The organism is Pseudomonas sichuanensis, assembly GCF_003231305.1.
Lineage (GTDB): Bacteria > Pseudomonadota > Gammaproteobacteria > Pseudomonadales > Pseudomonadaceae > Aquipseudomonas > Aquipseudomonas sichuanensis.
Map to the genome: position 1 here is coordinate 112075 of NZ_QKVM01000005.1, position 43765 is coordinate 155839.

37 protein-coding genes (1 of these 37 cut by a window edge) are annotated in these 43765 nt (G+C 64.6%); 15 read left to right on the forward strand and 22 right to left on the reverse strand.

From position 1 onward, the window contains the following. The 11 genes from lpxD to rpsB all read right to left on the reverse strand — a co-directional run. Positions 1 to 733: the 5' portion of a UDP-3-O-(3-hydroxymyristoyl)glucosamine N-acyltransferase gene (lpxD, locus tag DM373_RS04450; RefSeq protein ID WP_110992414.1), read on the reverse strand. It extends 323 nt beyond the left edge of the window; the window shows 733 of its 1056 coding nt (coding positions 1-733); its start codon is at positions 731 to 733; its stop codon lies beyond the left edge, outside the window. 1 nt (position 734) lies between these two features. Beyond that, on the reverse strand, positions 735 to 1238 hold the full coding sequence (locus DM373_RS04455; protein WP_110992415.1) for an OmpH/Skp family outer membrane protein: 504 nt from the start codon (positions 1236 to 1238) through the stop codon (positions 735 to 737). Between the two features lie 44 nt (positions 1239 to 1282). Beyond that, positions 1283 to 3643, reverse strand: a complete 2361-nt coding sequence (gene bamA, locus DM373_RS04460) for an outer membrane protein assembly factor BamA (protein ID WP_110992416.1) — start codon at positions 3641 to 3643, stop codon at positions 1283 to 1285. A 75-nt stretch (positions 3644 to 3718) separates the two neighbouring features. Beyond that, positions 3719 to 5071, reverse strand: a complete 1353-nt coding sequence (rseP, locus tag DM373_RS04465; RefSeq protein ID WP_110992417.1) for a sigma E protease regulator RseP — start codon at positions 5069 to 5071, stop codon at positions 3719 to 3721. Between the two features lie 33 nt (positions 5072 to 5104). Next, entirely contained in the window at positions 5105 to 6295 is a 1191-nt protein-coding gene (gene ispC / locus DM373_RS04470; protein ID WP_110992418.1) for a 1-deoxy-D-xylulose-5-phosphate reductoisomerase, read from the reverse strand. After that, entirely contained in the window at positions 6292 to 7107 is an 816-nt protein-coding gene (locus DM373_RS04475) for a phosphatidate cytidylyltransferase (RefSeq protein WP_110992419.1), read from the reverse strand. The genes ispC and DM373_RS04475 overlap by 4 nt, the downstream gene beginning before the upstream one ends. After that, positions 7107 to 7862 (reverse strand): polyprenyl diphosphate synthase, encoded by a 756-nt coding sequence (uppS, locus tag DM373_RS04480; RefSeq protein WP_110992420.1) that lies wholly within the window; start codon positions 7860 to 7862, stop codon positions 7107 to 7109. The genes DM373_RS04475 and uppS overlap by 1 nt, the downstream gene beginning before the upstream one ends. A 15-nt stretch (positions 7863 to 7877) precedes the next feature. After that, positions 7878 to 8435 (reverse strand): ribosome recycling factor, encoded by a 558-nt coding sequence (gene frr / locus DM373_RS04485; RefSeq protein WP_110992421.1) that lies wholly within the window; start codon positions 8433 to 8435, stop codon positions 7878 to 7880. After that, a complete protein-coding gene (gene pyrH / locus DM373_RS04490; RefSeq protein WP_016392310.1) occupies positions 8432 to 9175 on the reverse strand; it encodes a UMP kinase in 744 nt (247 codons plus the stop codon). Before pyrH ends, frr begins: the two co-directional genes overlap by 4 nt. A 177-nt stretch (positions 9176 to 9352) precedes the next feature. Then, entirely contained in the window at positions 9353 to 10216 is an 864-nt protein-coding gene (gene tsf / locus DM373_RS04495) for a translation elongation factor Ts (protein WP_110992422.1), read from the reverse strand. Positions 10217 to 10404: 188 nt separating this feature from the next. Then, on the reverse strand, positions 10405 to 11142 hold the full coding sequence (gene rpsB / locus DM373_RS04500; protein WP_110992423.1) for a 30S ribosomal protein S2: 738 nt from the start codon (positions 11140 to 11142) through the stop codon (positions 10405 to 10407). Between the two features lie 348 nt (positions 11143 to 11490). Here rpsB and map point away from each other — a divergent pair, with 348 nt between their 5' ends. From map to dapC, 3 genes are read left to right on the forward strand one after another with little or no spacing between them, the layout of a single operon-like run. Beyond that, entirely contained in the window at positions 11491 to 12273 is a 783-nt protein-coding gene (map, locus tag DM373_RS04505; protein ID WP_110992424.1) for a type I methionyl aminopeptidase, read from the forward strand. Between the two features lie 25 nt (positions 12274 to 12298). Beyond that, positions 12299 to 15001 (forward strand): [protein-PII] uridylyltransferase, encoded by a 2703-nt coding sequence (locus DM373_RS04510; protein WP_110992425.1) that lies wholly within the window; start codon positions 12299 to 12301, stop codon positions 14999 to 15001. A gap of 21 nt (positions 15002 to 15022) precedes the next feature. Beyond that, positions 15023 to 16222 carry a succinyldiaminopimelate transaminase gene (gene dapC / locus DM373_RS04515; RefSeq protein WP_110992426.1) on the forward strand — a complete coding sequence of 400 codons (1200 nt, stop codon included), beginning with the start codon at positions 15023 to 15025 and terminating at the stop codon, positions 16220 to 16222. Positions 16223 to 16364: 142 nt separating this feature from the next. Here the strand turns inward: dapC and DM373_RS04520 are convergent, their stop codons facing one another. Next, positions 16365 to 18011 (reverse strand): Na+/H+ antiporter, encoded by a 1647-nt coding sequence (locus tag DM373_RS04520; RefSeq protein ID WP_110992427.1) that lies wholly within the window; start codon positions 18009 to 18011, stop codon positions 16365 to 16367. A gap of 284 nt (positions 18012 to 18295) precedes the next feature. On the opposite strand from DM373_RS04520, the gene DM373_RS04525 reads away from it, so the two are divergent. The 4 genes from DM373_RS04525 to DM373_RS04540 all read left to right on the forward strand — a co-directional run bounded on the left by DM373_RS04525 (position 18296) and on the right by DM373_RS04540 (position 21394). Beyond that, positions 18296 to 18643 carry an ArsC family reductase gene (locus tag DM373_RS04525; protein WP_110992428.1) on the forward strand — a complete coding sequence of 116 codons (348 nt, stop codon included), beginning with the start codon at positions 18296 to 18298 and terminating at the stop codon, positions 18641 to 18643. 31 nt (positions 18644 to 18674) lie between these two features. Continuing rightward, on the forward strand, positions 18675 to 19709 hold the full coding sequence (dapD, locus tag DM373_RS04530) for a 2,3,4,5-tetrahydropyridine-2,6-dicarboxylate N-succinyltransferase (RefSeq protein WP_110992429.1): 1035 nt from the start codon (positions 18675 to 18677) through the stop codon (positions 19707 to 19709). Between the two features lie 78 nt (positions 19710 to 19787). After that, positions 19788 to 20993 (forward strand): cysteine desulfurase, encoded by a 1206-nt coding sequence (locus DM373_RS04535; RefSeq protein ID WP_110992430.1) that lies wholly within the window; start codon positions 19788 to 19790, stop codon positions 20991 to 20993. Further along, positions 20990 to 21394 carry a SufE family protein gene (locus tag DM373_RS04540; RefSeq protein WP_110992431.1) on the forward strand — a complete coding sequence of 135 codons (405 nt, stop codon included), beginning with the start codon at positions 20990 to 20992 and terminating at the stop codon, positions 21392 to 21394. Before DM373_RS04535 ends, DM373_RS04540 begins: the two co-directional genes overlap by 4 nt. A gap of 73 nt (positions 21395 to 21467) precedes the next feature. Here DM373_RS04540 and tcdA read toward each other — a convergent pair whose 3' ends face one another. Next, positions 21468 to 22277: a tRNA cyclic N6-threonylcarbamoyladenosine(37) synthase TcdA gene (gene tcdA, locus DM373_RS04545; RefSeq protein WP_110992432.1), complete on the reverse strand. Its 810-nt coding sequence runs from the start codon at positions 22275 to 22277 to the stop codon at positions 21468 to 21470. 254 nt (positions 22278 to 22531) lie between these two features. Here tcdA and DM373_RS04550 point away from each other — a divergent pair, with 254 nt between their 5' ends. Next, entirely contained in the window at positions 22532 to 25129 is a 2598-nt protein-coding gene (locus DM373_RS04550; RefSeq protein ID WP_110992433.1) for a glycosyltransferase, read from the forward strand. A 42-nt stretch (positions 25130 to 25171) separates the two neighbouring features. Here DM373_RS04550 and DM373_RS04555 read toward each other — a convergent pair whose 3' ends face one another. The 6 genes from DM373_RS04555 to DM373_RS04580 all read right to left on the reverse strand — a co-directional run bounded on the left by DM373_RS04555 (position 25172) and on the right by DM373_RS04580 (position 31609). Beyond that, positions 25172 to 25816 (reverse strand): DUF1120 domain-containing protein, encoded by a 645-nt coding sequence (locus DM373_RS04555; RefSeq protein ID WP_110992434.1) that lies wholly within the window; start codon positions 25814 to 25816, stop codon positions 25172 to 25174. Positions 25817 to 25844: 28 nt separating this feature from the next. Further along, positions 25845 to 26975 (reverse strand): DUF1120 domain-containing protein, encoded by a 1131-nt coding sequence (locus DM373_RS04560; RefSeq protein ID WP_167409797.1) that lies wholly within the window; start codon positions 26973 to 26975, stop codon positions 25845 to 25847. An 11-nt stretch (positions 26976 to 26986) separates the two neighbouring features. Further along, positions 26987 to 29380 (reverse strand): fimbria/pilus outer membrane usher protein, encoded by a 2394-nt coding sequence (locus tag DM373_RS04565; protein ID WP_110992436.1) that lies wholly within the window; start codon positions 29378 to 29380, stop codon positions 26987 to 26989. A gap of 1 nt (position 29381) precedes the next feature. Then, positions 29382 to 30104 (reverse strand): fimbria/pilus chaperone family protein, encoded by a 723-nt coding sequence (locus tag DM373_RS04570; RefSeq protein WP_110992437.1) that lies wholly within the window; start codon positions 30102 to 30104, stop codon positions 29382 to 29384. A 130-nt stretch (positions 30105 to 30234) separates the two neighbouring features. After that, entirely contained in the window at positions 30235 to 30885 is a 651-nt protein-coding gene (locus tag DM373_RS04575) for a DUF1120 domain-containing protein (protein WP_157966807.1), read from the reverse strand. A 70-nt stretch (positions 30886 to 30955) separates the two neighbouring features. Then, on the reverse strand, positions 30956 to 31609 hold the full coding sequence (locus tag DM373_RS04580; RefSeq protein ID WP_110992439.1) for a DUF1120 domain-containing protein: 654 nt from the start codon (positions 31607 to 31609) through the stop codon (positions 30956 to 30958). 234 nt (positions 31610 to 31843) lie between these two features. On the opposite strand from DM373_RS04580, the gene dapE reads away from it, so the two are divergent. The 3 genes from dapE to DM373_RS04595 are packed head-to-tail and all read left to right on the forward strand — an operon-like array spanning position 31844 to position 34204. Then, entirely contained in the window at positions 31844 to 32995 is a 1152-nt protein-coding gene (gene dapE / locus DM373_RS04585) for a succinyl-diaminopimelate desuccinylase (protein ID WP_110992440.1), read from the forward strand. Then, positions 32995 to 33807: a putative RNA methyltransferase gene (locus DM373_RS04590; RefSeq protein WP_110992441.1), complete on the forward strand. Its 813-nt coding sequence runs from the start codon at positions 32995 to 32997 to the stop codon at positions 33805 to 33807. The genes dapE and DM373_RS04590 overlap by 1 nt, the downstream gene beginning before the upstream one ends. Positions 33808 to 33826: 19 nt before the next feature. Further along, complete coding sequence (locus tag DM373_RS04595; protein ID WP_110992442.1) at positions 33827 to 34204, forward strand: hypothetical protein; 378 nt, start codon at positions 33827 to 33829, stop codon at positions 34202 to 34204. 64 nt (positions 34205 to 34268) lie between these two features. Here DM373_RS04595 and DM373_RS04600 read toward each other — a convergent pair whose 3' ends face one another. After that, positions 34269 to 34478 carry a cold-shock protein gene (locus DM373_RS04600; RefSeq protein ID WP_110992443.1) on the reverse strand — a complete coding sequence of 70 codons (210 nt, stop codon included), beginning with the start codon at positions 34476 to 34478 and terminating at the stop codon, positions 34269 to 34271. Positions 34479 to 34707: 229 nt separating this feature from the next. Between DM373_RS04600 and plsB the strand changes: the two genes are divergently transcribed. The 3 genes from plsB (at position 34708) to DM373_RS04615 (ending at position 38518) form a co-directional block, all read left to right on the forward strand. Next, the gene (plsB, locus tag DM373_RS04605) at positions 34708 to 37197 is read left to right on the forward strand and encodes a glycerol-3-phosphate 1-O-acyltransferase PlsB (RefSeq protein WP_110992444.1); all 2490 of its coding nucleotides are present in this window, start codon (positions 34708 to 34710) and stop codon (positions 37195 to 37197) included. 201 nt (positions 37198 to 37398) lie between these two features. Further along, positions 37399 to 37797: a YbaY family lipoprotein gene (locus tag DM373_RS04610; protein ID WP_110992445.1), complete on the forward strand. Its 399-nt coding sequence runs from the start codon at positions 37399 to 37401 to the stop codon at positions 37795 to 37797. A 34-nt stretch (positions 37798 to 37831) separates the two neighbouring features. Further along, complete coding sequence (locus DM373_RS04615; protein WP_110992446.1) at positions 37832 to 38518, forward strand: DUF4197 domain-containing protein; 687 nt, start codon at positions 37832 to 37834, stop codon at positions 38516 to 38518. 174 nt (positions 38519 to 38692) lie between these two features. On the opposite strand, the gene DM373_RS04625 is transcribed toward DM373_RS04615, so the two are convergent. Both DM373_RS04625 and DM373_RS04630 read right to left on the reverse strand, forming a co-directional pair. Further along, the gene (locus DM373_RS04625) at positions 38693 to 41758 is read right to left on the reverse strand and encodes an efflux RND transporter permease subunit (RefSeq protein WP_110992447.1); all 3066 of its coding nucleotides are present in this window, start codon (positions 41756 to 41758) and stop codon (positions 38693 to 38695) included. A gap of 6 nt (positions 41759 to 41764) precedes the next feature. Continuing rightward, positions 41765 to 42862 carry an efflux RND transporter periplasmic adaptor subunit gene (locus tag DM373_RS04630; RefSeq protein WP_110992448.1) on the reverse strand — a complete coding sequence of 366 codons (1098 nt, stop codon included), beginning with the start codon at positions 42860 to 42862 and terminating at the stop codon, positions 41765 to 41767. Between the two features lie 185 nt (positions 42863 to 43047). Between DM373_RS04630 and DM373_RS04635 the strand changes: the two genes are divergently transcribed. Continuing rightward, entirely contained in the window at positions 43048 to 43677 is a 630-nt protein-coding gene (locus DM373_RS04635) for a TetR/AcrR family transcriptional regulator (RefSeq protein WP_110992449.1), read from the forward strand. The last annotated feature ends 88 nt before the right edge of the window (positions 43678 to 43765 follow it).

The following is a 43765-nucleotide window of genomic DNA, read 5'->3' on the forward strand; positions in this document are numbered from 1 at the left end:
CGACCTGCACGTTGTGGGCGATCTGGATCTGGTTGTCGAGCTTGACGCCATTGCCGATCAGGGTATCCGACAGCGCACCGCGGTCGACGGCGGTGTTCACGCCAATCTCCACGTCATCGCCCAGCGTCACGCCACCGATCTGGGCGATCTTCTGCCACACGCCCTTCTCGTTGGCGAAACCGAAGCCCTCGCCACCGATCACGGCGCCAGACTGGATGACCACGCGCTTGCCGATGGTCACGTCGTGATACAGCGTGACCCGCGGCGCAAGCCAGCCACCCTCACCGATGACGCAACGGGCGCCAATGAAACAGTGCGCGCCGACCGTGACGTTCGCGCCAATACGCGCACCGGCTTCGATCACCGCGAAGGGACCGATGCTGGCGCTGGCATCCACCTGTGCGTCCTCGGCTACCACGGCGCTGGGATGAATTCCCGCCACAGCCTTGGGCTTGGGGTCGAACAGGTGCGAAATACGCGCATAGGCAAGGTACGGGTCGGGCACGATCAGTGCGTTGCCGGCAAAGGCTGCGGCATCCTCGGCCTTGAGCAGCACCGCGCCGGCCTGGGCATTGTCCAGGTACTTGCGGTACTGCTTGTTGGCGAGGAAGCTCAACTGCCCGGGCCCGGCCTCCTGCAAGGTGGCCAGCCCACTGATCTGCAGCGCCTCGGGGCCCTTGAGCTCAGCCCCGAGGGCCTCGGCCAGCTGGCCGAGCGTCATGGTCACGGTCATATCAACGGGCTTGGTTCATGCGCTCGATGACCTGGCGGGTGATGTCGTACTGCGGTTTGACATCGATGACCGCGCCACGCTCGAGCACCAGATCAAAGCCCCCCTTCTTGATCACTTCTTCGACAGCGCCATCCAGCTTGGGCTTGAGCTGCTTGAGCATGTCGCGGTCGGCCACGGCCTTGGCTTCGTTCAGCTCCTTGGACTGGAACTGGAAGTCACGGGCCTTCTGCTTGAATTCGAGCTCCAGGCGTTCACGCTCAGGCTGGGCCATTTTATCGCCGCCCTTGATCAGGCGGTCCTGGATGCCCTTGGCGCTGCTTTCCAGGCCCTTGAGCTTGGTCAGTTGCGGGCCGAATTTTTTCTCGGCGTCAACGGCGTACTTCTTGGCCGCGTCGGACTCGAGCAGGGCCATCTGATAGTTCAGCACGGCAACCTTCATTTCGGCGAAAGCCGGGGTGGCGACCAGCGCCGCAGCCACGAGGGCCAGTTGGGTCAACTTACGCACGATGCACTCCTGGATAAACCGTTGTCGTTATGCAAGGGCCGACCTCAGAAGGTCTGGCCCAGAGAGAATTGGAACACCTGGGTGTCGGCGTCGTCCGGCTTCTTGATCGGCATCGCCAGGCTGAAGCTCAACGGGCCCAGCGCGGTGATCCAGGTCACACCCAGACCCACGGAGCTGGCCATGTCGGAGAAACCGACCTTGGCGCAATCCGGCTTGGAACCGCAATTGGTGTCGAACACGTTACCCACATCCCAGAATACCGAGGTACGCAGGGAACGCTGGTCCTTGACGAACGGCAGCGGGAACAGCAGTTCTACACCGCCCTGCACCAGCACGTTGCCACCGAACGGCAGCGGATCCTGGTCCGGGTCGGCGATGGTGCCCTGGTTACCCGTAACGGCTGCACCGCGGCTTGGCGTGCTGCGCGGCCCCAGGCTGCTGTCCTTGAAGCCACGTACCGAGTTGAAACCACCGGCGTAATAGTTCTCGTAGAACGGCAGGCCCGAAGTGCTACCGAAGCCATCACCATAGCCCAGCTCGGTGTGCAGGCGCAGGGTGTAGTCGTTGTTGATTGGCTTGAACAGCTGGCCGCGGTAGTCGAGCTTGTAGAACGACAGGTCGCTGCCCGGCACGGTGGTTTCCAGGGTCAGGCTTTGCGAGTGACCACGGGTTGCCAGCACGCCTTTGTTCAGGGTCGATTCGGACCAGCCGACCGAAGCCTTGAAGTTGAGGAAGCTGTCACCCTCGTCCTGAATGAACTTGAAGATCTCGTCGACGGTGTAACGGCCGGTCTTGAGCTTGTCCTGCTGCACGGTCAGGCCGTAGGTCAGGCGCGAAGTCTCGCTGATCGGGTAACCCAGGCTGACGCCGGCGCCGAGGCTGTCGACCGCATAGCTGGCCACGTCGACGTCGAGATCGTCGTAGTTGGTGCTGCGGTAGAAGGCGTTGTAGCCCAGGCTCACGCCGTCGGCAGTGAAGTAGGGGTCAACGAAGCCGAAGTTGTAGCGGGTCTGGTATTCCGAACGGGTCAGGCCGATGGACACCTTGTTACCGGTACCCAGGAAGTTGGTCTGGCTGATCGAGCCACCCAGGATCAAGCCGGCACTCTGGGCGAAACCGACGCTGGCGGTGATGGAGCCGGAGGCCTGCTCTTCGACGCTGTAGTTGACGTCGACCTGGTCGTCGGTGCCCGGCACTGCCGGAGTCTCGACGTTGACCTCCTTGAAGAAGCCCAGGCGCTCGAGGCGGGTCTTGGACTGGTCGATCAGGTAGGTCGAAGCCCAGCCACCTTCCATCTGGCGCATTTCACGGCGCAGCACTTCGTCTTCGGTCTTGGTGTTGCCGCGGTAGTTGATGCGGTTGACGTAGGCGCGCTTGCCCGGATCGACGACGAACATGATGTCGACGGTGTGATCCTGGTCGTTTGGCTGTGGCACGCCGTTGACGTTGGCGAAGGTATAGCCCTCGTTACCCAGGCGACGGGTAATGAGGTCGGAAGTGGTGGTCATCACCTTGCGCGAGAACACCTGGCCGGGCTGTACCAGCAGCAGCGACTTGACCTGGTCTTCCGGGACCTTGAGGTCGCCGGAGAGCTTCACGTCACGGACGGTGTACTTCTCGCCTTCGTTGATGTTGACGGTGATGTAGACGTGCTTCTTGTCCGGGGTGATGGACACCTGGGTGGACGCGATGTCCATGTTGATGTAGCCGCGGTCCAGGTAGTAGGAGCGCAGGCGCTCGAGGTCACCGGACAGTTTTTCACGGGCGTACTTGTCGTCGTTCTTGAAGAACGACAGCCAGTTGGTGGTTTTCAGCTCGAACAGCTGGCCCAGGGTTTCGTCGTCGAACACCGTGTTGCCGACCACGTTGATGTGCTGGATCGCAGCGACGGTGCCTTCGTTGATCTTGATCTTCAGGCCGACCCGGTTGCGCGGCTGCGGCACGACTTCGGCGTCGACTTCGGCCGAGTAGCGGCCCTGGGCCACATACTGGCGCTGCAGTTCGTTACGCACGCCCTCGAGGGTCGCGCGCTGGAAGATCTCGCCTTCGGCCAGGCCCGACTGCTTCAGGCCCTTCATCAGGTCTTCGGTGCTGATGGCCTTGTTGCCTTCGATCTCGATGCTGGCGACCGACGGGCGCTCGACCACGTTGATGATCAGGACATTGCCGTCGCGATTCAGCTGGATGTCCTGGAAGAAACCGGTCTTGAACAGCGAGCGGGTGGAGTCGACCAGACGGCGGTCATCGACCTGATCGCCGACGTTCAGCGGCAGGGCGCCGAACACGCTGCCGGCGGAAACCCGCTGCAGGCCGTTGACACGAATATCGGAGATGGTGAAGGACTCGGCGTGAACTTCAGCGATCATCAGTGCGGAGAGGACCGCAGTTAGCAGCAGACGTTTCATGAAGTCCTTTTATTCCAACTGGCAATAAACAACCCGCCGCAAAGAGGCAGCAGGTTTCGCGATTGAGCGAAGCTTTTATAGTCGACCCAGATCGTTGATCAGGGCGAGCAACATCACCCCTATGACCAAACTGATACCGATCTGGACCCCCCAACCCTGCACCCGATCCGAGAGCGGACGACCGCGCGCCCACTCGATCAGGTAGAACAGCAAATGCCCCCCATCCAGTACTGGAATAGGCAGCAAATTCAGAACCCCCAGGCTTATGCTCAGGTAGGCCAGGAAATTCAGGAAATCCCCAACGCCCGACTGGGCTGAAGCGCCCGCCACTTTAGCAATGGTTATCGGTCCGCTCAAGTTTTTTACCGAGAGCTCCCCGAACAGCATTTTCTTCAACGATTCAAGGGTCAGGACACTCATGCTCCAGGTCCGCGAAAGGCCCTCGCCCACGGCCTCGAGCGGGCCGTAGCTGACCTCGCGGAGCATTTCTGGCGGCCATTGCGCGCCTTTCACACCGGCACCCAGATAACCACCGGCTGCCTGGCCTTCGCCCTTGCGCGCCAGCGTTACCGGCAGCTCCAGCTGCGCGCCGTCACGTTCGATGCGCAGATTGACCTTTTGTTCAGGGCGGGCGCGAACGGCATCGACCACCTGCTGCCAGTCAGCCAACGCCACACCTTCGAGGGCCAACAACCTGTCGCCGGTCTTGAGCCCCGCCGCTGCCGCCGGCCCCTTGGGATCGATCTCGGCCAGCACCGGCGTCACTGCCGGGCGCCACGGGCGCAGGCCCAGCGACTGGATCGGGTCGGGCTCATCGACGCCCTTGAGCCAATGGCTCAGCTGGATATCGCGCTGCTGCGGGGCCGTTGCGCCCTCATCGAGCACCCCCACGCGCAGGGTGCCGCTCTCGCCGAGGCGACGCACCAGTTGCAGGTTGACCGCCGACCAGCCATTGGTCGGTTCACCGTCGACCGAGACAATTTCCTGACCCGCGCTCAAGCCGGCGACGGCCGCCAGGCTGCCCGACTCGACTGCACCGATGACCGGGCGCACCTGCTGGGTGCCGAGCATGGCGATGACCCAGAAGAACAGGATGGCGAGCAGGAAGTTGGCGATGGGGCCGGCGGCTACGATGGCGATGCGCTGGCGTACCGACTTGCGGTTGAATGACTGCTCGATCAGCGCCGGCGGAACCTCGCCCTCGCGCTCGTCGAGCATTTTGACGTAGCCACCCAGGGGGATGGCTGCCACCACGAACTCGGTGCCCTGCCGATCATGCCAGCGCAACAGCGGCGCACCGAAGCCGACCGAGAAGCGCAGAACCTTGACGCCACAGCGCCGCGCCACCCAGAAGTGACCGAACTCGTGAAAAGTGACCAGCACACCCAATGCCACCAGGGTGCCAACAATCATGTACAGCGCAGTCATGAGCTATCTCCGCAAGACGTTCGGTGCTGCCGCTCAGCGGCCGTGGCGTCTCAGCCACTCACGGGACAGCTCCCGCGCACGCTGGTCGGCGGCGAACACCGCATCGAGCGTGGCAACTGGCACCACAGGCTCCTGTTCGAGCACCTGCTCGATCATACCCGCGATCTCCGGGAAGCGGATACGCCGCGCCAGGAACGCGTCCACCGCCACTTCGTTGGCGGCGTTAAGCACCGCTGGCGCACTGTTGCCCGCCTCGGCAGCCTGACGCGCCAGGCGCAGGCAAGGGAAGCGCTGTTCGTCGGGGGCCTGGAAATCCAGACGGGCGATGGCGAACAGGTCCAGTGGCGCAACCCCTGAATCGATACGCTCCGGCCAGGCCAGGGCGTTGGCGATCGGGGTACGCATGTCCGGGTTGCCCAGTTGGGCGAGCACCGAGCCATCGACATAGTCGACCAGCGAGTGGATCACGCTTTGCGGATGCACCACTACTTCCACGGTCGCAGGTGCCGTATCGAACAGCCAGCAGGCCTCGATCAGCTCCAGCCCCTTGTTCATCATGCTGGCCGAGTCGACCGATATCTTGCGCCCCATGGACCAGTTGGGATGGGCACAGGCCTGCTCAGGCGTGACATCGACCAGCGCTGCCGCAGGCATTTCGCGGAACGGACCGCCCGAGGCGGTGAGCAGGATGCGCCGCACCCCCACCGCACTCAGGCCGCGGGCGTAGTCGCCAGGCATGCACTGGAAGATCGCATTGTGCTCGCTGTCGATCGGCAACAGCACGGCGCCACTGCGACGCACGGCGTCCATGAACAGCGCGCCGGACATCACCAGCGCTTCCTTGTTGGCCAGCAGCACCTTCTTGCCCGCCTCGACCGCCGCCAGGGTTGGACGCAAGCCTGCGGCGCCAACGATGGCCGCCATCACCGCATCCGCTTCCGGCGCGGCCGCGACCTGGCACAACCCTGCCTCACCCTCGAGCACCTCGGTGGCGCAGCCTGCAGCAGCCAGGCCCTCGCGCAGACGGGCGGCCGCCTCGGCGCTCGGCACCACGGCGAACGCCGGGCGATGGCGCTCGCACAGCGCCAGCAACTCGTCGACCCGGGAGTAGCCGGTCAGCGCGAATACCTGGTAGCGCTCGGGGTGCCGGGCGATCACATCCAGGGTACTCAGGCCGATGGAGCCGGTAGCGCCTAGTACCGTGATGCGCTGCACAGCACTCACAGCACACCCCACTCGGCGGCCCACAGCAGCACGGCGAACATCGGAATGGCCGCGGTCAGGCTGTCGATGCGGTCGAGCACGCCACCGTGGCCGGGCAGCAGGTTGCTGCTGTCCTTGATCCCCTCGCGACGCTTGAACATGCTCTCGGTCAGGTCACCGACCACCGAGGACATGACCACTACCACTGCGCCCAACAAGCCCAGCAGCAATTGACCAAGGCTCCAGTCGCGGTACAGGGCGACGCCCAGGCTGATCAGCAGGCTGACGGCCAGCCCTCCGTAGACACCTTCCCAGCTCTTGCCCGGGCTGACCTGCGGCGCCAGCTTGCGCTTGCCGAAGGCACGCCCCGAGAAGTAGGCGCCGATGTCGGCGGCCCAGACCAGCACCATGACCGCCAGGATCAGCCAGTTGCCCTGCGGCCAGTGCTTGAGCAGCACCAACCCTTGCCAGGCCGGCAACAGGATCAGCAGGCCGATCAGCAAACGGCAGGCGGCGCTGGTCCACAGCTCGTTGCTGCGTGGATAGGTCAGCACCAGCCAGGTGGCCAGCGCCCACCAGATCACCGAGGCGCCCAGCACCCAGGGCGCGAGGTCGGGCATCAGGTAGAGCAGCATCAGCGCGCCAGCGACCACCGCGGCATAGGCAATGCGCAGCGGCTGGGCTACCAGCCCGGCCAACCGCGCCCACTCCCAGGCACCCAGCGTGACCACGAAGCCGATGAACAAGGCGAAATCCCCACCGTTGAGCAGGAAGAAACCACCCAGCGCGACCGGCAACAGGATCAGCGCAGTAATGATGCGTTGTTTAAGCATTAAGCACGGGCTCCGGCTTCGACCTGCTCGCTGGTCTTACCGAAGCGGCGCTGGCGCGAAGCGAAATCGGCCAGCGCGTTGCGCATGGCCTCGTGTTTGAAGTCCGGCCAGAACAGGTCGGAGAAGTACAGCTCGGCATAGGCCAGCTGCCACAGCAGGAAATTGCTGATGCGCCGCTCGCCACCGGTGCGGATGCACAGGTCGGGCAGCGGCAGGTCGCCGGTGGCCAGGCACGTCTGCAACAGCTCGGGGGTGATGTCGTCCGGGCGCAGATGACCGGCCTGGACTTCCCGCGCCAGGCGTTGGGCCGCCTGGGCGATATCCCACTGACCACCGTAGTTGGCGGCGATCTGCAGGATGAACCGATTGCTGCCGGCAGTGGCTGCCTCGGCCTCGCGCATCGCTGCTTGCAGCTCAGGATGGAAGCGTGAACGGTCGCCAATGATGCGCAGGCTGATGTTGTTGTCATTCAACCGCCTGGCCTCGCGGCGCAGTGCAGAGAAGAACAACTCCATCAACGCCCCGACCTCGTCGGCCGGGCGCTGCCAGTTCTCGCTGGAGAAGGCGAACAGAGTCAGTACTTCAACCCCGGACTCGGCGCAGACTTCGATGACCGCACGCACGGCATCGACACCCGCCTTGTGCCCGGCAACGCCGGGCAGCAGGCGCTTCTTCGCCCAGCGATTGTTGCCATCCATGATGATCGCGACGTGACGCGGCACCGAGGACGGCGCCGCCAGCTTGGTCTTTTCCATTAAAAAACCTCGGCCTTAGACGGCCAACAGGTCCTTTTCCTTGGCTTTGTACGCGGCGTCGACTTCGGCGACGAACTTGTCGGTCAGCTTCTGGATTTCGTCAGCGGCGCGACGCTCTTCGTCTTCGCTGATTTCCTTGTCCTTGGTCAGCTTCTTCAAGTCGGCAAGGGCATCGCGACGCACGTTGCGCACGGCAACCTTGGCATCTTCGGCAACGCCGCTGGCCTGCTTGGTGTAACCCTTGCGGGTTTCCTCGGTCAGGGCCGGCATCGGTACACGGATGGTGGTACCGGCGCTGGACGGGTTCAGGCCCAGGTCGGAGGTCAGGATGGCCTTCTCGATGGCTGCGCTGAGGTTCTTGTCGTGCGCGACGATCTTCAGGGTGCGGGCATCTTCGACGGTGATCGCGGCCACCTGGTTCAGCGGCATGTCGCTACCCCAGGCCGGGACCTTGACGCTGTCCAGGATGCTTGGGTGGGCACGGCCGGTGCGGATGGCAGCCAGGTGGCGACCCAGCGCCTCGATGGACTTGCCCATGCGGTCCTGGGCGTCTTTCTTGATGTCGTTGATCATTTCTGAACTTCCTCGATCAGGGTTCCTTCAGCGCCGCCGTGCACGATGTTCAGCAGGGCGCCAGGCTTATTCATGTTGAAGACGCGCAGCGGCATCTTGTGGTCGCGGCACAGACAGATTGCCGTCAGGTCCATCACACCCAGCTTGCGATCCAGCACTTCATCGTAGGTCAGATGATCGAACTTCTCGGCATGCGGGTCTTTGAATGGATCTGCAGTGTATACACCATCGACCTTGGTTGCTTTCAATACTACGTCGGCATCGATTTCGATGGCGCGCAGGCAAGCGGCAGAGTCGGTGGTAAAGAACGGGTTGCCGGTGCCGGCGGCGAAGATCACGACTTCTTTCGCGTTCAGGTGGCGCATGGCTTTGCGGCGATCATAGTGATCGGTCACACCGACCATGGAGATTGCCGACATGACGATGGCGGTGATGTTCGCACGCTCCAGCGCGTCGCGCATGGCCAGGGCGTTCATCACGGTTGCCAGCATGCCCATGTGGTCGCCGGTGACACGGTCCATGCCGGCTGCACTGAGCGCCGCACCACGGAACAGGTTGCCGCCACCGATCACCAGACCGACCTGGACACCGATACCGACCAGCTGGCCAACTTCCAGCGCCATGCGATCCAGGACCTTGGGGTCGATCCCGAACTCTTCCGAGCCCATCAGGGCCTCGCCGCTCAGTTTGAGTAGAATGCGTTTATAGCGAGCCTGATAACCACTGCCCTGCTGAGCCATTGCGAATCTCTCCTGCGGCGTTTGTAAAATTCTGGCGGGCTGTTTCAGCCTGCGCGTAACTCTAGCGTGACGCAGCTTCTGCGTCAGCGAGCAGCGGTTGGGTAAACCGCTGCCGCTTTGACAAAGAGGCTGCGCGCGTGAGCGGGCAGCCTCTTTGGGGCGACAGACGAGTCTGTCTTACTGCTTGGCAGCAGCCAGCTGAGCAGCAACTTCTTCAGCGAAGTTGTCGACTGGCTTCTCGATGCCTTCGCCTACTTTGAAGTAGGTGAAGGAAACGATTTCAGCACCGGCTTTCTTGGCCAGCTCGCCAACTTTGACTTCCGGGTTCATGACGAAGGCCTGCTCTTTCAGCGAGGCTTCGGCCTTGAACTTGGAAATGCGGCCGTTGACCATGTTCTCAACGATATTTTCCGGCTTGCCGGCGATCTTGTCGGCGTTCAGCTGCAGGAAGACGTTCTTCTCGCGCTCGATGGCCTCGGCGGAGATTTCCGACGCATCCAGGAACTCTGGGTTCGAAGCTGCAACGTGCATGGCGATGTTCTTGGCCAGCTCGATGTCGCCGCCTTTCAGGACAACGACAGCACCGATCTTGTTGCCGTGCAGGTAGGCACCGACAACGTCACCCTCAACGCGCACCAGGCGACGGATGTTGACGTTCTCGCCGCACTTGGCAACCAGGGCTTCACGAGCGGCTTCGCGGGAAGCGATCAGCGGAGCGGCTTCGGTCAGCTTCTGAGCGAAGGCTTCTTCAACGCTTTCAGCGACGAAGTTCTTGAAGTCGTCTTGCAGGGCCAGGAAGTCGGTCTGCGAGTTCACTTCCAGCAGAACGGCGGCTTTACCGTCGGTCTTGACGGCGATAGCGCCTTCAGCGGCAACGTTGCCGGCTTTCTTGGCGGCCTTGATGGCGCCCGAAGCACGCATGTCGTCGATGGCTTTTTCGATGTCGCCGCCGGCCTTTTCCAGGGCCTTCTTGCAATCCATCATGCCTTCGCCGGTACGCTCGCGCAGTTCTTTGACCAGCGCTGCAGTAATTGCTGCCATTTCAAAATCCTCTTGGAAAGTTTTTCAACCATTCCACCCGCTCTTCACGGGCGTTAAATTCTGCAAATCCGCTGCTTTTATGCATCAGCGCGCCCATGATGCGGGGCCGTTGCTGACAGCAGGATTTCAAGGTGGCAAAAAGGGGGCCTAGCCCCCTTTTTGCGTGCCAAGTAGACGCTAAGCGTCAATTACTCAGCAGCAGGTGCAGCCGCTTCTTCAACGTAGACTTCGGTGCCGCCAGCAACGTTGTTGCGGCCGCGGATGACGGCGTCAGCCATCGAAGTCATGTACAGCTCGATGGCGCGGATGGCGTCGTCGTTACCTGGAATGACGTAGTCAACGCCTTCTGGGCTGCTGTTGGTATCGACAACGCCGATAACCGGGATGCCCAGCTTGTTGGCTTCGGTGATCGCGATGCGCTCGTGATCAACGTCGATAACGAACAGTGCGTCAGGCAGACCGCCCATGTCCTTGATACCACCCAGGCTGCGGTCCAGTTTTTCCAGATCGCGCGAACGCATCAGGGCTTCTTTCTTGGTCAGCTTGGCGAAGGTGCCATCTTCGGCCTGGACTTCCAGGTCGCGCAGACGCTTGATCGAAGCACGAATGGTCTTGTAGTTGGTCAGCATGCCGCCCAACCAGCGGTGGTCAACGTATGGCGAACCGCAACGAGCTGCTTGCTCGGCGACGATCTTGCCGGCGGAACGCTTGGTGCCGACGAACATGATCTTGTTCTTGCCCTGGGCCAGGCGCTCGACGAACGACAGAGCGTCGTTGAACATCGGCAGGGTTTTTTCCAGGTTGATGATGTGGATCTTGTTGCGCGCGCCGAAAATGTACTTGCCCATTTTCGGGTTCCAGTAACGGGTCTGGTGGCCGAAGTGCACACCGGCCTTCAGCATATCGCGCATGTTGACTTGGGACATGATAGTTCCTTGATAAGTCGGGTTGGGCCTCCACGCATCCCAATGACCAACCCGCGAATCCGTGGATTCGGAGCACCCAGGTCATCGTGTCGACACGTGTGTGGGTTTGAGCTTACGGAGGTCATCCCCCGAAAGCGGCGCATTTTATACCACAGAGTACGAACGAACGGAACCCGCATGATGCTTCGTCCGTCAGCGGCTTTTGCAGCGGCCCCGCTTTGGGGCCAGAATGCCTTCAATAGACCGCCGGAACTACCGGTTTATCCCGACAGATCGCCACCGCGCTCTGTTAGAATCCGGCCTTTCCCGTTTGTTTGCGCCGTACCCGGTGCCGTAGAGAGCCTGTTCATGACCGTTACCATCAAGACTGCAGAAGACATCGAAAAGATGCGCATTGCCGGCCGCCTGGCCGCCGAAGTGCTGGAAATGATCGAAGCGCACGTCAAGCCCGGTGTCACCACCGAAGAGCTCGACCGCCTGTGCCATGACTACATCGTCAACGTCCAGCAGGCGATCCCGGCGCCGCTCAACTACAAAGGCTTCCCCAAGTCGATCTGCACCTCGATCAACCACGTGGTGTGCCACGGCATCCCCAACGAGAAGCCGCTCAAGGACGGTGACACCATCAACATCGACGTCACCGTGATCAAGGACGGCTACCACGGCGACACCAGCCGCATGTTCCACGTCGGCACCGTCGCGCCGTGGGCCGAACGCCTGTCGCAGGTCACCCAGGAGTGCCTGTACAAGGCCATCGAGCTGGTCAAGCCGGGCTGCCGCCTGGGCGACATCGGCGAAGTGATCCAGAAACATGCCGAGAAGAACGGTTTCTCGGTGGTCCGCGAGTTCTGCGGCCACGGCATCGGCAAGGTGTTCCACGAAGAGCCGCAGATCCTGCACTACGGTCGCGCCGGCACCGGCATGGAGCTCAAGGAAGGCATGACCTTCACCATCGAGCCGATGATCAACCAGGGCAAGGCCGACACCAAGGTACTGGGCGACGGCTGGACCGCCATCACCAAGGACCGCAAGCTCTCCGCCCAGTGGGAACACACCCTGGTGGTGACCGCCACCGGCTACGAGGTGTTCACCCTGCGCAAGGACGACACCCTGCCGCGCACCTCGGCCTGATCTTCATACACAGGAACGCGACTCGATGCCCCAGGTGGATCCCGAGCTGTTCGACCGTGGCCAGTTCCAGGCGGAACTGGCCCTCAAGGCAAGCCCCATCGCCGCTTTCAAGAAAGCCATTCGCATGGCCGGCGAGGTGCTCGACAAGCGTTTCCGTGAAGGCCGCGAGATTCGCCGGCTGATCGAGGACCGCGCCTGGTTCGTCGACAACATCCTGCAGCAGGCCTGGCAGCAGTTCAGCTGGGGCCCGGTGGACGGCATCGCCCTGGTGGCGGTCGGCGGCTACGGGCGTGGCGAGCTGCACCCCTGGTCGGACATCGACCTGCTGATCCTGCTCGACGCCGCCGAGCACGAGCAGTACCGCGACGCCATCGAGCGCTTCCTCACCCTGCTGTGGGACATCGGCCTGGAAGTCGGCCAGAGCGTGCGCACCGTGGACGAGTGCGCCGAGCAGGCCCGGGCCGACCTCACGGTCATCACCAACCTGATGGAAAGCCGCACCATTGCCGGCCCCGAGCCGCTGCGCCAGCGCATGCTGGAAGTCACCAGCACCGCGCACATGTGGCCGAGCAAGGAGTTCTTCCTGGCCAAGCGCGCCGAACTCAAGGCGCGCCACCACAAGTACAACGACACCGAGTACAACCTCGAGCCCAATGTCAAAGGTGGGCCCGGCGGCCTGCGCGACATCCAGACCGTGCTATGGGTGGCTCGTCGCCAGTACGGCACCCTGAACCTGCACGCGCTGGCCGGCGAGGGCTTCCTGCTGGAGAGCGAGAACGAGTTGCTGGCCTCGTCGCAGGCCTTCCTCTGGCGCGTGCGCTACGCCCTGCACATGCTCGCCGGGCGCGCCGAAGATCGCCTGCTGTTCGACCACCAGCGCAGCATCGCCACGTTGCTGGGCTACAGCGACGAAAACCCCAAGCGCGCCATCGAGCAGTTCATGCAGCAGTACTACCGGGTGGTGATGAGCATCAGCCAGTTGTGCGACCTGATCATCCAGCACTTCGAGGAAGTGATCCTCGCCGATGACGACAGTGGCAGCACCACACCGCTCAATGCCCGCTTCCGCCTGCACGACGGCTATATAGAAGCCGTAAGCCCCAACGTGTTCCGCCGCACCCCGTTCGCCATGCTCGAGATCTTCGTGCTGATGGCCCAACACCCCGAAATCAAGGGGGTACGCGCCGACACCGTGCGCCTGCTGCGCGAACACCGCCACCTGATCGACGACAAGTTCCGCCACGACATTCGCAACACCAGCCTGTTCATCGAGTTGTTCAAGTGCGAGATCGGCATCCACCGCAACCTGCGACGGATGAACCGCTACGGCATTCTCGGCCGCTACCTGCCGGAATTCGGCCTGATCGTCGGGCAGATGCAGCACGACCTGTTCCACATTTATACGGTCGACGCGCACACCCTCAACCTGATCAAGCACCTGCGCAAACTGCAGTACACCCCGGTGTCGGAAAAATTCCCGCTGGCCAGCAAGCTCATGGGCCGCCTGCCCAAACCCGAGCTGATCTACCTGGCCGGGCTGTACCATGACATCGGCAAGGGCCGCCAGGGCGACCACTCCGAGCTGGGCGCCGTCGACGCGCAAGCGTTCTGCGAGCGCCACCAGCTACCCGCCTGGGACAGCCGCCTGATCGTCTGGCTGGTGCTGAACCACCTGGTGATGTCCACCACCGCCCAGCGCAAGGACCTCTCCGACCCACAGGTGATCAACGATTTCGCCCTGCATGTCGGCGACGAGACACGCCTGGACTACCTCTACGTGCTGACCGTGGCCGACATCAACGCCACCAACCCCAGCCTGTGGAACTCCTGGCGTGCCAGCCTGCTGCGCCAGCTCTACACCGAGACCAAGCGCGCGCTGCGCCGCGGCCTGGAAAACCCGCTGGACCGCGAAGAGCAGATTCGTCAGACGCAAACCGCTGCACTGGACATCCTGGTGCGCGAGGGCACCGATCCGGACGACGTGGAGCAGCTCTGGTCGCAGCTAGGCGATGACTATTTCCTCAAGCACAACGCCGCCGACGTGGCCTGGCACTCCGACGCGATCCTTCAGCAGCCGGCCGATGGCGGCCCGCTGGTGCTGATCAAGGAGACCACCCAGCGCGAGTTCGAGGGCGGCACGCAGATCTTCATCTACGCCCCCGACCAGCACGACTTCTTCGCCGTGACCGTCGCCGCGATGTCGCAGCTCAACCTGAACATCCATGACGCGCGCATCATCACTTCGAGCAGCCAGTTCACCCTCGACACCTACATCGTGCTCGACAACGACGGCGGCTCGATCGGCAACAACCCGCAGCGGGTCAAACAGATCCGCGACGGCCTGACCGAAGCCCTGCGCAACCCCGAGGACTACCCGACCATCATCCAGCGCCGGGTGCCGCGCCAGCTCAAGCATTTCGACTTTCCACCCCAGGTGACCATCCTCAACGACGCCCAGCGCCCGGTGACCATCCTCGAGATCACCGCCCCCGACCGCCCTGGCTTGCTGGCACGGATCGGGCGGATTTTCCTGGAGTTCGACCTGTCGCTGCAAAACGCCAAGATCGCCACCCTGGGCGAACGCGTGGAAGACGTGTTCTTCATCACCGATGCCGACAACCAGCCGCTGTCCGACCCGCAGCTGTGCAGCCGCCTGCAGGAAGCCATCGTCCAGCAGCTGCAGGCCGGCCAGGCCAGCGACGCCAGCCCTACCCGCATGACCTTTTGACGATTACGAGACCTTGCGCCGATGAACCATGCCTTGACCCAGCTTCAGCCCTACCCGTTCGAGAAACTGCGCGCCCTGCTGGGCACCGTACAACCGGCAGCGGACAAACGCGCCATCGCCCTGTCGATCGGTGAGCCGAAGCATGCATCGCCGGCATTCGTCGCCCAAGCCATGGCCGACAACCTCGACAAGCTGGCGGTGTACCCGAGCACGATCGGCCTGCCCGCCCTGCGCCAGGCCATCGGCCAGTGGTGTGAGCGGCGTTTCGGCGTGCCGGCCGGCTGGCTCGATGCCGACCGCCACATCCTGCCGGTCAACGGCACCCGCGAGGCGCTGTTCGCCTTCACCCAGGCCGTTGTCAACCGTGCCGATGACGGCCTGGTGGTCAGCCCCAACCCGTTCTACCAGATCTACGAAGGCGCGGCGCTGCTGGCCGGCGCCACCCCGCATTACCTGCCGTGCCTGGAAAGCAACGGCTTCAACCCCGACTTCGACGCCGTGCCGGCCGAAGTGTGGAAGCGCTGCCAGATCCTGTTCCTGTGCTCGCCGGGCAACCCCACCGGTGCGCTGGTGCCGATGGACACCCTGAAGAAGCTGATCGCCCTGGCCGACGAGCACGATTTCGTGATCGCCGCCGACGAGTGCTACAGCGAGCTGTACTTCGACGAAGACGCACCGCCACCGGGCCTGCTGAGCGCCTGCGCGGAGCTGGGCCGCAGTGACTTCAAGCGCTGCGTGGTGTTCCACAGCCTGTCCAAGCGCTCCAACCTGCCAGGCCTGCGCTCGGGCTTCGTCGCCGGCGATGCCAGCATCATCAAGCCGTTCTTGCTGTACCGCACCTACCACGGCTGCGCCATGCCCGTGCAGACCCAACTGGCCAGCGTCGCCGCCTGGCAGGACGAGGCCCATGTGCGCGAGAACCGCGACCAGTACCGCGCCAAGTACGATGCCGTGCTCGACATCCTGCAGCCGGTGATGGACGTTCAGCGCCCGGACGGCAGCTTCTACCTGTGGGCCAAGGTGCCGGGCAGCGACGATGCCGCCTTCACCCGCGACCTGTTCGAAGCCGAGCACGTGACCGTGGTGCCGGGCTCGTACCTGTCTCGCGAAGTGGATGGCGTCAACCCGGGTGCCGGGCGCGTGCGCATGGCGCTGGTCGCGCCGCTGGCTGAGTGCATCGAAGCGGCGGAGCGGATCCGCACCTTCCTGCAGCGCCGTTGATCGTACGGGGCCGCGATTCGTCACTGCGACAAGCCGGCTCCCGCCAGGCTCGCCCCTTCCAAAGGCCAGCGCTGTACCTGTGGGAGCGGGCTTGCCCGCGAACGCGGGTGCGGCCCGTGCCAGGCAGCTGCGCCCCGGCCGGCTAGCGAACCTGCCCCAGCTTCGCCTCGCTCAGGTCCAGTTCACCCAGCACCTGACGCACCACCTCATCCCCCACGCGATGCTGACGATGTAAGTTGTACAGCTCCAGCCGCTGGGCGCGCAGTGCCCGCACGCGCAGGCGACGCTCCAGCAGGTCCATCTGCTCGGCCAGGGCACGGGCCTCAGCGCTGTCGTTGTAACTGTCGAGCTCATCCCGGTACTCAGCCATCAACCGCGCCTTGAGCTCGACCGCCAAGGCGGCCTGGGCGGCGTCCTGCGGTGCATTGGTGTCGATCACTTCTTCGGCTTCCAGCGCATGGATCGCCGCCTCGACAGTGCGCCTCCAGGCTTCCTGCACCTCTTGATGCAGCCGCTCATCCGGGCTCTTGGTCACACCGCGCAGCAGGATGGGCAAGGCAATCACGGCACTGACCAGCGACAACAGAATCACCCCCGCGGCAATGAAGATCAGCAGGTCACGCTCAGGGAAGGCCTGCCCGGCCCCGATCAGCAACGGAATCGACATCACGCCGGCCAAGGTCACCGCCCCGCGTACCCCACCCAGGGTCAACAGCCAGCACGACCGCGCGGTCGGCATCAGCACCAGCGCCGGCTTGCCGCGCCAGCGCCGCACCACGCCAATGGCACGCCAGATGCTCTGCACCCAGACGAAGCGCAGCAACACAAGCGCGGCGAAAATCGCCAACACGTCCAGACAACGCCAGGCCAACGCCGGCCAGACGGTCGGCTCATGGCTGACCACCGCCTTGATGATGTCTGGCAATTGCAGGCCCAGCAGCAGGAAAATCAGGCCATTGAAGGCGAATTCGAGCAACGACCAGACACTGCGGTTGAGCAGGCGCGTGCTGGTCTGGCGTGGCAGCAGGTCGAGCCAGCTCTGCATCATGCCGGCGGCCACCGCCGAAAGAATGCCCGACACCCCAAGGCGCTCGGCCAGTACATAGGCGGCGAACGGCAACAGCAGCATGAACACCACGTGGGTGGCCGGGTCGTCCCAGCCGCGGGTGATCATCCACATGCGCAGGCGCCCCACCAGCCAGCTCAGCACCACCCCCACCGCCAGGCCGCCAAGGGCGACAAGGACGAAGGTGAGGCTGGCTTCGGTCAGCGAGAACACCCCGGTGATGGCCGCGACCAGGGCGAACTTGAAGGTCACCAGGCCCGAGGCGTCGTTCATCAGCGCCTCGCCCTGGAGCATGTGCATCAACGGCGTGGGCAAGCGATCCTGGGCGATGGCCGAGACCGCCACGGCATCGGTGGGCGACAACACCGCCGCCAGGGCGAAGGCGACAGCCAAGGGGATACTCGGCAGCAACCAGTGGATGAAGTAACCGGCGCCGACCACGGTGAACAGCACCAGCCCCACCGCCAGCGCCACCACCGGCCCGCGGATGCGCCACAGCTCGCGCTTGGGCATGCGCCAGCCATCGGCGAACAGTAGCGGCGGCAGGAACAGGAACAGGAACAGTTCCGGGTCCAGCGCCACGTGCAGGCCCAGGGTGGGCCAGGCCAGCAAGGCGCCTGCGCCGATCTGCACCAACGGCAACGGCAGCGGCACCACCCGCCCCACCAGTTTCGACAGGCTCACCAGCATCAGCAGGATTAGGACGGTATAGGCTGACTGCATCGGCAAAGCTTCCTGTGTAATCGAAACAACGACAGCGGGGGCGAAACATCGCCTTTGAAACAATATGTTAGCGGCGACCGGCTATGCTGGACCGCTCCACGATAGTCGCAGCCAGGCCAAGAATATGTAACACAATGCTACCCATACGCGAATGACACACCTCAAGCCGTGCCTTCTGGCCCGCAGCCGTGGCGCCAGCACCCTTGATATCGCATAATCGCCCCCACCCAGTTTTCAAGGAGCATCGGGGACGCCCGGCCAGGCCCGGCAGCCCCAGGCATTCAATGGCTTACACTCTCTACGGCATCAAAGCCTGCGACACCATGAAAAAGGCGCGTACCTGGCTCGAAGACAAGGCCATCGCCTACGAATTCCACGATTACAAAACCCAAGGCATCGACCGTGACAGCCTGAACCGCTGGTGCGACGAACACGGCTGGGAAATCATCCTCAACCGTGCCGGCACCACGTTCCGCAAGCTGGACGACGCCAGCAAGGCAGACCTCGACCAGGCCAAGGCCGTCGAGCTGATGCTGGCCCAGCCGTCGATGATCAAACGCCCGGTGCTGGACCTTGGCGCGCGTACCCTGGTCGGCTTCAAGCCCGACCTGTACGCCGCTGCCCTGGCCTGAGCCCCTACCCTATTTCGCACGAGGTAATCACATGTCCAATACCCTGTTCAGCCTGGCCTTCGGTGTCGGCACCCAGAACCGCCAGGGCGCCTGGCTGGAAGTCTTCTACGCGCAGCCTTTGCTCCACCCATCCTCCGAGCTGGTCGCCGCCATCGCGCCGATCCTTGGTTATGAAGGTGGCAACCAGGCCATCGCCTTCAGCAACGCCCAGGCCGCGCAGCTGGCCGAGGCCCTGAAAGGCGTCGATGCAGCCCAGGCCGCCCTGCTGACCCGCCTGGCCGAGAGCCACAAGCCACTGGTCGCCACCGTGCTGGCCGAAGACGGTGCCCTGGCGTCCACCCCAGAGGCGTACCTCAAGCTGCACCTGCTGTCGCACCGCCTGGTCAAGCCACACGGCGTCTCGCTGGCCGGCATCTTCCCGCTGCTGCCGAACGTGGCCTGGACCAACCAGGGCGCGGTCGACCTGGCCGAGCTGGCCGAACTGCAACTGGAAGCGCGCCTGAAGGGCGAGCTGCTGGAAGTGTTCTCGGTGGACAAGTTCCCGAAGATGACCGACTACGTCGTGCCAGCCGGCGTGCGCATCGCCGATGCGGCCCGTGTGCGTCTGGGCGCCTACATCGGCGAAGCCACTACCATCATGCACGAAGGCTTCGTCAACTTTAACGCCGGCACCGAAGGCCCGGGCATGATCGAAGGCCGCGTCTCCGCTGGCGTATTCGTCGGCAAGGGCTCGGACCTGGGCGGCGGCTGCTCGACCATGGGCACCCTGTCCGGTGGCGGCAACATCGTCATCAAGGTCGGTGAAGGCTGCCTGATCGGCGCCAACGCCGGTATCGGCATCCCGCTGGGTGATCGCAACACCGTGGAAGCCGGCCTGTACATCACCGCCGGTACCAAGGTGAACCTGCTGGACGAGAACAACCAGCTGGTCAAGGTGGTCAAGGCCCGTGACCTGGCCGGCCAGACCGACCTGCTGTTCCGCCGCAATTCGCTCAACGGCGCAGTGGAGTGCAAGACCCACAAGTCGGCCATCGAGCTGAACGAGGCGCTGCACGCCCACAACTGAGAACCTGCGGGTTCGAAGTGATAAGATCGGGGCTGGCCGCAAGGCCCGCCCCGATTTTTCATTCCAGGCCCCGCGAACATGTTCCAGCCCTCCCCCTGGCGTGCCGACTTCCCCGCCATCGCCGCCCTGCAACGCCAGCACCAGACCTACCTGGACAGCGCCGCGACCACCCAGAAGCCACAGGCCCTGATCGACGCCCTGAGCCATTACTACGGCCATGGCGCGGCCAATGTGCACCGTGCCCAGCACCTGCCCGGCGCCCTCGCCACCCAAGCCTTCGAAGGTACCCGCGACAAAGTTGCCGCTTGGCTCAACGCGGGCAGTTCCCAGCAGATCGTCTTCACCCACGGCGCCACCTCGGCACTCAACCTGCTGGCCTACGGCCTGGAACACCGCTTCGAAGCCGGCGACGAGATCGCCGTCAGCGCCCTGGAACACCACGCCAATCTGCTGCCGTGGCAGCAGCTGGCGCAGCGACGCCACCTGCGCCTGGTGGTGTTGCCGGTGAATGAACACGGCCATGTCGATCTGGACCAGGCCCTGCAGTTAATCGGCCCACGGACTCGCCTGCTCGCCATCAGCCAGCTGTCCAACGTGCTCGGCACCTGGCAACCCCTGGCCCCCCTGCTGGCGCACGCCCAGGCCCAAGGTGCGCTGACCGTGGTCGACGGCGCCCAGGGCGTGGTGCATGGCCGCCACGATGTGCAGCAGCTGGGCTGCGACTTCTACGTGTTCTCCAGCCACAAACTGTACGGCCCCGACGGTGTCGGCGTGCTGTATGGCCGGCACCAGGCCCTGGCGCTGCTGCGCCACTGGCAGTTCGGTGGCGAAATGGTGCAACTGGCTGAGTACCAGAGCGCCAGTTTCCGCCCCGCGCCGCTGGGCTTCGAGGCCGGTACACCGCCAATCGCCAGTGTGATCGCCCTGGGGGCGACCCTGGATTACCTGGCCAGCCTCGATGGCGAGGCCGTCACTCGCCATGAAGCCGGCCTGCACCAGCAACTGCTGCGAGGCCTGGGGGATCGCGAAGGTATTCGCGTGCTGGGTTCACCACAGGCAGCGCTGGCCAGCTTCATCATCGAAGGCGTGCACAACGCCGATATCGCCCACCTGCTGACCGAACAAGGCATCGCCGTGCGTGCCGGGCATCATTGCGCCATGCCGTTGCTCAAGGGCATGGGGCTGGAGGGTGCGATTCGCGTATCGCTGGGGCTGTACAACGACAGCGATGACCTGCAGCGCTTCTTCGACGCGCTCGACCAAGGCCTGGAGCTGCTGCGATGAGCCTGTCGGTCGAGGCCAGCCAGGCGCTGGAGAGCTTCGAGCAGGCCCGTGGCTGGGAGCAGCGGGCACGCCTGCTGATGCAGTGGGGGGATCGGCTGCAAGCGCTGGAGGACAGTGAGAAGACCGAGGCCAACCGGGTGCATGGGTGCGAGAGCCTGGTGTGGCTGGTGGCGGCGCAAGAAAACGGCCAGTGGCGGTTCAAGGCCAGCAGCGATGCGCGGCTGTTGCGCGGTTTGCTGGCGCTGTTGCTGGTCAGGGTCCAGGGGCTGGCCAGTGATGAATTGGCCAAGGTGGATCTGGGCGACTGGTTCAGCCAACTGGGGTTGGAGCGCCAGTTGTCGCCCTCGCGCAGCAATGGGCTGCATGCGGTGTTGCAGCGGATGGCTGAGCTCCAGCGCTAAAACCATCGCGGGGCAAGCCCGCTCCCACAAGCACCACCAAGGCAACGTGGGAGCGGGCTTGCCCCGCGATGGCCTATCCAGCCTTGACCCGCTCCGCTGGCCGCCGCGCGCCGGCAACGAGCTTCTCCACCGCCTTGCTCGCCGCCACCATGCCGAACGTCGCGGTCACCATCATCACCGCGCCAAAACCGCCCGAACAATCCAAGCGCACGCCTTCACCGACGAAGCTCTTCTGCAGGCACACGCTGCCATCGCCCTTGGGGTAGCGCAGCTGTTCGCTGGAGAACACGCAGGGCACCTGGTAGTTGCGGCTGGTGTTGCGCGAGAAGTTGTAATCCCGGCGCAGGGTCGAGCGCACCCGCGAGGCCAGCGGGTCGTTGAACGTCTTGTTCAGGTCGCCAATCTGGATGCGCGTCGGGTCGATCTGCCCACCCGCGCCACCCGTGGTGATGATGGCGATCTTGCGCCGCTTGCACCAGGCAATCAGTGCGGCCTTGGCCATCACGCTGTCGATGCAGTCGATCACGCAATCCATCTGCTCGGTGATGTACTCGGCCATGGTCTCGCGGGTGACGAAGTCGGCCACCGCGTGCACCGTGCAGGCCGGGTTGATCGCCCGCAGGCGTTCGGCCATCACTTCGACCTTGGGCCGCCCCACCTGGCCGTCCAGCGCATGGGCCTGGCGGTTGGTATTGCTGACGCAGACATCGTCGAGGTCGAACAGGCTGATCTCACCCACACCGCTGCGTGCCAGGGCCTCGGCCGCCCACGAGCCCACCCCGCCGATGCCGACGATGGCCACATGGGCCTGGCGCAGGCGTTGCAGCCCGTCATCGCCGTACAGCCGGGCGACGCCGGCAAAGCGTGGATCTTCTGTGCTCATGTTCGTACCCCAGGCCAATACCTCGAAAATCGGCGCGCAGTATAAGCCAAGCGCCTGGATTAAGGGCTGCCGTTGGCAAGTGTCCTACCAAGCCTGCTTTAATGTTCTATCAGACAAAAAGATCTGGACGACAATCAGGCGGCCACAGAACTTCATCCTCTGTCGAAAATCCAACGGATTGCCTTCTTCGGTAAGCGTAGGACCGACGCACCGGAGACACTGCCCCGCCCTCAGCTTCGGAACCTCGAACCCTTATGTCATCACGCAAATTCGGCCTCAACCTGGTGGTGGTCCTGGCCATCGCCGCGCTGTTCAGCGGGTTCTGGGCGCTCATCAACCGCCCGGTGTCCGCCCCTGCCTGGCCGGAGCAGATCTCCGGTTTTTCCTACTCGCCGTTCCGCCTCGGTGAAAGCCCGCAAAAGGGCCAGTACCCGACCGAGGACGAGATTCGCCAGGACCTGGAACAGCTGAACAAGCTGACCGACAACATCCGCATCTATACCGTCGAAGGCACCCAGGCCGAGGTGCCACGGCTGGCTGAGGAACTGGGCCTGCGGGTTACCCTGGGCATCTGGATCAGCAAGGACCTGGAGCGCAACGAGCGTGAGATCGAAAAAGCCATCGGCCTGGCCAACACCTCGCGCAGTGTGGTGCGGGTGGTGGTGGGCAACGAAGCGCTGTTCCGCGAAGAGGTCACCCCCGAGGAACTGATCGCCTACCTCGACCGGGTGCGCAAGGCCGTGAAAGTGCCGGTGACCACCAGCGAACAGTGGCACATCTGGAAGGAACACCCCGAACTTGCCAAGCATGTCGACCTGATCGCCGCGCACATCCTGCCGTACTGGGAGTTCGTGCCGATGAAGGACTCGGTGCAGTTCGTCCTCGACCGCGCCCGCGAGCTGCGCAAGCAGTTCCCGCGCAAGCCGCTGCTGCTCTCGGAGGTCGGCTGGCCGAGCAATGGCCGCATGCGCGGCGGCGCCGACGCCACCCAGGCCGACCAGGCCATCTACCTGCGCACCCTGGTCAATACCCTCAACCGACGCGGCTACAACTACTTCGTCATCGAAGCCTACGACCAGCCGTGGAAAGCCAGCGACGAAGGCTCGGTGGGCGCGTACTGGGGCGTGTTCAACGCCGAGCGCCAGCAGAAGTTCAACTTCGAAGGCCCGATCGTCGCCATCCCGCAATGGCGCGCCCTGGCCGTGGCCTCGGTGGTGCTGGCGATGATCGCGCTCATGGTGCTGTTCATCGACGGCTCGGCGCTGCGCCAGCGCGGGCGCACCTTCCTGACCTTCATCACCTTCCTGTGCGGGTCGGTGCTGGTATGGATCGCCTACGACTACAGCCAGCAGTACAGCACCTGGTTCAGCATGACCGTGGGCGTGCTGCTGGCACTGGGTGCGCTGGGTGTGTTCATCGTGCTGCTGACCGAGGCCCATGAACTGGCCGAGGCCGTGTGGACACACAAGCGCAGGCGCGAATTCCTGCCGGTGCACGCCGACAGCGCCTATCGCCCGAAAGTGTCGGTGCATGTACCGTGCTACAACGAGCCGCCCGAGATGGTCAAACAGACCCTCGACGCCCTCGCCGCGCTGGACTACCCCGACTACGAAGTGCTGGTGATCGACAACAACACCAAGGACCCGGCCGTGTGGGAGCCGCTCAAGGCCCACTGTGAAAAGCTGGGCGAGCGCTTCAAGTTCTTCCACGTCGCGCCCCTGGCCGGCTTCAAGGGCGGCGCGCTCAACTACCTGATCCCGCACACCGCCAAGGACGCAGAGGTGATCGCGGTGATCGACTCGGACTACTGCGTCGACCGCAACTGGCTCAAGCACATGGTGCCGCACTTCGCCGACCCGAAGATCGCCGTGGTGCAGTCGCCCCAGGACTACCGCGACCAGCACGAAAGCGCCTTCAAGAAGCTGTGCTACAGCGAGTACAAGGGCTTCTTCCACATCGGCATGGTCACCCGCAACGACCGTGACGCAATCATCCAGCACGGCACCATGACCATGACCCGGCGTTCGGTGCTCGAAGAGCTGGGCTGGGCCGAATGGTGCATCTGCGAGGATGCCGAGCTGGGCCTGCGGGTGTTCGAGAAAGGCCTGTCGGCCGCCTACGCCCACAACAGCTACGGCAAGGGCCTGATGCCCGACACCTTCATCGACTTCAAGAAGCAGCGCTTCCGCTGGGCGTACGGTGCCATCCAGATCATCAAGCACCATGCCGGCGCACTGCTGCGCGGCAAGGGCAGCGAGCTGACCCGCGGCCAGCGCTATCACTTCCTGGCCGGCTGGCTGCCGTGGATCGCCGATGGCATGAACATCTTCTTCACCGTCGGTGCGCTGTTGTGGTCGGCGGCGATGATCATCGTGCCGCACCGGGTCGACCCGCCACTGATGATGTTCGCCATCCCGCCGCTGGCGCTGTTCTTCTTCAAGGTCGGCAAGATCGTGTTCCTCTACCGCCGTGCGGTGGGGGTGAACCTCAAGGATGCCTTCGCTGCCGCCCTGGCGGGCCTGGCGCTGTCGCACACCATCGCCAAGGCGGTGCTGTACGGCTTCTTCACCAGCAGCATGCCGTTCTTCCGTACGCCGAAGAACGCCGACAGCCACGGCCTGCTGGTGGCAATCTCCGAAGCGCGGGAAGAGCTGTTCATCATGTTGCTGCTGTGGGGCGCAGCCGGTGGGATCTACCTGGTACAGGGCCTGCCAAGCTCGGACATGCGCTTCTGGGTGGCCATGCTGCTGGTGCAGTCGCTGCCGTACCTGGCGGCGCTGATCATGGCGTTCCTGTCTTCGCTGCCCAAGCCCGCCGAGGCCAGCGAACCGGCCACCGCCGGCCAGGCCTGAACCTGAGGCGCCGATACCTTTGCGCGGTATCGGCGCCAACGTTTACAGGTACACCACCTCCATCGTTCCCTCACCGTCAAAGGCGATGTCGTCGCTGGTGTCCAGCGTTTCGGTCGGCGCCACCACCACCTGCACCATCAGGGTCGCGGTGAGGTCGCGGATCGGCACCGGCCCGGCAGTGCTGCCGAGGGTGTCACTGAACCCCAGCAGCATGTCGTTGCTGCCGATCCGGTCCATCTGCAGGTCGGCCGAATGCCAGCCACGCCCGCCGGTAGTCGAATCGGTGATATAGACCTGGGTGATGGCATCGGCCTGGATGCGCCGTGGGTCGAACTGCACCTCGTACAGGCCGATGCGGTTGCCGCGCTTGTCCAGCCCGAGGCCGTAGTAGATGCCACTGTTCACCAGGGCGCTGCCGTCGCGGTTGTCGCGCATGCGCAAGGCAAAACGGGTGGCCGCGTCGCAGCTGATGCTCAAGCCGATGGGGCGGGCCTTGAGCATCGTGCGCTGAGTCTTGCTCAGGTCCTGCACGGAAATGCGACCGAAATCCACCACCCCGCCGCTGGTCAGTGCCGGCGTACAGGAGGCGGGGGTCACACTGCCGCGCACGTTCAGCTCGATGGTCGATTGGGCATGCGCCCAGGGTGCGATCAGCAGGGCCAGCATCGTCAGGGCTTGGGGTTTCATGGTGTTTGCTTCCTATCAGTCGTGGTGCCTAGAGGTAGATGATTTCAAGGGTCGCGGCACCATCGATGGGTGCCTCCTCGTCCAGGGTCAGGGCGCTGGCCGCCGGCAGGAACAGCTCCACCGCAAGGCTGGCGTTGAGTTGGGTCATCGCCGCGGGGCCTGCCTGGCGTGCGTTGTCTGGGGCGAAGCCGAGCAGGCGGCGGTCAGGCGCCAGGTAGGCCGGGCCAATGGGCGAAAGCCATTGCAGCGCGCCGAACGGGGCCTGCAGCGCCGAGACCGAAGCCCCGTCAGCGACCACATTGCGCAACGCCACCGCATAGGCGCCCAGCGCCTGCCCCGCGCGGGTCCTGCCCACACCGAACAGCAGCGCGGGGTCGACCAGCCCGGGGAAGGGCCTCACGCTGGATGAGCGGTTGTCACGGGCGCTCAAGGCGAAACGGGTTGGCGCGTCGCAACGCACGCTCAGCGATACGCTTCGCTGCCAGCGGCTGCCGGCCTCCTGCGCCAACTGCCGGGCGGGAATAAGGCCAAAGTCCACCACCCCGCCATTACCCAGTTGCGGGGTGCAGGCTACGGGCGCGATGGCCGCCGTTACATCGAGATGGCCCCTGCCGCCAGCAGCCTCAACCTGGCCTGCAGCGCGCAGCGATAGCGCGTCGGTCACGCCCAGCATCGCCGCAACGCCCCAACCCTTTACCTCCAGGCGGGCGCTGAACACCCGCCCTGGCACGGCCTGCCCGGCATGCACGGGCGCCAGCCAGGTCTGCGGCAACCAGTCCAGCGCCCTGCCACTGGCCTGCGCCGCCTGCCCGGGGGCACTGAACCGGCCCAGCTCCACGGGTGCGCCATCGAGCAGCGCCTGGTCCAGACGCAAGGCGAAACTGCCCTGCTCACCGAGGGCGAATCTTGTGCCGTTGTGCTGCCCAGCACGGAAGAACAGCGACAAATCCTGAGCCTGTGCGCAGGTCACGGTCAGGCCAACACTGCGCATGCCCAATTCAAGCTCTTGCGCATGCTTGATGAGGGTAGTGCGGTTGAAACGGCCGAAATCCACCAGAGGCTGGCTGAGGGTTACCTGGCAGTCATCGGCCTGGCCGACCGTCGGTAACAGGCCGAAAGCGGCGAGCAACGCCAGAATGAAACATCGAAACGATCGCATGGCTGGCTCCATCAAGGGATGCGGCACAGGGCCGTGGTGGATTCGAAATAGGCGTCCAGATCCGCTTGCTGCGGCAGGCTGAATTGCAGTTCGCATGCAGGGCCATCGACCGGGTTGACCCAAAGCCGCCGGGCCTCCTGCAGGCCATGGACGAACACCAGCCCGCCCTCCTGCACCAGCGTGACGAACTGCCCCTCGCCATCGGTAACCATCGCGCCGCCCGGCAAGGGCTCGCCGGCCTGGTCGCGGGCCTGCAGCAGCGCCCGACGCGTGCTGGTCACGCGAAAATCGATCCGTGGCACTGCGCCGCGCCCGGCCTGGACCCGCTCGACAGCGTTGTCCAGATCGACGTTGCGCGGCAACGAACGTGGCTGCACTTCCAGCGTGCTGCTGCCATAGGGGGTCAGTTGCGCCACCAACGCCTGGCCATCGCCGTCGGTCCAGGTGGGGCCGGCCGGCGTATCGAGCTTCACCCCGGACAACTGGCCCACAGACACCAGGGCAAAGGTGTCCTGCACCGCGTAGGGGGAAAAGGTCACGCCCTCGCCGTGCATCGCCACACCGCCGCGCATGCCCAGGCCGATACTGCGGTTGCCCTTGCCGTAGCCGGCGTAGTTGAGGTCCACCTGGGTGTAGCGTGGCAAGGCCGACAGGCCGGCATTCAGGTCCACCAGCCGGTCGCGGCTGTCACGCTCGGCGCCCAGGCGGTAGCTCAGGGTGTCGCTGACCCGCTCCTGCATCGACAGGCCCAGGCGGCTGTCGCCGCCGCTCTCGCGCAGCGAAGCGCGCAAACGACGTTCGCGCCCCAACGGCATGCTCACACTGACGTAAGCGGCATTGCCCAGGTTGCTGCTGCCCCCCAGGTTCCACTCCATGCTGGCCGACAACGACACCTCAGCGAAACGCCGCCCCCAGGACGCATAAGCGCGGCTGGATTCGCTGCCGTCATGCAGCGCAGCCCGGGAAAACCCACCGCTGAGGCTGCCGACCCAAGGCTGGGCCCAGGATAAGCCGAAGCTGTACTGGTGCTTGAAGCGACTCGACTCGAAGGCATCGTCGTCACGGGCAAAGCTTTCCAGCAGGTCACGGTAGCCTTGGGTCTGCTGGGTATAGGCACCATTGATGGCCCACTGCGGGGTCAGTTGCTGGGAGAACGAAACCTGGCTCTGCAGCCCGCGCGAGTCAGACTCATGTGCGCTGGCCGCCTGGATCATCCACTGCACCTGCGAGCCCAACCAGGGTTGCAAGCCCACACCCACGCCAGCCGCCTCGTATTCGCTGGCCATCAGCACGCCGCTGCTCAGGGTGGTGACCGGGCTCAAGCCCTGGGTCCAGCCTGCGCTGAGCACCCAGGGGTCGGCGGCGACATCGGCGTTTTCCCGCACGCGCCCCACGCCCAGGTTGAAACCCGGGGCAGGTATGTCCAAGGCCACCATGGCCGCCGGCACCGTGAAGCTGCGCTGCATGCCATCAGCCTCGATCACCGTCACTTCAAGGTCGGTGAGACGGTCCAGGTGCGGCAGCTCGCCCAGGGCGAAGGGGCCGGCAGGCACCACGGTCGAGTAGATCAGCGCGCCTGCCTGACGTACCTCGACCCGTGCCTGGCTCTGGGCGATGCCTTCGATGGCAGCACGCCGCGCGGGGCCGCCCAGAGCCTGCTCGGTGCTCAATTGCAGGCCATCGACCCGCGCCCCGGCCAGCACCGGGTTGACCAGGTTGATCTGCCCGGCCTGGAACACCGTGCCCAGTTCGGCGAAGGTCCGCTGGGCGTAGGCGTCGAGAAACTCGCTGCGGCGCACGCCATCCACCGCGGTATGGATCTGGTGGCTGCGCACGATCCAGTCGCCGGCATTGAAGCCCAGTTCGGTACTGGCCGACCAGTAGTCACTGTCGCGCCCTTCGAAACGGTTGCGCAGACCCGACAGCTCATAGTTGAAGATGCCGGCCATGCCGCCGGTGTGGTACGCCGACAAGTCCGGCCCAGCCTCGACGGGGCGCAGGGCCTGGGTCGGCACCACCAGGCTGACGCGCTCGGCCTGTGGATCGAGGCTGATCAGGGTCTGCTGGTACTGCTCGAGAAACTCCCCGCAACCAGCCTGTTTGGCGCTGTCGCCTTCACGCAGCTGCAAGCGGGCCGCATCGAGCAGGCGCTGGTCGAAACACAACTGGCCGGCGGCATCGAAGCGCGCATCCACCCGCCCACGGGGCTGGTCGTTGACGGTCAGGCTCACTCGGTGGGTGCCTGGCGGAAAACGCGCCGCTTCGCTCAAGTAGGCCGCCAGGCTCGGGTCGATACCGCGCAAGCGCAGCACCTCGGCATCGAAAGCCACGGGTTGTGCGGCCAATGTCTGGGCTACGGCAAGCGCCAACAGGCCGACGCAAGGGCCGGCGGTTTGCCCACGCATCTCAGGCACCACCCGCCTGCAACGGGGCCTCGTGGGCATCGACGGCAAAGCCGTAGACCGTCGCCGGGTACGAGCGGATCTTGTTCGGCGAGCCTTGCAGGCCACCGTCGAAGGCGATCTCCAGGGTATCGCCCGGCAGCACGTAGCTGCGCGGCAAACGTGCCGTCTGCCCACTGGGCAGCAGTTTCAATTCCTGAGCCAGGCGCACCACGTAGGGCGAACCGTTGTGCACGCTCAGCTTGCCATCGGCCAGGCGCCACTGCAGTTCGGTCCAGGGCGCTCGATTGGGCGCCAGCCCCTTGGGGTGGATGATCACCGGCAGGTTCTGGCGCACGCTGACGCCGACCTTGGCCAGGCCCTGGGCCTTGGTTTCCAGGGACTGGGGAATACCCTCGAAAATCACCCGTTTCAGACGCTGGGTGGCCAGGGGCTTTTCGCCACGCAGGATGAAGCGCACCAGTTGCTCCTTGCCAGACTCTACCCGCCAGACGGGCTGCGACAGGAACAGCAGGGGTTCGGTGTCTTCCGGCAGGTCCTGCAGGGTGACGTGCAACAAGGCAGTTGCATTGTCGCTGTTGCGCACCTTGATGGACGCTTCACCGTCCGCTTCGTTGACGATGACCACGGAGGTTTCCGGGATCATGCCGTCGGCCCAGGCGAGCGACGAAGAACAGAGGGCCAGCAAGCCGGCCAGCAAGGACCGGGACAGGCAGCGAGGGATCATTTGCACGGCAAACTCCAGGCGTGAGCCGGCCGCCCGCGGGCAACCGGGTGAAATGAAGAGAGGAAAAAGGCCCTCCCCTGCCGTCTTGGTGCGGCTCAGGGACTGCGAGGGCCGGAAGGCACGAAGAACGTCAGAGGTACGACACTTCCAGGGTGGCGGCGCCGTCGATCAGCACTTCGTCGGTCAAGGTCAGCGACTCGCCCGGCGCCAGGTGCATGTCCACCTCTATTACCGCCTTGAGCAAGCGGGTCGCAGAAGGTTCGACGCCACCGGCAAGGGCGAAGCCGATCAACCCGGCGCCTCCATCGTTGGGCAAGGGGCTGTCTGACGTCGGCACCCGTTGCCAACTGACACCGTTGTCAGCACTACGCAGGCGCACGACCTGGGTATTGCCATCCAGGGCCAACCCTTCGGCCTTGACCAGCACGAAGTAGGTGCCCACCTTCTGCGCGCCGTTCATGCCCAGGCCGAAATGCCGGTCTTGCACGGGCCACTCCGCGGAACCCGAGCGCCCATCGATGCCGCGAAGGGCGAAACGAGTGGGCGCCGAGCAAGTGATCGACAGCAACTGCCTAGTGGACACAAATTGCGTACGGTGCACCGGGTGCAGCTCAATGGAGCCGATCTTGCCGTAGTGGAAGCTGCCCTCACCGCTAAGCGACGGCACACAGGCGGACGGAGTGATCGTGCCGGTGACGTTTACTTCGCTCGCCGAACTGGCGAACGAGAGCGACACCAGGGCGGTATTGGCCAGCAGCAGGAACAGACGTGAAGCTGTCATGGAGCGCTCTCCCTGAACAGAGGCCGACGACCTGCCGAGCGGACGGAAATCTCGCTCCATCCGCTACGGATCACAGGTAGGTCACCTCGATGCTGGAAGAGCCATCAATATTGATGTCGTCGGTCAGCGTCAGACCGCTGGCCTTGGCGATGACCATCCTGACTTGCAGATCAGCTGAGAGCGTGCTGATCGGGCTTGGCTCGGCAGCCCCCTGCACCGCAAAACCACTCAGGCGGGGGCTCGAACGATGGAACAGGAACAGGGGGAAGGCACTGCCGACCATCGACCAGCTACTGCCGCCGTTGCCGGATTGCATACGCGTCACGTCAGTATCGCCATCAGCATTGAGGCCCGTCGATGGAATCTGCAGCGAGTAGTACCCGATCTTCTCAGTGCCATTCAGGCCCAGGCCATAGTTCGCAGGGTGGGCTGCAGCGGCAGATCCAGATCGATTGTCAATGCCATCAATGGCAAAACGGGTTGGTGAGCTGCAGGCGATGGTCAGGCGCTGAAACGAGCTTTCGAAGACGGTACCCTTATCCTGGTTCAGATCCTGCGCCGAGATCTTGCCGAAATCGAAGCTGCCTGCCCCGCTCAGCGAAGGGGTGCAGGCTGCCGGAGTGATCATGCCGGTGACGCTGACATCGGTGGAGGAAGCCGCCAGGGCAGAAGCACTGCCGAGCAGGGTTGCGCACACAGCAAGCAGAGGAGCGTATTTGTTCATTGTGTAGTCCGATCAAGCGAGTCAAGGAAAGATGTTTGATGCAGGGCCCATGGTAGGGATCCGGCTCTTGGCCACATCACTGGCAATTTCCCAGCGACCGTGGGAAATCTCCTATCGGAATGTCATCTTTTCCCAAGCTCCGGTTCCTACCCGTCCCACAGATCCGCCGCTTTTTGCTTTAGACTATTGCCCCTCAATGCCCGCCTTGCCTTGCCTTGCCTTCGGAGTTCCCCCATGACGGCCCCCGCCGAGCTTTCGCCCACCCTGCAACTGGCCTGCGACCTGATCCGCCGCCCCTCGGTCACCCCGGTCGACGCCGACTGCCAGGCGCAAATGATGAACCGCCTGGGCGCCGTCGGCTTCCAGCTCGAACCGATGCGTTTCGAAGATGTCGACAATTTCTGGGCCACCCACGGTACCCAGGACGGCCCAGTGCTGTGCTTCGCCGGCCACACCGACGTGGTGCCTACCGGCCCGGTGCAGCAATGGCAGCATGAGCCGTTCGAGGCGCTGATCGATGCCGACGGCATGCTGTGCGGGCGCGGCGCCGCCGACATGAAAGGCAGCCTGGCCTCGATGGTGGTGGCCAGCGAACGCTTCGTGCAGGACTACCCGAACCACCGTGGCAAGGTCGCCTTCCTGATCACCAGCGACGAGGAAGGCCCGGCCCACCACGGCACCAAGGCCGTGGTCGAGCTGCTCAAGGCGCGCAACGAGCGCCTGGACTGGTGCATCGTCGGCGAGCCGTCGAGCACCACCCTGCTCGGTGACGTGGTCAAGAACGGCCGCCGTGGCTCCCTCGGCGCCAAGCTGACCATTCGCGGCAAGCAGGGCCACGTGGCCTACCCGCACCTGGCGCGCAACCCGATCCACCTGGCCGCACCGGCCCTGGCGGAACTGGCCGCCGAACACTGGGACGAAGGCAATGCGTTCTTCCCGCCGACCAGCTTCCAGATTTCCAACCTCAACTCGGGCACCGGTGCCACCAACGTCGTTCCGGGCGAGCTGACCGCGCTGTTCAACTTCCGCTTTTCCACCGAGTCGACCGTCGAAGGCCTGCAACAGCGCGTCGCGGCGATCCTCGACAAGCATCAGCTGGACTGGTCGATCGACTGGGCGCTGTCGGGCCTGCCATTCCTTACCGAGCCGGGCGAGCTGCTCGACGCGGTCGCCTCGAGCATCAAGGCGGTCACCGGCCGCGAGACCCAGCCGTCCACCAGCGGCGGCACCTCCGATGGCCGCTTCATCGCCACCATGGGTACCCAGGTGGTCGAACTCGGCCCGGTCAACGCCACCATTCACCAGGTGGACGAGCGCATCCTGGCCAGCGACCTCGACCTGCTGACCGAGATCTACTACCAGACCCTGGTGCGGTTGCTCGCCTGATGCTCGCCTGCCCACTCTGCCAGGCCCCCCTGGCACGGCTCGACAACGGCGTGGCCTGCCCTGCCGGCCACCGTTTCGACCGTGCCCGCCAGGGCTACCTGAACCTGCTGCCGGTGCAGCACAAGAACAGCCGCGACCCCGGCGACAACCAGGCCATGGTCGAAGCCCGCCGCGGCTTCCTCGACGCCGGCCACTATGCGCCGGTGGCCCGCCGCCTGGCGCAACTGGCCGCCGAGCGCCAGCCGCACGCCTGGCTGGACATCGGCTGCGGCGAGGGTTACTACACCGCCCAGCTGGCCGAGGCGCTGCCACAGGCCGAGGGTTACGCCCTGGACATCTCCCGCGAGGCAGTCAAGCGTGCCTGCCGACGCGCCCCGCAGGTCACCTGGATGGTCGCCAGCATGGCCCGCGTGCCCCTGCAGGACGCCAGCTGCGGCTTCATCGCCAGCGTGTTCAGCCCGCTCGACTGGGACGAGGCCCGGCGCCTGCTGGCCCCCGGCGGCGGCCTGATGCGGGTCGGGCCGACCAGCGGCCACCTGATGGAACTGCGCGAGGTGCTCTACGATGAAGTACGCCCCTACGCCGATGACAAGCACCTGGCCCTGGTCCCCGAGGGCATGGCCCACGCCCATGGTGAAGTGCTCGAATTCCGCCTGAGCCTGGCCGAGCCTCAGGCCCGCGCCGACCTGCTGGCCATGACCCCTCACGGCTGGCGCGCCAGCGCCGAGAAACGCGCCCGGGTGATCGACCAGCCCGAGCCGTTCGAGGTCACGGTTTCCATGCGTTATGACTATTTCGTGCGCCAAGCCTGAGCACACCCCGGAGCCCCTTATGCGCCAACCCGATATCGAGATTTACCTGAAGGACGCCGACGTCGATCACAAGCAGATCGCCGCCTGGCTGGCCGAGGCCTTGGGCCCGTGCAGCGAATGGAAGCAGAAAGGCCAGACCTTCAAGTGCACGGCCGGTAACATTCCAGTCACCTGGTTACCGAAGGCTGTGGGGAAATGGAACAGCCTGCTCCTGGAAAGCGACCAGACCCCATGGGCCGATGACATCGCCTGCGCCCACGCGGCATTCGCCGCACTCAACGTCGAAGTACGTTGTGCACCGGGTAGCTGGACAGAGGAACAAGGGGAAGAAGATGCCGATCGCTGGATCCGCATCAGCGCCGACGGTGAAGAGGAAATCACCTGGCGCACACACTGAAAAATGATCGCATCAGGCTGCAAGTTCCACGGACAACTTGCAGCTTGAGCGTGTAGTCAGTGGCTTAGAGCCCGACTACATCCTCCGCCTGCAGGCCTTTCTGGCCCTGCACGAGTGCGTACTCCACCTGTTGCCCTTCGACCAGGGTGCGATGCCCCTCACCGCGGATAGCCCGATAGTGGACGAATACATCCGCACCACCGTCGCGCTGAATGAAGCCATAACCTTTGGCATCGTTGAACCACTTCACATTCCCAGTCTCACGAGACGACATCTGCACTACTCCGGATTTTTATTTTGAAGATCGCCTTGCTGGCATGGGCTCACCGCCCCTGCCGTCGCAGCTTGCTCAAATAGTAAGCAAGCGGCAGGCCGAGTATATGACAGGGAACAAAAAAAATTCATTACAGCCCTGATTTTTGCCGATTTTTGCTGAACTTACGCAGATACGGCAGACTAACGTCCAGAAAAACACCGAAACTTTTCACCCAGGGCACTACCCCATGACCCGTTCCCCCCTGCGCCGCCTGATCTTCGGCGCCCTGCGCCGCGTGCTGTACCTATGGGTGCGCTCCGAGACCATCAACCAGTCCTCGCTGACCCTCAAGCTCGACCGCAGCCGCCCGGTGTTCTACGCCCTGCCCTCGCCATCGCTGACCGATCTGGCCGTGATCGACCACGAATGCACCAAAGCGGGGCTGCCGCGCCCGGTATTGCCGGTGGCGGTCGGCCCGCTGCAGGAGCCTGCCGGGTTCTTCTACCTGACCCCCGACCCGGACTGGCTCGGCCGCCACGACAAACGGGGCGCGCCACCGACCCTGGAGCGCCTGGTCGCGGCGATCAGCCAGCATGCCGAGGAAGACGCGCAGATCATCCCGGTCAGCGTGTTCTGGGGCCAGACCCCGGCCAGCGAGTCGAGCCCCTGGAAACTGCTGTTCGCCGATAGCTGGGCGGTCACCGGTCGCCTGCGCCGGCTGCTGAGCATCCTCATCCTCGGGCGCAAGACCCGGGTGCAATTCTCCGCGCCTATCCACCTGCGCGAGCTGGTGGGCCACAACAAAGGCCATGAGCGCACCGTACGCATGGCCCAGCGCCTGATGCGCGTGCATTTTCGCAACCTCAAGAGCGCGGTGATCGGCCCGGACATCTCGCACCGCCGCAACCTGGTCAAGGGCCTGGTGCACGACCCAATGGTGCGCCAGGCCATCAGCGACGAGGCCGAGCGCGAGAAGATCCCCTACGCCAAGGCAGAAGCCAAGGCACTGCACTACGGCAACGAGATCGCCTCGGACTACACCTACACCGCGATCCGCTTCCTCGAAGTGGTGCTCAGCTGGTTCTGGAACAAGATCTACGACGGCATCAAGGTCAACCACATCGAGCAGGTGCAGGGCATCGCCCCGGGCCACGAAGTGATCTACGTGCCCTGCCACCGCAGCCACATCGACTACCTGCTGCTGTCCTACCTGCTGTTCCGCAATGGCCTGACACCGCCGCACATCGCTGCCGGCATCAACCTCAACATGCCGGTGATCGGCGGCCTGCTGCGCCGCGGCGGTGCCTTCTTCATGCGCCGCACCTTCAAGGGCAACCCGCTGTACACCGCGGTGTTCAACGAATACCTGCACACCCTGTTCACCAAGGGTTTCCCGGTGGAGTACTTCGTCGAGGGCGGGCGTTCGCGCACCGGGCGCATGCTGCAACCACGCACCGGCATGCTGGCGATCACCCTGCGCAGCTTCCTGCGCTCGTCGCGTACACCGATCGTGTTCGTGCCGGTGTACATCGGCTATGAGCGGGTGCTGGAAGGCCGCACCTACCTGGGTGAGCTGCGTGGCGCGAGCAAGAAGAAAGAGTCGATCTTCGATATCTTCAAGGTCTTCGGTGCCCTCAGGCAGCGCTTTGGCCAGGTGTACGTCAACTTCGGCGAACCGATCCGCCTGGCCGGTTTCCTCGACGCGCAGCAGCCCGGCTGGCGCGAGCAGCCACTGGCCCCGCAGTTCCGCCCGGACTGGCTCAACGACACCACCACGCGCCTGGGCGAAACCGTGGCCCGCCACCTCAACGAGGCGGCGGCGATCAACCCGGTCAACCTGGTGGCCCTGGCGCTGCTGTCGACCAGCCGCATGGCCCTCGATGAGCGCGCCCTGACCCGTGTGCTCGACCTGTACCTGGCCTTGCTGCGCCAGGTGCCCTACTCGCCCCACACCACCTTGCCAGAAGGCGACGGCAGTGCGCTGATCAAGCATGTGCTGGGCATGGACCTGCTGGCCGAGCAGAAGGATGCGCTGGGCCGCATCCTGTATCTGGACGAAGCCAACGCGGTGCTGATGACCTACTACCGCAACAACGTCCTGCACATCTTCGCCCTGCCGGGGTTGCTGGCGAGCTTCTTCCTCAGCAGCTCGCGCATGAGCCGCGAGCTGGTCGGGCAGTACGTCAAGGCGCTGTACCCGTACCTGCAGGCCGAGCTGTTCCTGCGTTGGGCGCCCGAGCAACTGGACGAGGTCATCGACCAGTGGCTGGCGGCGCTGGTCGAGCAAGGCCTGCTGCGCTTCGAGAACGGCGTGTACCTGCGCCCGGCACCCAGCTCGCGGCAGTTCGTGCTGCTGACGCTGCTGGCACGCACCATCACCCAGACCCTGCAGCGCTTCTACATGGCCACCTCGTTGCTGCTCAACAGCGGGCAGCACACGCTGACCGCCGAAGAACTGGAGGAGCTTTGCGTGATGATGGCCCAGCGCCTGTCGATCCTGCATGGGCTCAACGCCCCGGAGTTCTTCGACAAGACCCTGTTCCGCCACTTTATCCAGACCTTGGTGCGCGAAGGGGTGCTGCGCCCCGACGGCAACGGCAAGCTGGGCTACCACGACAAACTGGCCGAACTGGCCGAAGGCGTGGCCAAGCGTGTGCTGTCGGCGGAGTTGCGTCTGTCGATTCGCCAGGTGGCGCTGCACCGCGATGAAACGCCGGAGCCTGCGCCTTCCGAGTGAACTGGCCTTGGTGCGTACGGGGCCGCTGCGCAGCCCATCGCCGGCAAGCCAGCTCCCACAGGGGGCGCTGACTCCTGTGGGAGCCGGCTTGCCGGCGATGGGGCGCACAGCGGCCCCGTACCGAAAGCCGCATGCCAGGCAAAAATCCGCTAAAGTCCCCGGTGTTGGCCACAAGCCAGCTCCATGTACACCGGAGATACCATGAAAAAACTCTTCACCCTGTGCTGCGCCACCCTGCTTGCAGCGTGCTCCAGCAACACCCCGTCGAACCACGCCAGCCTCGATGGCGAAGTCTTCTACCTGCAGCGCATCGCCCTGCCGCCAGCCGCCACCCTGAACGTGGCCCTGCAGGACGTGTCGCTGATGGACGCCCCGGCGGTCACCTTGGCCAGCCAGAATGGCCCGGTCAAAGGCAACGTGCCACTGCCCTTCCACCTGACCTACGACCCGGCCCAGATCAAGCCCGGCCACCGCTACGCGGTGAGCGCGCGCATCGAACTGGACGGCAAGCTGCTGTTCATCAATACCGAACACCATGGCGTGATGCTCGACGGCAGCGACCAGCAGCCGGTGCGGATCAAGGTCGACCCGGTCCGCTGAGCCCCCGCTCCTCATTGCCCATAAGGAAATATCCATGATCCGCACCTCCCTGCGCTTCACCACCCTGTGTGCCGGCGTGCTGCTGTCGGCCAGTGCCCTGGCCCTGTCGCTGGGCGACCTGTCGCAAAGCGACGCCAGCGGCGGCCTGAAGGACGCCCTCACCCAAGGCACGCAGATCGCTGTCAAGCAACTGAGCACCCCAGGCGGCTTCAGCAACAACCCCGACGTGCGCATCGAGCTGCCAGGCAACCTCGGCAAGGCCGCCAAGGCCATGAAGATGTTCGGCAAGGGTGATCAGGTGGACGCCCTGGAAGCCAGCATGAACAAGGCTGCCGAAGCAGCCGTGCCGCAGGCCCAGGCGATCCTCGTGGATGCGGTGAAGAAGATGACCGTGACCGATGCCAAGGGCATCCTCAGCGGCGGTCAGGATTCGGCCACACAGTACCTGAACAAGAGCAGCCGCGAGCAGATCCGCGCCAAGTTCCTGCCGATCGTCAAGCAGGCCACCGACAAGGTCGGCCTGGCCCAGCAGTACAACAGCTTCGCCGGGCAGGCCAAGGGCCTGGGGCTGATCAAGGATGACGCCAACATCGAGAACTACGTGACCGAGAAGGCGCTGGACGGTCTGTTCGAAATGATCGGCAAGCAGGAAGAAAGCATTCGCCAGAACCCGGCCGGGGCTGCTACCAGCCTGGCCAAGAAGGTGTTCGGCGCGCTGTGATTCTGATCTGAGACCCTCAGGGCTGCTGCACAGCCCATTCGCGGCACAAGGCCGCTCCTACAGGGGTTCGGATTCACCTGTGGGAGCGGCTTTAGCCGCGAACACCGGCAAAGCCGGTGCCCTTCACCGCGTCGTCTGCTTCGCGGCTAAAGCCGCTCCCACAGAGTGCGTGACTCAGTCCTTCCTCACCCTGAACCACGCCGCATACAGCGCCGGCAGGAACAGCAGCGTCAGTACCGTGGCCACGATCAAACCACCCATGATCGCCACCGCCATCGGCCCGTAGAACACACTGCGCGACAACGGGATCATCGCCAGCACGGCCGCCAGCGCGGTCAGCACGATCGGCCGGAAGCGCCGCACCGTGGCCTCGATGATCGCCTGCCAGCGCTGCATCCCGGCGGCAATGTCCTGCTCGATCTGGTCCACCAGGATCACCGAGTTGCGCATGATCATGCCCGCCAGGGCGATGGTGCCGAGCATCGCGACGAAACCGAACGGCTGGCGGAACACCAGCAGGAACAAGGTCACGCCGATCAGCCCCAAAGGCGCGGTGAGGAACACCATGAACATCCGCGAGAAGCTGCGCAGCTGGATCATCAACAGGCTCAACACCACCACGATGAACAGCGGCATGCCGGCATTCACCGAACGCTGGCCGCGCTCGGAGTCCTCCACCGTGCCGCCGACTTCCAGCAGATAGCCGTCCGGCAGCTGCGCCTTGATCTGCTGCAGGGTCGGCTGGATCTGTTTGACCAGCGTGGCCGGCTGTTCCTTGTCGTAGATGTCGGCACGCACGGTCACCGTCGGCAGGCGATTGCGGTGCCAGATGATGCCTTCCTCGAAGCCATACTCCAGCGTGGCCACCTGCGACAGCGCCACGCTCGGACCGTTGTCGGTGGGCAGCGCCAGGCTGCCCAGGTTGCCCAGCTCACGGCGTTCTTCAGGGGTGCCGCGCAAGAGGATTTCGATCAGTTCGTTGTCTTCACGGTACTGGCTGACGGTGCTGCCGGTCAGCGAGCTCTGCAGGAAGCTCGACAAGTGCGCGGTGCTCACCCCCAGGGCGCGGGCGCGGTCCTGGTCGATGTCCAGGTACACCGCCTTGCTCGGCTCCTCCCAATCCAGGTGGACGTTGACCACATGGGGGTTCTCGCGCACCTTGGCCGCCACCTCGCGGGCCAGGGCACGGACCTTCTCGATATGTTCGCCGGTAATGCGGAACTGCACCGGATACCCAACGGGCGGGCCGTTCTCCAGGCGGGTGACCCGCGAACGCAGGTCGGGGAATTGCTCATCGAGGGTTGCGATCAGCCAGCTGCGCAAGCGCTCACGGTGTTCCAACGATTTGGCCAGCACCACGAACTGGGCGAAGCTCGCTGCCGGCAGTTGCTGGTCCAGGGGCAGGTAGAAGCGTGGCGAGCCGGTGCCGACATAAGCCACGTAGTTGTCGATGCCGTCCTGCTGCTTGAGCAGCGCTTCCAGTTGCTTGACCCGCTCGGCGGTGTTGTTCAGCGAAGCACCTTCGGCCAGCTTCAGGTCGACCATCAGCTCTGGCCGCCCGGAGGCCGGGAAGAACTGCTGGGGCACGAAGCGGAACAGCAGGATGCTGCCGACGAACGCCGCGATGGTCAGCAATATGACCGTCTTGCGCCGCCGCACGCACCATTCCACCACCCGCCGCACGCGCTGGTAGAACGGCGTGGCGTAGGGGTCGGGCGCATGCCCGTCGCTGCCATGGCGCGCCGCATGCAGCTTGGCCAGGTCCGGCAGCAGGCGCTCGCCCAGGTAGGGCACGAACACCACCGCCGCCACCCACGAGGTCAAAAGGGCGATGGTCACCACCTGGAAAATCGAGCGGGTGTACTCGCCGGTGCTCGACGCCGCCGTGGCGATCGGCAGGAAGCCCGCCGCCGTGATCAGGGTGCCGGTGAGCATCGGGAAGGCCGTGCTGGTCCAGGCGTAACTGGCCGCCTTGAGGCGGTCGTAGCCCTGTTCCATCTTGATCGCCATCATCTCCACGGCAATGATCGCGTCGTCCACCAGCAGCCCCAGCGCCAACACCAGCGCGCCCAGCGAGATCTTGTGCAGGCCGATGCCGAAGTAGTGCATCAGGGCGAAGGTCATGGCCAGCACCAGCGGGATCGCCAGGGCCACCACCAGCCCGGTGCGCAGGCCCAGGGAAAAGAAACTCACCAGCAAGACGATGGCCAGCGCCTCGACCAGCACCTGGACGAACTCGCCGACGCCGGCTTTCACCGCCGCCGGCTGGTCGGAGACCTTGCGCAACTGCATGCCTGCCGGCAAGCCTTCGGCCAGGCGGGCGAACTCGCCCTCCAGGGCCTTGCCCAGCACCAGGATGTCGCCGCCGTCCTTCATCGACACGGCAAGGCCGATGGCGTCCTCGCCCATGAAGCGCATGCGCGGCGCGGGCGGGTCGTTGAAGCCACGCTGCACCTCGGCGACGTCACCGATGCGGAAGGTGCGGTCGCCCACGCGGATGGGGAACTGGCGGATCTGCTCGACACTGTCGAAGCGCCCGCTGACCCGCAGTTGCAGGCGCTCGCTGGGGGTCTCGAAGAAGCCGGCGGTACTTACCGCGTTCTGCTCACGCAGTGCCTGCTGCACCGCGGCCAGCGGCACACCCAGGGTGGCCAGCTTGACGTTGGACAGCTCGATCCAGATTTTTTCGTCCTGCAGGCCGATCAGCTCGACCTTGCCGACATCCTTCACCCGCTGCAGCTGGATCTGGATACGGTCGGCATAGTCCTTGAGCACCGCGTAGTCGAAGCCCTCGCCGGTCAGCGCGTAGATGTTGCCGAAGGTGGTGCCGAACTCATCGTTGAAGAACGGCCCCTGGGCCTCGGGCGGCAGGGTGTGCTTGATGTCCGCGACCTTTTTGCGGATCTGGTACCACAGCTCGGGGATGTCCTTGGAGTGCAGCGAATCGCGGGCCATGAAGGTGACCTGGGACTCACCTGGCCGGGAGAACGAGACGATCTTCTCGTACTCGCCGGTCTCCATCAGCTTCTTCTCGATGCGCTCGGTGACCTGGCGCGACACTTCTTCGGCCGTCGCACCCGGCCACAAGGTGCGGATGACCATGGCCTTGAAGGTGAAGGGAGGATCCTCGCTCTGCCCCAGTTTGGTGTAGGACATGGCGCCAATAGCCGCCAGCAGGATCATCAGGAACAGTACGATCTGGCGATTGCGCAGCGCCCAGGCGGAAAGGTTGAAACCCATCGGGACTTACTCCTTGGCCGTCAGGTTCACGTCTCGGTTGCTGCGGTCCACAGGCCGCACCTGTTGCCCTTCGCGCAGCACATGGCCGCCGGCGGCGACCACCCAGTCGCTGGCCTGCAGGCCCTCGAGCACCGGCACGCTGTCGGCCCCATAAGGCCCCAGGCGAACCGCCGCGCGCTCCAGCCGGTTGTCCTTGCCGACCCGCCACACATAGGCCTGCCCGGCTTCGGCGCTGACCGCCGAGAGCGGCACCGCCAGCGGCGCGTGTTCGGCGTGGGCGATGAACACCCGCGCGCTCTGGCCGAGTTCGGCCGGGGCGTTGCCGGAGGTGAAGGCGATACGGGCGGCAAAGGTGCGCGAACGCGGGTCGGCGGCCGGCGACAGCTCACGGATCCGCCCTTCGAACCGGGCGTTGGGGTGCGACCACAGCTCCACGCTGACGGCCTGGCCGACGCTGAAGCGGGCGAACTGTTGCTCGGGCAGGCCGATCACCACCTCACGTTCACCGTCGGCGGCCAAGGTGAACACGGTCTGCCCGGCGCCCACCACCTGGCCGACTTCGACCTGGTGCTTGGCGATCACCCCGGCCTGGGGCGCACGCAGCACGGCGTACTCGGCCTGGTTACCGGCCACCTCGAATTCGGCCTTGGCCTGTTTCAGGCGAGCGAGGCCGGCACGGTAGAGGTTTTCGGCGTTATCGAACTGGGAATGGCTGACCATCTGGCGGTCGAGCAGCTTCTGGTAGCGTTCGCGTTCGGTGCGCACCAGCGCCAGGTTGGCTTCGGCGGCGGCCACCTGGGCACGGTTGGCCTCCAGTTGCAGGCGCACGTCCTGCGGATCGAGCTCGGCCAGCGCCTGTTCGGCCTTGACCCGCTGCCCCTCCTCCACCAGGCGTTTGCTCACCTTGCCGCCGATGCGAAACGCCAGCTCGGGCTCGAAGCGGGCGCGCACCTCGCCGGGGTAGCTGTCTGCCGACGCGCCCGCAGGCTGGGGCTGGACCACCAGGGCCGGGCGCGGCGCAGCAGGTGGCGCGGCCTCCTGGCCGCAGGCGGCCAGCAGCACGAGGGCAGCGGGCAAGGCGAGGGACAACGCACGACGCAACATGATGAAGGACCTTTGGCAGAGGGGCGCATCGAATATTTATACTGGCGAGTATATTAAGTCAGCGCATCCGCGCCGGGAAGCGGTCTGCCCAGAGAAAAACCATAATAACGGTGCGACGCACGCTACAGCCGGATCGTCCGCGACCCGGTAAGATGGTCACCTTTCCCAGCAGGTAACGATTGCACATGCCCACTGACGCACCCATCGGCCCCGGCCGGCCCAAGGATCTGGCCAAGCGCGAGGCCATCCTCCAAGCCGCCAAGTCGCTGTTCCTCAGCCTTGGCTATGCCAACACCAGCATGGATGCGGTCGCTGCGGCGGCAGGTGTTTCGAAACTCACGGTCTACAGCCACTTCACCGACAAGCAGACGCTGTTCGGCGCGGCGGTCATGGCGACCTGCCAGGCGCAATTGCCCGATTTGATCTTCGAGTACCCCGAGGGCGCGGCGCTGATGGATGTGCTGCTGAATATCGCCCGTGGGTTCCAGGCGTTGATCAGCGCGGACGAGTCGGTCCAGCTCAGCCGCCTGATCATTGCCCTGAGCAGCCAGGATCCGGGGTTCGGGCATTACTTCTATGAGGCCGGGCCCAAGCGGGTGGTCGCGGGAATGGAGGCGCTGCTGCGCGGGATCGACCAGCGGGGGTTGCTGCGGATCGACAATCCGTTACGGGCGGCGGAGCAGTTCTTCTGCCTGGTGAAGGGGGCGCCGGATTATCGGTTGCTGATCGGGTGTGCGCCGGCGCTGACGGGGGATGAGGCGGAGGTGCATGTGCGGGAGGCGGTTGAGGTGTTTGTTCGGGCTTATCGGAGCTAGGTGGCGTTTGGCGTTTGGCGTTTGGCGTTTGGCGTTTGGCGTTTGGCGTTTGGCGTTTGGCGTTTGGCGCTGAGTGTGTTGGTTTTGA

Bases quoted from the DNA above. Each gene is read 5' to 3' on its own strand.
- bamA (WP_110992416.1), bottom strand. From the start codon at position 3,643: ATGAAACGTCTGCTGCTAACTGCGGTCCTCTCCGCACTGATGATCGCT.
- rseP (WP_110992417.1), bottom strand. From the start codon at position 5,071: ATGACTGCGCTGTACATGATTGTTGGCACCCTGGTGGCATTGGGTGTG.
- DM373_RS04475 (WP_110992419.1), bottom strand. From the start codon at position 7,107: ATGCTTAAACAACGCATCATTACTGCGCTGATCCTGTTGCCGGTCGCG.
- uppS (WP_110992420.1), bottom strand. From the start codon at position 7,862: ATGGAAAAGACCAAGCTGGCGGCGCCGTCCTCGGTGCCGCGTCACGTC.
- frr (WP_110992421.1), bottom strand. From the start codon at position 8,435: ATGATCAACGACATCAAGAAAGACGCCCAGGACCGCATGGGCAAGTCC.
- pyrH (WP_016392310.1), bottom strand. From the start codon at position 9,175: ATGGCTCAGCAGGGCAGTGGTTATCAGGCTCGCTATAAACGCATTCTA.
- tsf (WP_110992422.1), bottom strand. From the start codon at position 10,216: ATGGCAGCAATTACTGCAGCGCTGGTCAAAGAACTGCGCGAGCGTACC.
- rpsB (WP_110992423.1), bottom strand. From the start codon at position 11,142: ATGTCCCAAGTCAACATGCGCGATATGCTGAAGGCCGGTGTGCACTTC.
- map (WP_110992424.1), top strand. From the start codon at position 11,491: ATGACCGTTACCATCAAGACTGCAGAAGACATCGAAAAGATGCGCATT.
- DM373_RS04510 (WP_110992425.1), top strand. From the start codon at position 12,299: ATGCCCCAGGTGGATCCCGAGCTGTTCGACCGTGGCCAGTTCCAGGCG.
- dapC (WP_110992426.1), top strand. From the start codon at position 15,023: ATGAACCATGCCTTGACCCAGCTTCAGCCCTACCCGTTCGAGAAACTG.
- DM373_RS04520 (WP_110992427.1), bottom strand. From the start codon at position 18,011: ATGCAGTCAGCCTATACCGTCCTAATCCTGCTGATGCTGGTGAGCCTG.
- DM373_RS04525 (WP_110992428.1), top strand. From the start codon at position 18,296: ATGGCTTACACTCTCTACGGCATCAAAGCCTGCGACACCATGAAAAAG.
- dapD (WP_110992429.1), top strand. From the start codon at position 18,675: ATGTCCAATACCCTGTTCAGCCTGGCCTTCGGTGTCGGCACCCAGAAC.
- DM373_RS04535 (WP_110992430.1), top strand. From the start codon at position 19,788: ATGTTCCAGCCCTCCCCCTGGCGTGCCGACTTCCCCGCCATCGCCGCC.
- DM373_RS04540 (WP_110992431.1), top strand. From the start codon at position 20,990: ATGAGCCTGTCGGTCGAGGCCAGCCAGGCGCTGGAGAGCTTCGAGCAG.
- tcdA (WP_110992432.1), bottom strand. From the start codon at position 22,277: ATGAGCACAGAAGATCCACGCTTTGCCGGCGTCGCCCGGCTGTACGGC.
- DM373_RS04550 (WP_110992433.1), top strand. From the start codon at position 22,532: ATGTCATCACGCAAATTCGGCCTCAACCTGGTGGTGGTCCTGGCCATC.
- DM373_RS04555 (WP_110992434.1), bottom strand. From the start codon at position 25,816: ATGAAACCCCAAGCCCTGACGATGCTGGCCCTGCTGATCGCACCCTGG.
- DM373_RS04560 (WP_167409797.1), bottom strand. From the start codon at position 26,975: ATGCGATCGTTTCGATGTTTCATTCTGGCGTTGCTCGCCGCTTTCGGC.
- DM373_RS04565 (WP_110992436.1), bottom strand. From the start codon at position 29,380: ATGCGTGGGCAAACCGCCGGCCCTTGCGTCGGCCTGTTGGCGCTTGCC.
- DM373_RS04570 (WP_110992437.1), bottom strand. From the start codon at position 30,104: ATGATCCCTCGCTGCCTGTCCCGGTCCTTGCTGGCCGGCTTGCTGGCC.
- DM373_RS04575 (WP_157966807.1), bottom strand. From the start codon at position 30,885: ATGACAGCTTCACGTCTGTTCCTGCTGCTGGCCAATACCGCCCTGGTG.
- DM373_RS04580 (WP_110992439.1), bottom strand. From the start codon at position 31,609: ATGAACAAATACGCTCCTCTGCTTGCTGTGTGCGCAACCCTGCTCGGC.
- dapE (WP_110992440.1), top strand. From the start codon at position 31,844: ATGACGGCCCCCGCCGAGCTTTCGCCCACCCTGCAACTGGCCTGCGAC.
- DM373_RS04590 (WP_110992441.1), top strand. From the start codon at position 32,995: ATGCTCGCCTGCCCACTCTGCCAGGCCCCCCTGGCACGGCTCGACAAC.
- DM373_RS04595 (WP_110992442.1), top strand. From the start codon at position 33,827: ATGCGCCAACCCGATATCGAGATTTACCTGAAGGACGCCGACGTCGAT.
- DM373_RS04600 (WP_110992443.1), bottom strand. From the start codon at position 34,478: ATGTCGTCTCGTGAGACTGGGAATGTGAAGTGGTTCAACGATGCCAAA.
- plsB (WP_110992444.1), top strand. From the start codon at position 34,708: ATGACCCGTTCCCCCCTGCGCCGCCTGATCTTCGGCGCCCTGCGCCGC.
- DM373_RS04610 (WP_110992445.1), top strand. From the start codon at position 37,399: ATGAAAAAACTCTTCACCCTGTGCTGCGCCACCCTGCTTGCAGCGTGC.
- DM373_RS04615 (WP_110992446.1), top strand. From the start codon at position 37,832: ATGATCCGCACCTCCCTGCGCTTCACCACCCTGTGTGCCGGCGTGCTG.
- DM373_RS04625 (WP_110992447.1), bottom strand. From the start codon at position 41,758: ATGGGTTTCAACCTTTCCGCCTGGGCGCTGCGCAATCGCCAGATCGTA.
- DM373_RS04630 (WP_110992448.1), bottom strand. From the start codon at position 42,862: ATGTTGCGTCGTGCGTTGTCCCTCGCCTTGCCCGCTGCCCTCGTGCTG.
- DM373_RS04635 (WP_110992449.1), top strand. From the start codon at position 43,048: ATGCCCACTGACGCACCCATCGGCCCCGGCCGGCCCAAGGATCTGGCC.